The 55,903-nt window shown below is 70.9% G+C and carries 54 protein-coding genes and 2 tRNA genes (2 of these 56 cut by a window edge); 41 read left to right on the forward strand and 15 right to left on the reverse strand.

Translation table 11 applies throughout. From position 1 onward, the window contains the following. The 6 genes from Q7L73_RS03190 to Q7L73_RS03215 all read right to left on the reverse strand — a co-directional run. Positions 1 to 583 carry the 5' portion of an IclR family transcriptional regulator gene (locus Q7L73_RS03190; RefSeq protein ID WP_304686159.1) on the reverse strand. Its footprint begins 218 nt before the window's first position, so the window shows 583 of its 801 coding nt (coding positions 1-583); it begins with the start codon at positions 581 to 583; its stop codon lies off the left edge, out of view. A gap of 918 nt (positions 584 to 1,501) precedes the next feature. Next, positions 1,502 to 2,161 (reverse strand): helix-turn-helix domain-containing protein, encoded by a 660-nt coding sequence (locus tag Q7L73_RS03195; protein WP_304686162.1) that lies wholly within the window; start codon positions 2,159 to 2,161, stop codon positions 1,502 to 1,504. A 175-nt stretch (positions 2,162 to 2,336) separates the two neighbouring features. Continuing rightward, positions 2,337 to 2,795 (reverse strand): MarR family transcriptional regulator, encoded by a 459-nt coding sequence (locus Q7L73_RS03200; protein ID WP_304686164.1) that lies wholly within the window; start codon positions 2,793 to 2,795, stop codon positions 2,337 to 2,339. Continuing rightward, on the reverse strand, positions 2,792 to 4,231 hold the full coding sequence (locus tag Q7L73_RS03205) for a DHA2 family efflux MFS transporter permease subunit (RefSeq protein WP_304686165.1): 1,440 nt from the start codon (positions 4,229 to 4,231) through the stop codon (positions 2,792 to 2,794). Before Q7L73_RS03205 ends, Q7L73_RS03200 begins: the two co-directional genes overlap by 4 nt. A gap of 76 nt (positions 4,232 to 4,307) precedes the next feature. After that, positions 4,308 to 5,561: a polysaccharide deacetylase family protein gene (locus Q7L73_RS03210; RefSeq protein ID WP_304686170.1), complete on the reverse strand. Its 1,254-nt coding sequence runs from the start codon at positions 5,559 to 5,561 to the stop codon at positions 4,308 to 4,310. Between the two features lie 65 nt (positions 5,562 to 5,626). Continuing rightward, entirely contained in the window at positions 5,627 to 6,817 is a 1,191-nt protein-coding gene (locus Q7L73_RS03215; RefSeq protein ID WP_304686176.1) for an HRDC domain-containing protein, read from the reverse strand. Between the two features lie 95 nt (positions 6,818 to 6,912). On the opposite strand from Q7L73_RS03215, the gene Q7L73_RS03220 reads away from it, so the two are divergent. From Q7L73_RS03220 to Q7L73_RS03255, 8 genes are all read left to right on the forward strand, one after another. After that, the gene (locus Q7L73_RS03220; RefSeq protein WP_304686183.1) at positions 6,913 to 7,446 is read left to right on the forward strand and encodes an Rrf2 family transcriptional regulator; all 534 of its coding nucleotides are present in this window, start codon (positions 6,913 to 6,915) and stop codon (positions 7,444 to 7,446) included. Between the two features lie 37 nt (positions 7,447 to 7,483). Beyond that, a complete protein-coding gene (gene sufC / locus Q7L73_RS03225; protein ID WP_304686189.1) occupies positions 7,484 to 8,257 on the forward strand; it encodes a Fe-S cluster assembly ATPase SufC in 774 nt (257 codons plus the stop codon). A gap of 5 nt (positions 8,258 to 8,262) precedes the next feature. Beyond that, on the forward strand, positions 8,263 to 9,504 hold the full coding sequence (locus tag Q7L73_RS03230) for a SufS family cysteine desulfurase (protein WP_304686191.1): 1,242 nt from the start codon (positions 8,263 to 8,265) through the stop codon (positions 9,502 to 9,504). A gap of 272 nt (positions 9,505 to 9,776) precedes the next feature. Beyond that, the gene (locus Q7L73_RS03235; RefSeq protein WP_304686193.1) at positions 9,777 to 10,193 is read left to right on the forward strand and encodes an iron-sulfur cluster assembly scaffold protein; all 417 of its coding nucleotides are present in this window, start codon (positions 9,777 to 9,779) and stop codon (positions 10,191 to 10,193) included. Positions 10,194 to 10,293: 100 nt separating this feature from the next. Further along, a complete protein-coding gene (locus Q7L73_RS03240; protein WP_304686201.1) occupies positions 10,294 to 10,611 on the forward strand; it encodes a non-heme iron oxygenase ferredoxin subunit in 318 nt (105 codons plus the stop codon). A gap of 1 nt (position 10,612) precedes the next feature. Continuing rightward, positions 10,613 to 12,046 carry a Fe-S cluster assembly protein SufB gene (gene sufB, locus Q7L73_RS03245; RefSeq protein ID WP_304686205.1) on the forward strand — a complete coding sequence of 478 codons (1,434 nt, stop codon included), beginning with the start codon at positions 10,613 to 10,615 and terminating at the stop codon, positions 12,044 to 12,046. Further along, positions 12,046 to 13,320 (forward strand): Fe-S cluster assembly protein SufD, encoded by a 1,275-nt coding sequence (gene sufD, locus Q7L73_RS03250; RefSeq protein WP_304686210.1) that lies wholly within the window; start codon positions 12,046 to 12,048, stop codon positions 13,318 to 13,320. Before sufB ends, sufD begins: the two co-directional genes overlap by 1 nt. Before the next feature lie 171 nt (positions 13,321 to 13,491). Continuing rightward, a complete protein-coding gene (locus Q7L73_RS03255) occupies positions 13,492 to 14,640 on the forward strand; it encodes a hypothetical protein (protein WP_304686216.1) in 1,149 nt (382 codons plus the stop codon). A gap of 57 nt (positions 14,641 to 14,697) precedes the next feature. Here Q7L73_RS03255 and htpX read toward each other — a convergent pair whose 3' ends face one another. Next, the gene (gene htpX, locus Q7L73_RS03260; RefSeq protein WP_304686222.1) at positions 14,698 to 15,624 is read right to left on the reverse strand and encodes a zinc metalloprotease HtpX; all 927 of its coding nucleotides are present in this window, start codon (positions 15,622 to 15,624) and stop codon (positions 14,698 to 14,700) included. 341 nt (positions 15,625 to 15,965) lie between these two features. Here htpX and Q7L73_RS03265 point away from each other — a divergent pair, with 341 nt between their 5' ends. The 5 genes from Q7L73_RS03265 to Q7L73_RS03285 all read left to right on the forward strand — a co-directional run bounded on the left by Q7L73_RS03265 (position 15,966) and on the right by Q7L73_RS03285 (position 22,173). Further along, the gene (locus Q7L73_RS03265) at positions 15,966 to 17,870 is read left to right on the forward strand and encodes a bifunctional diguanylate cyclase/phosphodiesterase (protein WP_304686228.1); all 1,905 of its coding nucleotides are present in this window, start codon (positions 15,966 to 15,968) and stop codon (positions 17,868 to 17,870) included. A 23-nt stretch (positions 17,871 to 17,893) separates the two neighbouring features. Beyond that, positions 17,894 to 18,541, forward strand: coding sequence for a response regulator transcription factor (locus Q7L73_RS03270; protein ID WP_304686234.1), 648 nt, complete (start codon positions 17,894 to 17,896; stop codon positions 18,539 to 18,541). Then, entirely contained in the window at positions 18,538 to 19,698 is a 1,161-nt protein-coding gene (locus tag Q7L73_RS03275) for a sensor histidine kinase (RefSeq protein WP_304686240.1), read from the forward strand. The genes Q7L73_RS03270 and Q7L73_RS03275 overlap by 4 nt, the downstream gene beginning before the upstream one ends. 138 nt (positions 19,699 to 19,836) lie before the next feature. Next, entirely contained in the window at positions 19,837 to 21,816 is a 1,980-nt protein-coding gene (locus Q7L73_RS03280) for a GMC family oxidoreductase N-terminal domain-containing protein (protein WP_304686244.1), read from the forward strand. Positions 21,817 to 21,885: 69 nt separating this feature from the next. Further along, positions 21,886 to 22,173, forward strand: coding sequence for a hypothetical protein (locus Q7L73_RS03285; protein WP_304686249.1), 288 nt, complete (start codon positions 21,886 to 21,888; stop codon positions 22,171 to 22,173). A 9-nt stretch (positions 22,174 to 22,182) separates the two neighbouring features. Here Q7L73_RS03285 and Q7L73_RS03290 read toward each other — a convergent pair whose 3' ends face one another. After that, complete coding sequence (locus Q7L73_RS03290; protein ID WP_304686254.1) at positions 22,183 to 22,518, reverse strand: hypothetical protein; 336 nt, start codon at positions 22,516 to 22,518, stop codon at positions 22,183 to 22,185. A 65-nt stretch (positions 22,519 to 22,583) separates the two neighbouring features. Between Q7L73_RS03290 and Q7L73_RS03295 the strand changes: the two genes are divergently transcribed. Next, a complete protein-coding gene (locus Q7L73_RS03295; protein ID WP_304686260.1) occupies positions 22,584 to 23,270 on the forward strand; it encodes a response regulator transcription factor in 687 nt (228 codons plus the stop codon). Here the strand turns inward: Q7L73_RS03295 and Q7L73_RS03300 are convergent. Beyond that, positions 23,249 to 25,198 carry an ATP-binding protein gene (locus Q7L73_RS03300; RefSeq protein ID WP_304686262.1) on the reverse strand — a complete coding sequence of 650 codons (1,950 nt, stop codon included), beginning with the start codon at positions 25,196 to 25,198 and terminating at the stop codon, positions 23,249 to 23,251. The two genes, Q7L73_RS03295 and Q7L73_RS03300, sit on opposite strands and share 22 nt — an antisense overlap. A gap of 60 nt (positions 25,199 to 25,258) precedes the next feature. Here Q7L73_RS03300 and fdhD point away from each other — a divergent pair, with 60 nt between their 5' ends. The 4 genes from fdhD (at position 25,259) to Q7L73_RS03320 (ending at position 28,606) form a co-directional block, all read left to right on the forward strand. Further along, positions 25,259 to 26,047 (forward strand): formate dehydrogenase accessory sulfurtransferase FdhD, encoded by a 789-nt coding sequence (gene fdhD, locus Q7L73_RS03305; protein ID WP_304686264.1) that lies wholly within the window; start codon positions 25,259 to 25,261, stop codon positions 26,045 to 26,047. 77 nt (positions 26,048 to 26,124) lie between these two features. Next, complete coding sequence (locus Q7L73_RS03310; protein ID WP_304686266.1) at positions 26,125 to 26,568, forward strand: hypothetical protein; 444 nt, start codon at positions 26,125 to 26,127, stop codon at positions 26,566 to 26,568. 10 nt (positions 26,569 to 26,578) lie between these two features. Continuing rightward, positions 26,579 to 27,766: an SLC13 family permease gene (locus Q7L73_RS03315; RefSeq protein WP_304686268.1), complete on the forward strand. Its 1,188-nt coding sequence runs from the start codon at positions 26,579 to 26,581 to the stop codon at positions 27,764 to 27,766. A 42-nt stretch (positions 27,767 to 27,808) separates the two neighbouring features. Then, positions 27,809 to 28,606 (forward strand): fumarylacetoacetate hydrolase family protein, encoded by a 798-nt coding sequence (locus tag Q7L73_RS03320; protein ID WP_304686270.1) that lies wholly within the window; start codon positions 27,809 to 27,811, stop codon positions 28,604 to 28,606. A gap of 48 nt (positions 28,607 to 28,654) precedes the next feature. Here Q7L73_RS03320 and clpP read toward each other — a convergent pair whose 3' ends face one another. From clpP to Q7L73_RS03335, 3 genes are all read right to left on the reverse strand, one after another. Further along, positions 28,655 to 29,236 (reverse strand): ATP-dependent Clp endopeptidase proteolytic subunit ClpP, encoded by a 582-nt coding sequence (gene clpP / locus Q7L73_RS03325; RefSeq protein ID WP_304686272.1) that lies wholly within the window; start codon positions 29,234 to 29,236, stop codon positions 28,655 to 28,657. An 82-nt stretch (positions 29,237 to 29,318) separates the two neighbouring features. Then, a complete protein-coding gene (locus Q7L73_RS03330) occupies positions 29,319 to 30,392 on the reverse strand; it encodes a zinc-dependent alcohol dehydrogenase family protein (protein WP_370552347.1) in 1,074 nt (357 codons plus the stop codon). Positions 30,393 to 30,494: 102 nt separating this feature from the next. Next, complete coding sequence (locus tag Q7L73_RS03335) at positions 30,495 to 30,704, reverse strand: hypothetical protein (protein ID WP_304686276.1); 210 nt, start codon at positions 30,702 to 30,704, stop codon at positions 30,495 to 30,497. A gap of 141 nt (positions 30,705 to 30,845) precedes the next feature. Between Q7L73_RS03335 and Q7L73_RS03340 the strand changes: the two genes are divergently transcribed. The 4 genes from Q7L73_RS03340 (at position 30,846) to pgsA (ending at position 33,550) form a co-directional block, all read left to right on the forward strand. Then, entirely contained in the window at positions 30,846 to 31,289 is a 444-nt protein-coding gene (locus Q7L73_RS03340; RefSeq protein WP_304686277.1) for a hypothetical protein, read from the forward strand. 11 nt (positions 31,290 to 31,300) lie between these two features. Continuing rightward, positions 31,301 to 32,047 carry an ABC transporter ATP-binding protein gene (locus Q7L73_RS03345; protein ID WP_304686279.1) on the forward strand — a complete coding sequence of 249 codons (747 nt, stop codon included), beginning with the start codon at positions 31,301 to 31,303 and terminating at the stop codon, positions 32,045 to 32,047. Beyond that, positions 32,044 to 32,880 (forward strand): ABC transporter permease, encoded by an 837-nt coding sequence (locus Q7L73_RS03350; protein ID WP_304686281.1) that lies wholly within the window; start codon positions 32,044 to 32,046, stop codon positions 32,878 to 32,880. The genes Q7L73_RS03345 and Q7L73_RS03350 overlap by 4 nt, the downstream gene beginning before the upstream one ends. 97 nt (positions 32,881 to 32,977) lie before the next feature. Then, positions 32,978 to 33,550: a CDP-diacylglycerol--glycerol-3-phosphate 3-phosphatidyltransferase gene (gene pgsA, locus Q7L73_RS03355; protein ID WP_304686283.1), complete on the forward strand. Its 573-nt coding sequence runs from the start codon at positions 32,978 to 32,980 to the stop codon at positions 33,548 to 33,550. Between the two features lie 10 nt (positions 33,551 to 33,560). Here pgsA and mptA read toward each other — a convergent pair whose 3' ends face one another. Further along, positions 33,561 to 34,562 carry a GTP cyclohydrolase MptA gene (gene mptA, locus Q7L73_RS03360; protein ID WP_304686285.1) on the reverse strand — a complete coding sequence of 334 codons (1,002 nt, stop codon included), beginning with the start codon at positions 34,560 to 34,562 and terminating at the stop codon, positions 33,561 to 33,563. Between the two features lie 322 nt (positions 34,563 to 34,884). Here mptA and Q7L73_RS03365 point away from each other — a divergent pair, with 322 nt between their 5' ends. From Q7L73_RS03365 to Q7L73_RS03410, 10 genes are all read left to right on the forward strand, one after another. Then, a complete protein-coding gene (locus tag Q7L73_RS03365; RefSeq protein WP_304686287.1) occupies positions 34,885 to 35,973 on the forward strand; it encodes a sigma-70 family RNA polymerase sigma factor in 1,089 nt (362 codons plus the stop codon). A 93-nt stretch (positions 35,974 to 36,066) separates the two neighbouring features. After that, a tRNA-Tyr gene (locus Q7L73_RS03370) sits at positions 36,067 to 36,148 on the forward strand. A 67-nt stretch (positions 36,149 to 36,215) separates the two neighbouring features. Beyond that, positions 36,216 to 36,506, forward strand: coding sequence for a hypothetical protein (locus tag Q7L73_RS03375; RefSeq protein WP_304686289.1), 291 nt, complete (start codon positions 36,216 to 36,218; stop codon positions 36,504 to 36,506). Positions 36,507 to 36,554: 48 nt separating this feature from the next. Beyond that, on the forward strand, positions 36,555 to 37,733 hold the full coding sequence (locus Q7L73_RS03380; RefSeq protein WP_304686291.1) for a PP2C family protein-serine/threonine phosphatase: 1,179 nt from the start codon (positions 36,555 to 36,557) through the stop codon (positions 37,731 to 37,733). Next, positions 37,730 to 39,286 (forward strand): ATP-binding protein, encoded by a 1,557-nt coding sequence (locus Q7L73_RS03385; RefSeq protein WP_304686293.1) that lies wholly within the window; start codon positions 37,730 to 37,732, stop codon positions 39,284 to 39,286. Before Q7L73_RS03380 ends, Q7L73_RS03385 begins: the two co-directional genes overlap by 4 nt. After that, complete coding sequence (locus Q7L73_RS03390) at positions 39,283 to 39,729, forward strand: response regulator (RefSeq protein ID WP_304686295.1); 447 nt, start codon at positions 39,283 to 39,285, stop codon at positions 39,727 to 39,729. Before Q7L73_RS03385 ends, Q7L73_RS03390 begins: the two co-directional genes overlap by 4 nt. Positions 39,730 to 39,826: 97 nt before the next feature. Then, positions 39,827 to 40,378 (forward strand): YceI family protein, encoded by a 552-nt coding sequence (locus Q7L73_RS03395; protein ID WP_304686297.1) that lies wholly within the window; start codon positions 39,827 to 39,829, stop codon positions 40,376 to 40,378. A 3-nt stretch (positions 40,379 to 40,381) separates the two neighbouring features. Beyond that, complete coding sequence (locus tag Q7L73_RS03400) at positions 40,382 to 40,933, forward strand: NADPH-dependent FMN reductase (protein ID WP_304686299.1); 552 nt, start codon at positions 40,382 to 40,384, stop codon at positions 40,931 to 40,933. A 10-nt stretch (positions 40,934 to 40,943) separates the two neighbouring features. Continuing rightward, the gene (locus Q7L73_RS03405) at positions 40,944 to 41,555 is read left to right on the forward strand and encodes a TetR/AcrR family transcriptional regulator (protein ID WP_304686301.1); all 612 of its coding nucleotides are present in this window, start codon (positions 40,944 to 40,946) and stop codon (positions 41,553 to 41,555) included. Positions 41,556 to 41,726: 171 nt separating this feature from the next. Next, complete coding sequence (locus Q7L73_RS03410; RefSeq protein WP_304686302.1) at positions 41,727 to 42,173, forward strand: universal stress protein; 447 nt, start codon at positions 41,727 to 41,729, stop codon at positions 42,171 to 42,173. Positions 42,174 to 42,501: 328 nt separating this feature from the next. On the opposite strand, the gene Q7L73_RS03415 is transcribed toward Q7L73_RS03410, so the two are convergent. Then, positions 42,502 to 43,944: a S8 family serine peptidase gene (locus tag Q7L73_RS03415; RefSeq protein WP_304686304.1), complete on the reverse strand. Its 1,443-nt coding sequence runs from the start codon at positions 43,942 to 43,944 to the stop codon at positions 42,502 to 42,504. 138 nt (positions 43,945 to 44,082) lie between these two features. Here Q7L73_RS03415 and tadA point away from each other — a divergent pair, with 138 nt between their 5' ends. Together tadA and Q7L73_RS03425 are read left to right on the forward strand one after the other, a co-directional pair. Continuing rightward, positions 44,083 to 44,547: a tRNA adenosine(34) deaminase TadA gene (gene tadA / locus Q7L73_RS03420; RefSeq protein WP_304686306.1), complete on the forward strand. Its 465-nt coding sequence runs from the start codon at positions 44,083 to 44,085 to the stop codon at positions 44,545 to 44,547. A 55-nt stretch (positions 44,548 to 44,602) separates the two neighbouring features. Beyond that, positions 44,603 to 44,692: transfer RNA gene (locus Q7L73_RS03425), tRNA-Ser, on the forward strand. A gap of 114 nt (positions 44,693 to 44,806) precedes the next feature. Here the strand turns inward: Q7L73_RS03425 and Q7L73_RS03430 are convergent. Next, positions 44,807 to 45,385 carry a hypothetical protein gene (locus Q7L73_RS03430; RefSeq protein WP_304686308.1) on the reverse strand — a complete coding sequence of 193 codons (579 nt, stop codon included), beginning with the start codon at positions 45,383 to 45,385 and terminating at the stop codon, positions 44,807 to 44,809. 692 nt (positions 45,386 to 46,077) lie between these two features. On the opposite strand from Q7L73_RS03430, the gene Q7L73_RS03435 reads away from it, so the two are divergent. The 7 genes from Q7L73_RS03435 to Q7L73_RS03465 all read left to right on the forward strand — a co-directional run. Then, on the forward strand, positions 46,078 to 46,650 hold the full coding sequence (locus Q7L73_RS03435; protein ID WP_304686315.1) for a hypothetical protein: 573 nt from the start codon (positions 46,078 to 46,080) through the stop codon (positions 46,648 to 46,650). Positions 46,651 to 47,077: 427 nt separating this feature from the next. Further along, positions 47,078 to 47,662, forward strand: coding sequence for a hypothetical protein (locus tag Q7L73_RS03440; protein ID WP_304686320.1), 585 nt, complete (start codon positions 47,078 to 47,080; stop codon positions 47,660 to 47,662). A gap of 546 nt (positions 47,663 to 48,208) precedes the next feature. Continuing rightward, positions 48,209 to 48,826 carry a hypothetical protein gene (locus Q7L73_RS03445; protein ID WP_304686328.1) on the forward strand — a complete coding sequence of 206 codons (618 nt, stop codon included), beginning with the start codon at positions 48,209 to 48,211 and terminating at the stop codon, positions 48,824 to 48,826. 384 nt (positions 48,827 to 49,210) lie between these two features. Next, on the forward strand, positions 49,211 to 51,364 hold the full coding sequence (locus Q7L73_RS03450) for a hypothetical protein (protein WP_304686332.1): 2,154 nt from the start codon (positions 49,211 to 49,213) through the stop codon (positions 51,362 to 51,364). Between the two features lie 31 nt (positions 51,365 to 51,395). Continuing rightward, positions 51,396 to 54,188: a hypothetical protein gene (locus Q7L73_RS03455; RefSeq protein ID WP_304686334.1), complete on the forward strand. Its 2,793-nt coding sequence runs from the start codon at positions 51,396 to 51,398 to the stop codon at positions 54,186 to 54,188. Between the two features lie 187 nt (positions 54,189 to 54,375). Continuing rightward, a complete protein-coding gene (locus Q7L73_RS03460; protein WP_304686339.1) occupies positions 54,376 to 55,197 on the forward strand; it encodes a transketolase in 822 nt (273 codons plus the stop codon). Beyond that, positions 55,194 to 55,903, forward strand: partial view of a transketolase family protein gene (locus Q7L73_RS03465; RefSeq protein ID WP_304686344.1) — the 5' portion only. The gene runs 217 nt beyond the window's last position; only the first 710 of its 927 coding nucleotides appear in the window; it begins with the start codon at positions 55,194 to 55,196; the stop codon falls past the right edge of the window. Before Q7L73_RS03460 ends, Q7L73_RS03465 begins: the two co-directional genes overlap by 4 nt.

The raw sequence follows: 55,903 nt of genomic DNA on the forward strand, positions 1-55,903 counted from the left end.
CGCCGTCCTCGTACTCCTCGCGGTCGATCGCGTAGCCGCGCGCGTGCGCGCGCCGCAGCTCCATCGTCAGCTCCTCGGCGGAGGTGATCGTGTGCGGCGTCAGCGACGGGAACGGCGCCCGCTCGCGCAGGTCGGTGAGCAGGTCCGACGACTGGAAGGCGAGCATCGCCTTGCCGGCCGCGCACGCGTGCGCGGGGACGCGACGGCCCAGCTCGGTGAACATCCGCACGGTGCGGCTGCTCTCGGCCTGGTCGACGTAGACGATCGTGAAGCGGTCGAGCACGCAGAGGTTGGTCGTCTCGTCGGTCGCATCGCGGATCATCAGCAGATGCGGACGGACGGCCGTGCGCAGCCGCTGCATGCGGTGCTCCTGCCCGCCGGCCAGCTCGACGACCTTGTGGCTGAGCCGGTAGCGGCTCGTCTGCGGGTTCTGGACCACGTAGCCGCACGCGATCAGGGTCGCCAGCAGCCGGTGGGTCGTGCTCGGCTGCAGGCCGGTGCGATGCGCCAGTTCCACCAGGCCGATCTCGTCGGCCTGGGCGACCGCTTCGAGAAGGTCGAAGCCGCGTGCGACTGACTGCACGATCGCGGGACTCTTCGCCTGCCTGGGTATCGCCTGACCTCGTTTCCGGGATGCGGAATCATCGACCGTACCAGAGCGGCGCGGCGAGCAGGGAGCGGCGTGCGCCGACGCGCCAGTTCAGCCGCGACGACGGTCCCGACGCTCCGCCTCCCGGTGGAGCAGAAAGCTGCGCATTCGTTCGTCGGGAAGGCGAACAACGGTCCCGGCGGTCGATCTCGAAGGGGAGCTGTATACAGGGCGAAAATGCGTCGCTGTGGACGTAATTGATCAGTTGACTCGGGTGTCCAGGAGCGTTAGCGTGCACGCCGAGAACTCCGCAATCACGGGGATTTCTCGCTGAGGGGGTCACGCATGCGCAAGCATCGTGAAAGCAGTGCAACGGTTCTTCGGTTCGCCGAAGATCAATTATGAGAACGGACAACGTCCACAACCTGTCGAACGAGCCTTCACATGAAGGCGCGTCCGCCGCACCGGCCCTCCTGCACGGGGCGCACGCGGCTGACGGTCTCCACGCGCCGGCACGCGACGGCGCGGTGAAGCTCGAACGGCAGCACACGGCGGCGCGATCGGCGCCCGGCCTCACGGCGGCACACGGACCCGGAGCCGTCGCGCTCACGCACACGCGCGGCGTCTTCTACCCCGGGACCTTGCCGAGGCCGGAGCGGCCAGCGCTCGCCGTGAGCCGATAGGGCCGCCTCGACTCGGCCCGAACGGCTTCGGCGGTCGCTGCGTGGGGGACGCAGCGGCCGCCGAACACTTCCTCGCCCGCATACCGCGGCGTCGGCGCGTTGGGGGATGCGCCGACGCCGCCCGGGCGGGGAGGCGGCGGCTGCGCGGCGTTCGCGGCGGCTCGCGTGGGGAGGCGGCGGCTGCTCGGCGTGCGCGGCGGCTCGCGCGCGGTGGGGCCGCCGTGCCCGGCTACGGCTGGAACAGCGCCAGGAAGGCGTCGGCGGCGGCGCGGTCGCCCTCGATCGTCAGCGCGGCGGCGCTCTCGCCCGGCGTCAGCGCCGCGACCCACTGCTGCTCGCTGCCGGCGATCCGCGTCGTCGCCTCCGGCGCCGGCTGGTGCTCGACGCGGGCGCGGCCGCCCTCGCTGTGGAAGACGTACTGCTGCGGCGCGCCGCCGTTGGTCGGCTCGACCGTCAGCGAGATCGCCGTGTCCTCGACCCGCGGGCCGCCGAGCAGCGGCGCGAGGCGGAAGCAGGCGGCGACGTCGATCCACTCGCCGGCGCGCGGCGCCGACCAGTGGTTGCGCAGCTCCCAGCGCGCGATCGTGCCGATCACCGGCAGCAGCGAGCGGCCCAGCTCGGTCAGCTCGAGGTCGACCCGCGGCGGCAGCGAGCGGAAGCGGCGGCGGATGATCAGCCGCTCGTCGGCGAGCTTCGCGAGGCGCGACTCGAGCGCGCCGGCCGAGACGCCGGGCAGCCAGCGGCGCAGCTCGTCGAGCCGCAGCGGCCCGGCCGCGAGGTCGCGCACGATCACCATCAGCCAGCGGTCGCCGACGACGTTCAGCGCCCGTGCGTCCGGCGCCCATTGACGGCGTGGCTTCTCACCGAAGTCGCGTTCCGACATCTGCATCCCCCGACTGCTCACCCCGCCGCGCCGACGCGACGGTCCACCCGGAACAGCCCCTCGTGTGACGACTCGAACTACCCCAGAGACGACCTGCAAATGCGCTGGAACAGCGTTGTTGCAAGCGTGGTCAAACATACCAAATTCCCACATCTCGGTGAGGAGGCTGAGAGCGCGGGTGTCAGTCCGCGAGCGTCTCCAGGAGCCGTGCCAGCTGCGCCGCGCGCGCCGCGTCGAGCGCCGCGAGCGCGGCCGGCGGACGCTCCAGCAGCGCTTCGGCGCGCGCTGCCAGCGCGCTGCCCGCGGCGGTCGCCGCGACCGTCTTGGAGCGGCGGTCGCGCGGGTCTGAGGCGCGTGCGACGAGCCCGAGCTGCTCGAGGTCGTCGACGATCCGCGTCGCGTACGGCGGGTCGGTCTGGAGCTGGGCGGCGAGCGCCCGCAGCGTCAGCGGCTGCGGCAGCTCGGCGACGGCGCGCAGCGCCTTCACGCGGGTGAAGCTGAGCCCGAGCGTCTCCGACACCTCGCGGCGGCGGTCGTTGTCGAGCACGAGCGCCCGCATCGCCCGCCAGGCGGCGAGCGCGTCGGCGTCGCGATCGCCGTCGGCGCCGGCCCCGCGCCCGTCGGCGTCGTGCTCGCTCACGCCGCCCCGCCCGGCTGGGTATGGCTCAGCGCCCGCGCCGTGCGCGTCGCGGTCGCGTGCGCCCAGGTCGTCGTCGTCAGCAGTCCGAGCACGAGCACGATTGCCCCGCAGCCGGCGACGATCCACCAGCCGACGGCGCCGATCTGGCCGCCGCCGGCGCCGGCCAGCGCGCCGGCCGGCACCGCCACGGCGCCGACGACGGCGACTCCGAGCGACATGCCGATCTGGCGGCTGGTCGAGGCGACCGCGGCGGCGACGCCGGCCTGGTCGGCCGGCATGCCGGAGACGGCGGTGTCGGTGATCGGCGGGTTGAGCGCGCCGAAGCCGAGCCCGAACAGGACGTAGGCGGCGAACAGGTGGGCGAGCGAGGTCGTCGGCGAGAGGTTCGTCAGCAGCAGGCCGGAGAGCGCCATCGCGGCGCCGCCGACGACGAGCGAGGGGCGCGTCCCGAGGCGGCCGACGAGGCGTCCCGAGATCGGGCTGGCGACGACCGTCAGCGCCGCCATCGGCAGCGTCCAGAGGCCGGCCTCCAGCGGCGACAGCCCGCGCGTCTCCTGCAGGTAGAGCGTGTTGAGGAAGAGGAAGCCGCCAAGCGCCGAGAAGGCCGCGATCGCGATCGCCGTCGCGCCCGCGAACGGCGCGCTGCGGAAGAAGCGGACCTCTATCAGCGGGTCGCGCCGGCGCAGCTCCCAGCCGATCAGCAGCGCCAGCGTGACGAGCGCGAAGGCGAACAGGCCGACGCTCTCGCCGCTGCCCCAGCCGTGCGACGGCGCCTCGATGATCGCGTAGGTGAGCGAGCCGAGGAAGACGATCACGAGCGCCTGGCCGAGCGGGTCGACGCGGCGCGCGCGGGCGGCGCGCGACTCGGGCACGTAACGGGCCGTCAGCACGATCGCGGCGATCCCGACCGGGATGTTGACCCAGAAGATGGCGCGCCAGTCGACGCTCTCGACGAGCAGGCCGCCGAGCACCGGTCCGAGCGCCATGCTGACGCCCATCGTGCTGCCCCAGATGCCGATCGCCTGCGCTCGCTCGCGCGCGTCGGTGAAGGTGTTGCGGACGATCGACATCGCGACCGGGTTGAGCATCGAGCCGCCGATCGCCTGCAGCGCGCGGGCCGCTATCAGCGTCGGCGCGTCCGGCGCCAGCGAGCACAGCAGCGAGCCGAGCGTGAACAGCGCCAGCCCCCAGCGGAAGACGCGCGCGCGGCCGAGCCGGTCGGCGCTGGAGCCGGCCAGCAGCAGCAGGCTGGCGAGCACGAGCGTGTACGCGTCGACGACCCACTGCAGCTGCGCGACGGAGGCGCCGAGGTCGCCGCGGATCGACGGCAGCGCGACGTTGACGGCGGTCGTGTCGATGCCGACGACGAAGAGGCTGAGGCAGCAGATCGCGAGGATCGTCCAGCGGCGGGGATCGAGCGCAGGAGCGGAGGTCACTCGCTCCAACATAGCGATGCTTGTACGACTACAACGATCGCCGTCGCGCCAAGCGTGCGCGGCGGGCGCGGCCCGCTCAGCGGTAGAGCAGTCTCGCGCCCGTCATCTCGTGGATCGTGACGAAGCCGTAGCCGCGCGCTCTGAGCGTGTCGATCACGCGCGGCAGCGCGGCGAGCGTCTGCGAGCGGTTGCCGCCGCCGTCGTGCATCAGGATGATCGAGCCGCTGCGGGCGGCCGAGACGATCCGCGAGTAGATCGCGTCGGTCCCCGGCGTGCGCCAGTCCTGCGGGTCGACGTCCCACTCGATCGTCGAGTAGCCGAGCCCGCGGGCGAGGCTGACGAGCGAGGAGCTTATGGCGCCGCCCGGGGCGCGGAAGGCGCACGGCTTGAAGCCGCTGACCGTCTGGATCGCGTTCGTCGTCGAGCTGATCTGGCTGGTCGCGAGCGAGCCGCCGCCGGAGACGGTCGCGTGGCTCCAGGTGTGGTTGGCCAGCTCGTGGCCCTCGGCGAGGATCCGCTTCTCGACCGTCGGATACGACGACACCTGCTGGCCGATCTGGAAGAACGTGCCCTTCACGCCCTTCGCTCTCAGCACGTCGAGGAAGCCGGTCGTGTACGGCGAGGGGCCGTCGTCGAAGGTCAGCGCGACGACCTTCCGGCTGCGCGAGCCGTTGGTCACGTAGGCCGGTCCGGCGGGCGTGCAGGCGTACGGCACCGGCGCTCTCAGCTGCAGCACGGCGCCGCTCTTCGGCAGCGCGCGGAAGCAGTCGCTCCTGCCGCCGACGTCGCAGCCGTCGGTGCTGGCGAGCGTGCGCCAGCGGACCGCGGCGCCGGACGGGATGCCGATCGTCGCGGGTGAGAAGGTCGCGCTCAGCTCGCGCTTGCTGTGGCGCACGATCGACGCTCTCAGCTCGTGCAGCGGCCCATGGCCGCCCGAGGTCAGCACCCGCTGCAGCGTCAGCGTCGCCTTCGCGCCTCTGCGGCGGACGCAGACGTCGCGCGAGTTGACGCCCTTGTCGGCGTAGACGAGCCGCAGGCAGAGCGACTGCCCGGCGCGGCGCAGCGACGCCGGCGACCAGGCCGCGTTCGTCGTCGTGTTCCAGCGCAGGTCGCTGCCGGCCTGTCTCAGCTCTGACAGCTGCAGGCCCAGCGGCGCCAGCGCGGTGCCGGTGTCGGGCGGCGTCTCGACGCCTCTGTCGCGCCCGCTCGGCGTGTCGCCCGGGGCGGCGCCTCCGCCGCCGTTGGGGGCGGGAGCGGCGACGACGGCGGGCGTGGCGGCCACGAGCACGACCGCGGTCAGCGTGGCGAGGGCGTAGGGACGACGAGACATGAGACGCACGACCTTAATCATCGGCAGGTTGCCCCGCGACCTCAGCAAGCTTCCGTGCAACCCGCTCAGGCGGCTTCGCTGACGGCGATTCTGCCGTCGGCGATCGTCACGGCGCGGCGGCCCGCGAGCAGCTCCGCCAGCTCGCCGCCGACCAGCTCCAGCCGCCAGCCGCTGAGCGCGCGCACGTCGGGCTGCGGGTCGCCGCGGCGGGCGGCGATCACGATCTGCTCCAGCTCGGCGCGCGAGGCGACCAGCTCGTAGGCGAGGCCGGCCTCCAGCGCGCGCGCCCGGATCACCGCCTCGACCACGGCGATCAGCGGCGCGTCGCCCTGCTCGCCGCCGGGGCGGCGCGCCTCGCGGGCGATCGGCTCGCCGTCGCGGCCGCGGTCGACGGCGTCGACGATCGCCTGGCCGCGGCGGCGCAGGTGGCCGCCGTGGAGGCCGCGGATCTGCTCCAGCTCGCGCACGCTCGCCGGCTTGCGCTTGGCGATCTCGACCAGCGCCGGGTCGGGCAGGATCGAGCCGACCGGCTTGTCCTCCTGCTGCGCGGTGCGCTCGCGCCAGGCGGCGACCTCCTTCGCGACGGCGCGCGATCTGGGGTCGAGCTGACCGGAGCGGGGGAGGCGCTCGAAGGCGGTGTCGGGGTCGCGCTCGTCGCTGGCGCCCTCCATCCGCCGGCACTCCTCGCGCGCCCATTCGAGCCGGCCGCTGTCGCTCAGCTGCTCGTGCAGCCCGTCGCTGAGCTGCAGCAGGTAGACGACGTCCTCGCGTGCGTAGAGGACCTGCTCCTCGGTCAGCGGGCGGGCGTCCCAGCGCGTGTAGCTGGCGGTCTTGCCGACGCGCTGGCCGAGCGCGGCGCCGAGCAGGTTGCCGTAGCCGGTCTGCGCGCCGTAGCCGGCGAAGCCGGCCGCGACCTGCGTGTCGAAGACGTTCGTGACCTCGGTCTGCCACGCCCGCCGCAGGATCGCCACGTCCTGGCGGGCGGCGTGCAGGACGATCTCGACCGCCGGGTCGGCGAGCACCTCCGCCAGCGGCCCGAACTCGATCTGCTCGAACGGGTCGAACAGCGCGATCCGCACGCCGTCAGGGGAGTCGGCGTCGGGGACGGCGACCTGCACGAGGCAGAGCAGCGCGCGGTAGCGGCCCTCCGACATGAACTCGGTGTCGATGCCCAGTCGCCCGCTGGCGGAGGCGAGCTCGGCGATCCGCACGACCTCGTCGCTGCCGGCCAGCGTTGTGACAGTTCCTTGTGGCACCTTGGGCACTATGAAGGAGCGGCCGGTCGGGCGTCTCGCGGTGGCGCTGTTCGGGCGCCCGAATCAACACCGACCCCGCTGGTAGGATTTCCCGCATGATCTTCTCCTCCAAGGCCGAGTACGGCGTGCGCTTGATGGTCGAGCTCGGCCGTCGCGCCGAGGACGCGCCGGTCAGCCTGAAGGCGATCGCTGCGGCGGAGAACCTCCCGCTGGCGTACCTGGAGCAGGTCGTCGCGCGCTTGAAGAAGGCCGATCTCGTGAGAAGCGCCCGCGGCGCGCACGGCGGCTACTGGCTGGCGCGGCCGGCGGAGGAGATCACGATGGACCAGGTCGTGCTCGCGCTCGAGGGCGCGATCGCGCCGATGGAGTGCTTCGTCAACGAGCAGACCGAGCGCGTGCTCTGCTCGCACGGCGAGCACCAGGCCGCCGACCACCTGTGCGCGACGAAGCTGCTGTGGATGCGCGTGCAGAGCGGCGTCGTCCGCTCGCTGCAGACCACCACGCTCTCAGACCTGGTGGACTTCTCGCGCCGCGACGGCGCCGGCCGCAAGTCCGACGCCCCCGCCGCGGGCATCGCGGTGACCGCCCACGGGAGCGATCCGCTCCCGACCGCCGCCCCCGCGGCCTGATTCGACCCACCCCCCCCTCTAGCAACCCCCGGAGACCATGGCCGAGCTCGAAATCCGCAACCTCCACGTCCGCGTCGACGAGAAGGAGATCCTGAAGGGTCTCGACCTCACCATCGGCAAGGGCGAGATCCACGCGCTGATGGGCCCCAACGGCTCCGGCAAGTCGACGCTGGCGAACGTGATCATGGGTCACCCGAAGTACGAGGTGACCGACGGCCAGATCATCTTCAAGGGCGAGGACATCACCGAGGCCGCGACCGACGAGCGCGCCCGCGCCGGCCTCTTCATGGCCTTCCAGTACCCGGTCTCCGTGCCGGGCGTGACCGTCACCAAGTACCTCCGCACGGTCATCAACGCCCACCGCGAGGCGCGCGGCGAGGAGCCGATCTCGCTGAAGGAGTTCCGCCAGACGGTCGAGGCGGCGATGAGACTGACCGAGGTGCCGAGACAGTTCTCGACCCGCTACCTCAACGAGGGCTTCTCGGGCGGCGAGAAGAAGCGCATGGAGATCCTCCAGCTCGCGCTTCAGAGACCGGACATGGCGATCCTCGACGAGACCGACTCGGGCCTCGACATCGACGCCCTGCGCGTCGTCTCCAACGGCGTCAACGCCGTCGCCGACGGTCACATGGGCGTCCTCATCATCACCCACTACCAGCGCATCCTCCACCTCGTCCAGCCCAGCCACGTGCACGTCATGTACCAGGGCCGGATCGTCAAGGAGGGCGGCCCGGAGCTCGTCACCGTGCTCGAGGAGAAGGGCTACGGCTGGATCAGAGACGAGGTCGCGGCCGCCGCCGCGGCCTCCTGACCGCCATGAGCGCCGGCGCCTCCATCCAGTTCGACGCGGCCGCGGTCGCGGCGCAGTTCCCGATCCTGCAGCGCGAGATCGACGGCAGACGCATCGTCTACCTCGACAGCGGGGCGACGGCGCAGAAGCCGGACGCGGTGCTGGAGGCGCTCGACGCCTCCTACCGCCTCCACAACGCCAACATCCATCGTGGCGTCTACACGCTCGCGCAGGAGGCGACCGAGCGCTTCGAGGGGGCGCGCGAGCGGATCGCGCGCTTCGTCGGCGGCGGGCCGGCGCAGACGATCTTCACGAAGAACGTGACGGAGGCGATCAACCTCGTCGCCTACTCGTGGGGCCGCGCCAACGTCGGCGCCGGCGACACGATCGTGCTGACGCCGATGGAGCACCACGCCAACATCGTCCCGTGGCAGCAGCTGGCGCGGGCGGTCGGCGCGAGACTGGAGTACGTCACGATGAGCGACGACGGGCGGCTCGACCTCGACTCGCTCGACGCGCTGCTGGCGCTGGAGCCGAAGCTGGTCGCCGTCGCGCACGTCTCGAACGTGCTCGGCACGCTCAACCCGGTCGCCGAGATCGTCCGCCGCGCGCACGCCGCCGGCGCGGTCGTGCTCGTCGACGGGGCGCAGGCGGTGCCGCACCTGCCGCTCGACCTGGCAGCGCTCGACGCCGACTTCTACGGCTTCACCGGCCACAAGGTCTACGGCCCGACCGGCGTCGGCGTGCTGCACGGCCGCCGCGAGCTGCTGGAGGCGATGGAACCGTTCCTGACCGGCGGCGACATGATCGGCCAGGTCGACTTCCACTCCTCGACGTGGAAGGAGCTGCCGTGGAAGTTCGAGGCCGGCACCTCGCCGTACCTCGAGGCGACCGGGCTCGGCGCTGCCGTCGAATGGCTCGACGGGCTCGGGCTCGAGGCGGTTCACGCGCACGAGGCGGAGATCACCCGCTATGCGCTCGAGCGGCTCGCTGAGGTGCCGGGGCTGACGATCTACGGCCCGCCGGCGGAGGAGCGCGGCGCGATCGTCTCGTTCGCGCTCGACGGCGTCCACCCGCACGACGTCGCCGAGATCCTCGGCCGCGAGCAGATCTGCGTGCGCGCCGGTCACCACTGCGCACAGCCGCTGATGCGGCGGCTCGGCGTGCCGGCGACGACGCGCGCCAGCTTCGCCGCGCATACGACGACCGCGGACGTCGACGCGCTCGTCGCGGGGCTGGAGACGGTCCGCAGGGTCTTCCAGCTGTAGTGGTTCGGAAGCCTGGTCAAACTATGCACTTTACTTCGGGGCAATGAACTACTACGATGTCGCTCGTCTGGCCGAGGGGGCGCGCAAGCGTTCCCGAAATCGGCCCGACCTGCCGCCATCCACCTGCTCGCGGGGACGCGGGCTCGCACGCGGCGAACCGACGGGGGGTGTCGCGACCACACCCCCCGTCGCCTCTTCGGAGGCGCCCGGCGCCGATCGCGGCGCCGGGCGCCGTCCCGATCTCGACCTGCTCCTCGCTAGGCTCTAGCGCGATGGACGACCTCTACCGCGAGTACATCCTCGAGCACTACAAGCGGCCCCACAACTGGTCGCCGCCGCGCGAGGGGCTGGCCAGCCCGGACCTCGAGTTCGAGGACGCGAACCCGCTCTGCGGCGACACGCTGCGCGTCCAGATCGCCGTCGACGACGAGCAGAAGGTGGCCGAGATCCGCTTCTCCGGCCACGGCTGCGCGATCTCGCAGGCAGCCGCCTCGATGTCCTCCGACGAGGTGATCGGGATGCCGGTGCGCGAGCTGATGGAGCTCGACAAGGAGTTCGTGCTCGACCTGCTCGGGATCGAGATCTCGGCGACGCGGATGAAGTGCGCGATGCTGTCGCTGAAGGTCATCAAGAGCGCCGCCCTCGGCGCCGCGGCCGCCTGGCCAGACGCCGAAGACGCCGCGGCCTGACACGGCCGCCGCGCCCGTGTGCGCGGGCGCCTGCTCATGCGGCATGCCCCGCTACAATTCCGGATGTAAATCCGATCATCTGACTAGGACTTCTCCCCCCGTGCCGGAAACGATCACCGTCTGCCCACTCGAAGAGCTTCCGCCCGGAAGCATGAAGCTCGTCGAGCTGGACGATCTCGAGATCGGCGTCTTCAACTGCGCCGGAACGATCTACGCGATCGAGGACCGCTGCTCCCATGACGACGGACCGCTCGTCGAGGGCGTCCTCGACGCCGAGCAGTGCACGATCGAATGCCCGCGCCACGGGTCGTTGTTCGACTTGAGATCCGGCAAGCCGCTGACGCTGCCGGCCTATGTCCCGGTGGACACGTTCCCGGTGGTCATCGACGACGACCTGATCAAGCTGGAGGTTGACTGACATGGCCACCCCCGAAGTCATCGCCGAGCAGGAAGCGCTCAAGGGCATCAACGCCGACTACACCGAGCGCTTCGGCTTCCATGACGCCGAGAACTACCTCTACAAGGCGCCGAAGGGCATCAACAGAGAGATCGTCGAGAAGATCTCCGAGTTCAAGAGCGAGCCGCAGTGGATGCGCGAGTTCCGCCTCAAGTCGCTGGACCACTTCTTCGCGCACGACATGCCCAGATGGGGCTCGCCGATGCTCAGAGAGGTCGACTTCGACAACATCCACTACTTCGTGCGCGCCTCCGAGCGTGCCGAGCGCTCGTGGGACGACGTCCCGGAGGACGTCAAGAGAACCTTTGATCGGCTCGGGATCCCCGAGGCCGAGCGCAGATTCCTCGCCGGCGTCGGCGCCCAGTACGAGTCCGAGGTCGTGTACCACCAGGTGCGCGAGGACCTCGAGAAGCAGGGCGTGATCTTCGTCGACATGGACTCGGGCCTGCGTGAGCACGAGGAGCTGGTGAAGAGATACTTCGCCACGGTCATCCCGGCCAATGACAACAAGCTCGCCGCGCTCAACAGCGCGACCTGGTCGGGCGGCTCGTTCGTCTACGTGCCGCCGGGCGTCAGAGTCGAGATGCCGCTGCAGGCCTACTTCCGCATCAACACGGAGAACATGGGCCAGTTCGAGCGGACGCTGATCATCGCCGACGAGGGCTCCTACGTGCACTACGTCGAGGGCTGCACGGCGCCGACGTACTCGTCCGACTCGCTCCACTCCGCGGTCGTCGAGCTGATCGCGATGAGAGGCGCACGGATCCGCTACACGACGGTCCAGAACTGGTCGCAGAACGTCTTCAATCTCGTCACCAAGCGCGCGGTCGCCTACGAGGACGCGACCGTCGAGTGGGTCGACTGCAACCTCGGCTCGAAGCTGACGATGAAGTACCCGTCCGTCTACCTGATGGGCGAGCGGGCGCACGGCGAGATCCTCTCGATCGCCTTCGCCGGCGCCGGCCAGCACCAGGACGCCGGCGGCAAGATCGTCCACGTCGCGCCGAACACGACCTCGAACATCTTCGCGAAGTCGATCTCGAAGGACGGCGGGCGCGGCTCCTACCGCGGCCTGCTGGAGGTCGCCAAGGGCGCCCACGGCGCCAAGTCGAAGGTCGTCTGCGACGCGCTGCTGCTCGACGAGGAGTCGCGCTCGGACACCTACCCGACGATCCGCATCGGCGAGGACGACGTCGACGTCGGCCACGAGGCGACCGTCTCGAACATCGGCGACGAGCAGATCTTCTACCTGCAGTCGCACGGGATCAGCGAGGAAGAGGCGTCGAAGCTGATCGTCAACGGCTTCATCGAGCCGGTCGCGAAGGAGCTGCCGATGGAGTACGCCGTCGAGCTCAACCGCCTGATCGAGTTGCAGATGGAAGGGTCGATCGGCTGATGGCCTCTGCGATCGCCACCACGCAGCCGGGCTGGCTGACGGCGCGCCGCGAGCGCGCCACGGCGCTCTCCGAGCAGCTCGAGCTGCCGACCTACAAGGGCAGACCGGGCTGGGAGTTCACCGACATCTCCGCGCTCGACCTGGCCGCGTACGCGGTCGCGCCCGACGCGACCGGCGACGCCGCCGCGACCGCGGCCGGCGCCGAGGCGCTGTTCGTCGGGCTGGAGCAGCCGATCGTCGTCACGCAGGTCGATGCGACGAGCGTGCAGGTCGACGGCGACCTGCCCGACGGCGTCACGATCACGACGCTGGAGCGGGCCGCCGCCGAGCAGCCGGAGCTGGTCGAGCAGCACCTCGGCACGATCGTCAGCGCGCAGGACGCGTTCGTCGCGCGCAACGACGCCGCCTTCGCCGGCGGCCTGTTCGTGCACATCCGCCGCGGCGTCGTGCTGGAGCGGCCGGTGCTCGTCACCGCCGTCCAGGACGCCGACCGCAGCGCGCTCGCCTGGCGCACGCTGATCGTGCTCGAGGACGGCGCCGAGGCCGAGGTCTGGGAGCAGTACCTGTCGGCCGGCGAAGACCGCGAGACGCTGCTCAACGCGGTCGTCGAGCTGGTCGTCGGCGACAACGCCAAGCTGCGCTTCGTCAACGGCCAGAACCTGTCGGAGAAGAGCTGGATCTTCGGCACGCAGCGGGCCGAGGTCGGCCGCGACGGCGTGCTCGACTGGGTCTCGCTCGGCTTCGGCTCGGCACGCGGCAAGGTCCGCAGCGAGACGAAGCTGGCCGGCCCCGGCGCCGACGGCAGAGTGACCGGCGCCTACGCCAGCCACAAGCGCCAGCACATCGACTACGACACGACGCAGGAGCACGCCGCTCCGCACACGACCTCGGACCTCGCCTTCCGCGGCGTCCTGCAGGGTCGCTCCGAGGCCGTCTGGCGCGGCAACATCATCGTCGATCCCGGCGCGCAGCAGACCGACGCCTTCCAGGAGAGCCGCAACCTGCTGCTGTCCAAGCGAGCGCACGCCGACGCGATCCCGGGCCTCGAGATCCAGGCCAACGACGTGCGCTGCACGCATGCGGCCGCGATCGCCCAGATCGACGCCGACCAGCTGTTCTACCTGCGCTCGCGCGGTCTCAGAGACGAGGTCGCCAAGCGGCTCGTGATCGAGGGCTTCCTCGCCGAGCTGGTCGAGCGGTTCGAGGAGGGTCCGGTGCGGACCGTCCTCGGTGGCGCGCTCGAGCGCCGGCTGGGCCTCATCCTCGGCGACTGACGCGTCGCCACTGCGCCTGCACGAACCGACCGCAGTGTCGGTTCGTGCAGCGTCGAAGTTCCCTAGAGCTGGTCATTTGAACATCCTCGTTCAGGTCCGCTATGCTGCCGCGGATTTCGGGGAGAGCCCGCCGCTTCCGCGCGGCGGGAAACTTGATCGAAGGGGGAAGAGATGAGGCGTAGGAGCCTTGGCGTCGCCGTGCTTGCCGCCGCTGTTGCGGCGCTCGCACCGTCGGCCGCGTCAGCAGCGACCTGGTCGGCGTCGACGCCGGTCGATCCGTCGGGTGCCTCAGCCAGCGGGCTGAGCGGCGTGTCGTGCACGGCGTCGACCAACTGCGAGGCCGTCGGCAGCACCGACGGCGCGGCGCTGATCGAGCGCTACAGCAGCGGGACCTGGAGCCAGCAGACGGCCGCGACGCCGCCGGCTGGGACGGTCAGCAGCGCGCTTGACGGCGTCGGCTGCTCGGCCAGCAACGCCTGCACCGCCGTCGGCAACTACGACGACGGCTCGTCGACCTGGGCGCTCGCCGAGCGCTGGACGACCGCGTGGGCGCTGCAGACGTTCCCGAGACCGTCGGGCGCGCAGTCGAGCCAGCTCAGCGGCGTCGCCTGCGTGACGAGCACCTACTGTCTCGCGGTCGGCGGCTACGTCGACAGAAGCGGCGTGCAGCAGCCGCTGGCGGCGACCTGGAACGGCACCAGCTGGGCGCTGCAGACGGTCCCGCTCGTCTCCGGCTCGACCGGCACCGCGCTGAGCGGCGTGACGTGCGCCTCGACGACCTCCTGCGAGGTCGTCGGCAGCTACCTCGACAGAACCAACACGCCGTTCCCGACGGCCGCCGCGTACAACGGCGTCAGCACGTGGACGCTGCAGTCGGTGCCGACGCCCAGAGGCGCCAGCGCGACCTTCATCAGCGGCCTCTCCTGCACTTCCGCCAGCGCCTGCACGGCGGTCGGCTACGCGACCAACGCGACCAGCGTCTTCGCCGTCGCCGAGCGCTGGAACGGCACCGGCTGGGCAGAGCAGACGCTCGCCAGCGCCCCTGCGGGGTCGACCGGCAGCGCGCTGATCGGCGTCTCCTGCACGACCAGCACCACCTGCAACGCGGTCGGCTACTACATCGACAGCGCCGGCAAGCAGCGCAGCTATTCGCAGACGTGGACGCCGTGGACGGTCGTCTCGACGCCGAACCCGTCGGTCTTCGACGCCGCCGCGGTCAACGGCATCTCGTGCACGTCGAGCACGGCCTGCATCAGCGTCGGCTACTTCTACGACACCAGCTTCAGCCTGCTGCACCCGCTCGCGCAGAGATACTCCTGAGCGCGTTCTGACGTCAACGGCGGGCGGCGCGCGAACGAGCGCGTCGCCCGCCGGACGCTACGGCCGCGTCAGCTCGCGGTAGCCGCGCGCCGGCGGCAGGTCGGTGCCCTGCAACTGCGACTCGAGCCGGGCGAGCGCCGCGATCCGCTTGTCGAGCGGCGGATGGGTCGCGAACAGGCCGGCGACCGCTCTGCGTGGTGACGCCGGCAGGATGAAGAAGGCGTTCATCTCGCTCGCCGCGCGCAGGTCGCGCTGCGGCACGCGGCTCATCGAGCCGGAGATCTTCATCAGCGCCGAGGCGAGCGCGCTGGGGCGGCCGGTGATGACGGCGGCGCCGCGGTCGGCCGCGTACTCGCGGTAGCGCGACAGCATCTGCATCAGCATGAAGGAGACGCCGTAGACGGCGAACGAGATCGCGATCAGCGGCAGGATCCCCGGGCTCTCGCGGTTGTTGCCGCCGAGCAGGAAGCCCCACTGGAGGATGAACGCGGCGATCGAGGCGAAGAACGAGGCGACCGTCATGATCATCACGTCGCGGTGCTGGACGTGCGCGAGCTCGTGGGCCATCACGCCCTCCAGCTCGTGCGGCTCCAGCAGCTCCAAGATCCCGGTCGTCGCGCAGACCGTCGCGCTTCTGCGCGTGCGGCCGATCGCGAAGGCGTTCGGGACCGAGGTCTGCGCGATCGCCACCTTCGGCTTCGGCAGGTCGGCCTGGATGCAGAGGCGCTCGATCAGCGCGTGCAGCTCGGGCGCCTCCTGCGGCGAGACGACCTTCGCGTGCATCGCCCGCAGCGCGAGCTTGTCGGAGGCGAACAGCTGGACGACGAAGAGGCCGCCCGCGATCGCGACCGCGGCGCCGATCCCGACTCCGGAGGCGGCGACGGCCGCCATCAGCACGACATAGACGGCTCCCAGCAGGAAGATCGTGAGGATCATCCGGACCTGGAGGCCGGTGTCGCGACCGAACGTCGAGGGACTGCGCATCGTCTGGAACCGGCTCCTTCTCAAACTTGACGGGGCCACGTGTCGCGGGCCAGAGGCCCGCGCGGCGCGCCGGGAGTCAGAGATGGGGCCGGCGCGCCGCGTGGCCTTGGAGGCGCCGGTGGCGCGTCAGGCCCCGACGCGTTGCCCCACCGGCGTGCAATCAATATCGCTGCTCGCGAGCGTCGTGAGCAGGCACCGGGCGACCCGATCTGCGAGGGGTTCGCCCCCTCCGATCGAACCCCCTCCGGTCGGAGGGTGGCAAAAGCTACGAAAAGCGTTCAAATGCGCCAAGGCAGGCGAGCTGCTGTCGCAGTGCGCCACATTCGTCGATCATTCCGTGCGTGGGGGACGCCGCGGGACACGGCGCGACGGGCAATCGTCGCCAAGCGCTCCTGATCAATCAGGAGCATGCTCGACTGCTCGACCTCGGGCGGGCGCAGCATCTGCTCGCCGCCCACCACGAGGTCCACGAGCTGATGCTCGCGGAGGCGCCGCTGGGGGAGGTGCTGACGCGGCTGGTGCGCGGCATCGAGCGCCACGCCGACGGGATGATCGGGACCGTGCTGCTGTTCGACGCCGAGACGCGGACGCTCGGCCACTGCGCCGCGCCGAGCCTGCCGCGCAGCTACGTCGAGGGGATCGACGGCAGCGTCGTCGGGCCCGAGGTCGGCTCCTGCGGCGCCGCCGCCTACCACGGCAGGGAGGTGATCGTCGACGACATCGAGCACGATCCGCGCTGGCGCGCCTTTCGCCAGCTCGCGAGAGACCACAGCCTGCGCGCCTGCTGGTCGGCGCCCGTGCTCGACGCCTCCGGCGAGGTGCTCGGGACCTTCGCGCTCTACTACGACGCGCCGCGCAAGCCCTCCGCCGGCGAGCTGCGGCTGATCCGCCAGTCGAGCCGGCTGGCGGCGGTCGCGATCGAGCGCCACCGTGTCCATGCGGAGCTGAAGCGGCTGGCCACGCGCGACACGCTCACCGGCCTGCCGAACCGCGCGCTGCTGGTCGACCGCCTCACGCAGGCGCTCGCGCGCTCGCAGCGGACCGGCAGCGAGATCGCCGTCGTCTTCTGCGACCTCGACGACTTCAAGCTCGTCAACGACTCGCTCGGCCACGAGCTCGGCGACTGGGTGCTGCGCGAGGTCGCCGGCCGCCTTGCCGCCGCCGTCAGGCCCGGCGACACCGTCGCGCGCTTCGGCGGCGACGAGTTCGTCGTCGTCGCCGACGGCATCACCGCCGGCGGCGCGCTGCGGCTCGCCCAACGGCTGCACGGTGCGCTCGACGCTCCGTTCGTCCATCCCGCCAGCGGCGAGCACGCGGTCGGGACGACGCTCGGGATCGCGCTCGCCGACGCCGGCGTCAGCGCCGAGGAGGCGATCCGCCGCGCCGACAACGCGCTCTACGACGCCAAGCGCGCGGGCGTCCCGACGCGCGTCTACAGCCACGAGCTGCACCAGCGCGCGAACGAGCGGCTGAAGCTGCACGGCGAGCTGCGGCGGGCGCTCGCGCGGGAGCAGCTGCGACTGCTCTACCAGCCGGTCTTCGACCTCGCCAGCGACCGCGTCGTCGCGTTCGAGGCGCTGATGCGATGGGACAACCCGCAGCTCGGCAGCGTCTCGCCGGCGCGCTTCATCCCCGCCGCAGAGCAGACCGGCCTGATCGTCGAGCTGGGCGAGTGGGCGCTGCGGACCGCTGCCGCGCAGGCGCGCCGCTGGGCCGAGCAGGGGACGCCGGTGACGGTCGCCGTCAACCTCTCGGCGCGGCAGCTGCTCGACCCCGAGCTGCCGGCGCGCGTCGAGCGGGCGCTCGCCGCCACGGAGCTGAGCGCCGAGCTGCTGATCGTCGAGGTGACCGAGACCGCGCTGCTGGACCACGACGTGCTCGCGGCACGCTCGCTGGCGGCGCTGGCCGCGCTCGGCGTCCACATCGCGCTCGACGACTTCGGCACCGGCTACTCCAGCTTCGGCCGGCTGCGGCGGCTGCCGATCGACGCGATCAAGATAGATCGCGAGTTCGTCGCCGGGCTCGGCGTCGACCCCGACGCGAACGCGATCGTGACCGCGATCGTCGGGCTCGCGCGCGGCCTCGACCTGCTCGTGACCGCCGAGGGCGTCGAGACGCCCGAGCAGTTGGAGCTGCTGCGCGAGCAGGGCGTGACGCACGTCCAGGGCTTCCATCTCGGGCGCCCGCAGGACCCGGCGGCCGCCGGCGCGCTGCTGCGCCGCGACGGTGCGCACGGGCCGAGCTGAGAGCCCATGCCACAATCGCAGGCGTGAGCGCTTCCCCACCCCGCGTGCGGGTGCTCGTCGCCGACGACCATCCGCTCTTCCGCGAGGCGATCGTGCGGACGATCCGCGAACGGCCCGAGTTCGAGCTGGTCGGCGAGGCCGCCGACGGCCGCGCGGCGCTCGAGGCGATCCGCGAGCTGCGGCCCGACGTCGCCGTGATCGACGTCAAGATGCCCGAGCTGGACGGCCTCCAGGTCGTCGCCGCCGTCAGACGCGACGAGCTGCCGACCCGCGTGCTGCTGCTGTCGGCGTTCCTCGACAGCTCGATCGTCTTCCAGGCGGTCGGCGCCGGCGCCGCCGCCTACCTCTCGAAGGAGGCCGACCGCGGTCAGATCGGCGACGCGATCGCCGCCGTCGCGCGCGGCGAGACGGTCCTCTCGCCGGAGGCGCAGGCCGGGATCGCCGCCGAGGTCCGCTCGCGTCAGGTCGAGGACCGCCCGCTGCTGACGCCGCGCGAGCGCGAGGTGCTCGGCCACGTCGCCGCCGGCCGCGGCGCGCCGGAGATCGCCCGCCTCATCCACCTCAGCCCGGCGACCGTCAAGGGCCACCTGCAGAGCCTCTACGAGAAGCTCGGCGTCTCCGACCGCGCGGCCGCCGTCGCCGAGGCGATGCGCCGCGGCCTGCTGGAATGAGCGGCAGGGGCCGCGGCGAGAGCGTCCGCATCTGGGCGCTGATCCGCCTCTCGGCGCTGCCGGCGATCTACCTCGGCGAGCGGCTCGTCGCGCACCCCAGCCCGCGCAGCGACCCGTTCGGGCCGCTGCTGGCGGCGGCGACCGTCTACGCGGTCGCGGTCGCGCTGATCGCCTGGCGCGGCCGCGGCCGGCAGCCGCCGGTGCAGCTGCTGGCGCTGCTCGACATCGCCTTCCTGTGGGCGCTCACCTACACCTCCGGCGGCCCCTTCTCGCAGCTGCGCTACGCCTTCTTCCTGCTGCCGATCGGCGCGGCGCTGCTGCTGCGGCCGCCGCTGACGGCGGCGGCATCGCTCGTCGTCGTGCTCTCCTACCTGGGGATCGCGCTGCTGTATCCGACGACCGGCGCCGGCGACTTCGAGCTGACGCAGGCGGTCTACCTCGTCTGGATGGGGATCGTCGCGGTGCTGCTGTCGCGGCTGCTGGCGCGCCGCGCCGACGAGGTCGAGCGGCTGTCGGCCGATCGCGGCCGGCTGGTCGCGCAGGCGCTCGACGCCGAGGACCGCGAGCGCCGCCGGCTGGCCGGCGCGCTGCACGACGAGGCGGTCCAGAACCTGCTCGCCGCGCGCCAGGAGCTGGCCGGCGGCAACGTCGACCTCGGCTTCGTCCAGCACGGGCTCGACCGCACGATCGAGCAGCTGCGCGACGCCGTCTTCGACCTCTACCCGGCGGCGCTCGACCACGCCGGGCTGGCGGCGGCGCTGGAGGCGGTCGCAGCGCACGCCGGCCGCCGCGCCGGCTTCGACTGGGAGGTCGAGGTCGACGCCGACGCCGCTGGCGGCCGGCATGACCAGCTGCTGTTCTCGCTCGCGCGCGAGCTGATCATCAACGTCGCCAAGCACGCCGAGGCGCGCAACGTGACCGTGCGCGTGCGGGCGACGCCGGCCGAGCTGCAGCTCGAGGTCGCCGACGACGGCCGCGGGCTCGACCCCTCGCGGCTGCGGCGCGCGCCGCTGGACGGCCACATCGGGCTCGCCTCCGCGACCGAGCGCGTCGAGGCGCTCGACGGGGCGCTGGAGATCGCCGCGGAGAGCGGTCAGGGCACGCTGGTGCGGGCGCGGATCCCGCTGCGACCGGTGCTCGCGCGCGACCCATCCTGAATTCACACCGTAAGAGGACTACTCTGCGGCGACGCCCCGGGACGGCCGGTCCGAGTGCACGGAGGTCGTACTCGGACCGGTGGGGCGGCCTCTCCTCCTTCATGTAGGCTCGCGAAGCCCGCGAGGAGGAGCATGACGATGCAGCAGTTGACGCTGTCCGCGCGCCAGCGGCGCGCGCTCGCCACGATCTGCGACACCCTCTGCCCGGCCGGGGACGGCCTGCCGAGCGCAACCGAGCTGGGCGTGCCCGAGGCGGTCGTCGCGCTGGTCGCGCGCGATCCGCGGCCGGCGGCGCGGCGCGAGCTGAAGCAGCTGCTGAGCGCCTGGGACAGCGCGCCGCTGACGTACGCGATCGGCCACGGCTGGAATCGCTTCAGCGCGCTGCCGCAGGAGCGCCGCGAGCAGGCGCTGCTGTCGTGGTGCGACAGTCGCATCCCGCAGCGCCGCGCCGCCTTCCAGGCGCTGCGCAAGGGCGCGCTGCTGATGTACTGGGCGCTGCCGGCGCGCGACGGCACGGCCAACCCGGCGTGGGCGACGCTCGGCCTGCCGGCGCCGCCCGGCCCGCCGGCGGACGCGCCGCCGAAGGCGCTCAGACCGCTCGCCGAGCCGGCCGCCGGCACCACGCTGCAGTGCGACGTCGCGATCGTCGGCTCGGGCGCCGGCGGCGGCGTCGCGGCCGCCGTGCTGAGCGCGGCCGGGCTCGACGTGATCGTGATCGAGGCCGGCGGCTACTGGGACGACGAGGACTTCGACGGCGGCGAGCTGCGCGCGCTGACGCAGTTCTACGCCGGCTCGCCGACGGCGACCCACGACCAGGGCGTCGCGCTGATCGCCGGCGCCTGCCTCGGCGGCGGCACCGTCGTCAACTACTCGACCTCGTTCCGCACGCCCGACGACGTGCGCGCCGAGTGGGCCGCCCACGGCGTCCCCGCCTTCACGAGCGACGACTACGGCGCCTCGCTCGACGCCGTCGTCGCGCGGCTCGGCGTCAACCAGGAGCACAACGAGCCGTCGTCGCGGGACCGCAAGCTGCGCGCCGGGGCGCTCGCGCTCGGCTGGCACGTCGACGCGATGCCGCGCAACGTCGACGGCCGCTGCGACATGGGCGAGCAGTGCGGCCGCTGCGGCCTCGGCTGCCGCCTCGGCGCGAAGCAGTCGGTCGTCAAGACGTGGCTGCGCGACGCCGCCGACAGCGGCGCGCGGCTGCTCGTCGGGACGAAGGTCGAGCGGGTCGTGATCGAGCAGGGCAGCGCCCGCGGCGTGCGCGCGCGCACGGCCGGCGGCGGCGAGCTGACGGTGCGGGCGCGGGCGGTCGTCGCCGCCTGCGGCGCGCTCCACACGCCCGCGCTGCTGATGCGCTCCGGGCTGCAGAACCAGCACCTCGGCAAGCACCTCAAGCTGCACCCGGCGACCGCGGTCTGGGGCGTCTACGACGAGGAGCTGCGGCCGTGGGAGGGGACGATGCAGGCGCTCTACTCCGACCAGCACCGCGACCTCGACGGGGACGGCTACGGCGTCAAGTACGAGACCGCCGCCGCGCTGCCGCACCTGGCGGTGCCGTTCTTCCCGTGGCGCTCCCGCCGCCAGCATCACGAGCTGATGGAGGCGCTCTCCAGCTCGGTCGCGTTCGGCGTGCTGCTGCGCGACCGCGACGGCGGCGAGGTGCGCGTCGGCCGCGACGGCGAGCCGCTCGTCCGCTACGCGCTGTCGCGCCGCGACCTCGCGCACATGCGGACCGGCGTCGAGGGCGCAGCGCGGATGCACGAGGCGGCCGGCGCGCGGCGGATCTTCTCCTCGCAGTCGCGCCTCGTCGCCTACGAGCCGGGGACCAACGGCGGCGCGGAGGCGGCGCGCGCCGAGTTCCTGCGCGCGGTCGACGCCTGCGGCTGGGGCGCCGGGCGGACGCAATACGCCTCTTTCCACATCATGGGGTCGGCGCGGATGGGCGGCGCCGCCGCGACCTCCGCGGTCGCGCCGAACGGCGAGACGTGGGACGTGCGCGACCTGTGGGTGCTCGACGGCTCGGCCTTCCCGAGCGCGCCGGGCGTCAACCCGCAGGTGTCGATCCAGGCGGTCGCCCACATGGGAGCGCGGGCGCTGGCCGCCCGGCTGGCCTGAATCGGGGTCCGTTCGGGTAGTTCGTATCCTCGGGGCACTGACGCCAACCCGAGACGGACAGGAGGACCGGTGAAGTTCAACAAGCTGGCCGAGAAGGCCAAGCAGGCGATAGAGAGACGCGGCGGCATGGACTCCCTGAAGGAGGACCTGCAGGAGGTCAAGGACGCGGCGACAGGCAGAGGCAGCCTCAAGGAGAAGGCGAGAGCCGCTGCCGACGCGCTCAAGACGCCCGGCAGAAACCCGAGAGCGGACGAGGCGCCCGCGCAGCCCGCCGCGGCCGCCGAGCCGCCCGCGCCTGCGCCCGCCCCGAGCGCGGCGCCTCCGACCACGCCCCCGACTCCGCCGGCGGCGGCGTAGACGACCTTGTCAGGCGGTCGCCGCGACGGCGGCGGTGAGCGCGTCTTCGAGCGCGTCGCGCTGGAACGGCTTCAGCAGATGCGCGACCGGCGCCAGCTCCGACAGCTCGCGGCTCGGCGGGAAGATGCTGCAGATGACGATCGCGAGCTCGGGCTGGGAGCTGCGCAGCTCCCAGGCCAGCTCGACGCCGTTGTTGAAGGCGGGTTCGAGCAGCAGGACGTCGACAGCGTCCTCGCCGGAGCGGCTGCTGTCGTGCACGACCGGCTCGTGGCCGAGACGGACGATCGCCCGTTCGAGGAGCGCGCGCACATCGGCCGACGGCTCCGCGATCAGAACCTTCGCCATCCCTCTGATCATCCGGACAACGTGCGCCAAGCGTGCATGAATCTGGTATGGAAGACAGGATGAGAATGGCTGAGGTGCTCGTCGTCGAGGACGAGGAAGACGTCCGGCGGCTCGTGCGCGTGCTGCTCGAGCGCGCCGGCCATGCCGTCAGAGAGGCGGCCAACGGGATCGAGGCGCTGCGGATGCTGCAGAGCGCGACGCCCGACCTGGTCGTGCTCGACGTGACGATGCCGGAGCTCGACGGCTGGCAGACGCTCGAGCGGATCCGCGACCTGACCGAGGTGCCGGTGCTGATGCTGACGGCGCGCGCCGGCGAGCTGGACAAGGTGCGCGGCTTGAAGGGCGGCGCCGACGACTACGTCACGAAGCCGTTCGGCCGCCAGGAGCTGCTGGCGCGCGTCGAGGCGCTGCTGCGGCGCACGAGCGGGCCGCCGGAGGTGCGGCCGGCGTACAGCGACGCGACCGTGACGGTCGACTACGTCAGCCGTGAGGTCAGAGTCGACGGCCGGCTCGTGCAGCTGACGCCGCTGGAGTTCAAGCTGCTGTCGGCGTTCGTCCGCCATCCCAACGAGACGCTCGCGCGCGACCGGCTGCTGGAGCTGGTGTGGGGCGACACGGAGGGCTTCGGCGGCGACCAGGTGAAGCTCTACGTCGGCTACCTGCGGCGCAAGCTCGGCTGGGACGCGGCGGCGCCGTCGCCGATCGAGACGGTCCGCGGCTTCGGCTACCGCTACCGGCCGCCGGTCGAGTAGGAGCCGATCCCGCCGATCGCGCCCGGCCCTCCCGCCGCGTCGCGGTCGCGCACCTCGGCCGTCTGCAGCGGCAGTCGCACGGTGAAGGTCGAGCCTTCGCCGATCTCGCTCGCGAGCGTGATCGTGCCGCCGTGCGCGGCGACGATCGCGTGCACGATCATCAGCCCCAGGCCGACGCCGGGGACCGCGCGCGAGGTCGCGTTGGAGGCGCGGAAGAAGCGGTCGAAGAGGCGGCTCTGCTCGCCGCGCGGGACGCCGACGCCGGTGTCGGCGACGTCGAGCCGCGCCTCGTCGCCGGCACGGCTCAGCCGCACCTCGACGTGACCGCCGGCGGTCGTGAACTTGAGCGCGTTGGAGATCAGGTTGTCGAGCACCTGCGCGAGCCGGTCGCGGTCGCCGACGGCGGCCGGCAGCGGATCGATCTGGGCGCTCAGCAGGATGCCGGCGTCCTCGGCGCGCGGCCGCGCCGCCTCGACGGCCTCGTGCGCGATCCGCGCGAGGTCGACGATCCCCGGCTCCAGCAGCAGCGAGTCGGACTCGACCTGGGCGGCGAAGAGGAGGTCGCCGACGAGCCGCAGCAGCCGCTGCGCGTTGCGCTCGACGATCTCCAGGTGGCGGCGCTCCTCGTCGGCGTCGGTGCCGGCCTCGGCATGCTCGCCGAGCACCAGCTCGACGTAGCCGAGGATCGCTGTCAGCGGCGTCCGCAGCTCGTGTGAGACGAGCGCGAAGAACTCCTCCTTGACGCGCTCCGCCTCGCGCTCGCGCGTCACCTCGCGCAGCACCAGCAGGCGGCCGATGAGGCGGCCGTGGCCGTCGCGCACCGGCGTCGCGTAGCGGGCGAAGGCGCGGCGCGTGCCGAGCAGCGTGATCTCGTCGCGCACCTCGCCGCTGCCGTCGCCGGCGTCGAGCGGGACGAGCGTGCCGTCCTGGTCGATCGCCGTCGCGCGCGCGCCGAAGGCGGCCCGCACGGCCCGCATCGGCGGGTTGTCGACGATCGGCCCGCCCTCGCGGTCGAGCAGCGCGATCGCGTCCGGCGTCGCGTCGAGCACGGCGCGCAGCACGCTCGCGCCCTCGCGCGCGGAGCGGACGGCGTCGACCAGCTCGGCGCCGCGGCTCTCCAGCTCGGCGTTCTGCCGCTGCAGCGCGGCGCGGTTCTCCTCCAGCGAGTCGGCCATCAGGTTGAAGGTCTGCGCCAGCGAGGCGACCTCGCCCGAGCCGATCGCGTCGTCGCCGCGCACGCGCGCCTGCAGGTCGCCCTCCGCGATCGCTCTCGCGGCGGCGGCGACGTTGCCCATCGGGTCGAGCACCGAGCGGCGGAAGTAGAGCAGGCAGCCGCCCAGCAGCAGCAGCGTGAAGACGATCCCGGCGACGCCGACGATCTCGGCCAGCTGGGCGAGGTGGGCGGTCCGCTCGCGCCGCGGCAGCAGCGTCGCGCGGCCGCGCTCGACGAGCTGGTTGAGCCGCAGCGCGATCTGCTCCGACTGGCGCTCGGCGCGGGACAGGCGCGAGCCGTCGCCGAGCGAGGCCGACGGGTCGGCGCTGATCGGCTCGACGACGTCGGCGATGAAGGAGCGCGCGGCGGCGACCTCGGCGCGGATCAGGCCCGCGACCGTGTCGTCGCGGTCGGCGACCGCCAGCTCGACCCTCCGCAGCGCCCCCAGCACCTCTGCGATCGAGCGGTCGAGCGCTCTCGCGCTTCCCGGCGTGCGCTGCTCGACTCGGTCGCGCATCGCCGTCTCGAGCTTCGTCAGCTCCGTCTGCGCGCGGCTGGTGGGGACGACGACCTCGGAGGTCCGCTGGGCGGCGCGGTCGGTCGCGCGCAGCTCGTGGACCGCGAACAGCATCGTGCCGAGCACGGCGAGGAAGAGGACGGTGAGCGTCCCGAGTCCGACGAGGAGTCTCCTCCGCAACCCTCCGTCACGCCGCATGTACCGAACACCGTACCGCTCCGCACAACGCCTGCCGAGAGCACGGCGTACGATCGTCACATGCCGGACAGACAGCCGCAGGTGCGGATCCGGGGCATGCACGCGGCGATCGAGCGCGACGGCGAGGAGGATTTCGTCGCCGTCGAGGAGCCGTTGGAGATCCGCGTCGACGGCCGTCCGCTGGCGGTCACGATGCGCACGCCGGGCGACGACGAGCGGCTCGCCGCCGGCTTCCTCCACGGCGAGGCGCTGATCGACCGCTGGCCGCGGATCGGCCCGACCGCCGACCTTGCCGTCAACGCCGTCGAGGTCGCCGGACCGCTGCTGCGCGACCCGGGCGAGCGCAGCTTCTACACCACCTCCTCATGCGGCGTCTGCGGCAAGGGCGCGATCGAGCAGGTCGCCGTCGACGCGCCCGCGCTGCCGCTCGACGGCGCGCTGCCGCCGCTGCCGCGGGCGCTGCTGGCGGCGCTGCCCGATCGGCTCGTGCAGCCGGAGTTCGCGCGCACCGGCGGCCTCCACGCGACCGGCCTGTTCGACTGGGAGGGGACGCTGCAGGTCGTGCGCGAGGATGTCGGCCGTCACAACGCCTTCGACAAGGTCGTCGGCTGGGCGCTGGAGCGCGGCGAGCTGCCGCTGCGCGAGCGGCTGCTGTGCGTCAGCGGGCGGCTGTCGTTCGAACTGGTGCAGAAGGCGGTCGTGGCCGGCGCGCCGGTGCTCGTCGGCGTCGGCGCGCCGACCTCGCTCGCGGTCGAGCTGGCGCGCGACCGCGGGCTGACGCTGTGCGGCTTCGCGCGCGGCGGGCGCGTCAACGTCTACACGGGCGCCGAGCGGGTCGCGCGTGCGTAGCCGCGTAGCGGGCGCCGGCTGCGGGCATCCTGAGAAGGCGAACCACGTCCCCGCCGCCGACCGCTCGGAGGCCTTTCATGCCCGCACCAGCACGCGTCCTGCTCGTTGCCAACCGCACCGCCGCGACCGAAGGGCTGCGCGACGCGGTGCGCGCGCGGGCCGCGCGCGGCCCGGCGACCTTCCACCTCGTCGTGCCGAGACACCCGCCCGGACTGCACAAGCTCGTCGACCCGCAGGACGGGGACGGCGGCGAGGCGGAGCGGACGCTGGCGGAGGCGCTCGGGCCGCTGAGCGCGGCGGCCGGCGGGCCGGTCACCGGCAACGTCGGCAGCTCCGAGCCGCTGATGGCGATCGAGGACGCCGTCAACCTCGCGCCCTACGACGAGATCGTGATCTCGACGCTGCCCAAGCACATATCGAGATGGCTGCACCTCGACCTCGTCAGCAAGGCGAGAGGGCTCGGGCTGCCGGTCACGCACGTCGAGGCGCAGGCCGCGGCGGAGGAGTCGCCGGTCACGTGAGCAGCCGCACGTGAGCGTCGGCGACGAGGTCCACGCCCTCGCCCCGACGCTCGCCTTCCTCGCCGCCGTGCTCGTGCTCGGGCACCTGTGCGAGCGCGAGGGGCTGTTCGCGGCAGCAGGGCGGCTGCTGGCGCGGCGTTCGGGCGGCCGCCCGCAGCGTCTGCTGGCGCTCGTGTTCGCGCTCGCGGCCGCGGTCACGGCGGTGCTCGGGCTCGACGCGACGGTGGTGCTGCTGACGCCGGTCGTGCTCGGCAGCGCGTCGCTGCTGGGCCTGCGCGCGCGGCCGCACCTGTACGCCTGCGTCCACCTCGCCAACGCGGCGTCGCTGCTGCTGCCGGTCGCGAACCTGACGAACCTGCTCGCCTTCCACGAGGCGGGGATCGGCTTCCTCGAGTTCACGGCGCTGATGGCGCTGCCGCAGCTGGTCGTGCTGGCGGTCGAATGGATCGCGTTCCGGCGCTTCTTCGCGCGCGAGCTGGCCGAGCCTCCCACAGCCCCCGCGCCCGCCGCCGCGCTGCCCGCCGCCGCGCCCGCCGCCGGCTCCGCGCCTCCCGCCGCCGCGCCGGCCCCCGACGCCCCCCACGACGGCGCACCGCTGCTGGCCGCCGCCGTCGTCGCCGCGACGCTCGTCGGGTTCGTCCTGAGCACCCCGCTGGGGATCGACCCGGCGTGGGTCGCCGCGGCCGGCGCGCTCGTGCTGGCGGTGCCGGCGCTGGCGCAGGGGCGGACCTCGCTGCTCGCGCTCGCGAAGGCGGCGAGCCCCGGCTTCCTCGTCGGCGTGATGGCGCTCGGCGTGGCGGTCGCGATCGCGCTCTCGCTCGGGCTCGACGAGGTCGTCGACGCGATCGTCCCGCACGGCGACGGCCTGCCGCAGCTGCTCGGCGTGACGGCCGTCGCGGCGCTGCTGGCGAACCTCGTCAACAACCTGCCGGCGACGCTGATCCTGCTGCCGGCGCTGGCCGAGCGCGGCACGCCGGCGCTGCTGGCGGCGCTCGTCGGCGTCAACGTCGGGCCGAACCTGACCTATGCCGGCTCGCTCGCGACGCTGCTGTGGAAGCGCGTCCTGCGCGAGTCCGGCGACGAGGCCGCGCGCGACGGCGTTCCCGCGCTGGCGACCTTCACCCGCCTCGGCCTCGTCACGGTGATACCGGGCCTGCTGCTCGGCACCACGGCGCTGTGGCTGGCGCTGGCGATCTGAGCCCGCCCGCGTCCGCCCCGCCGCGTGGCTAGCCTCCCGGCCATGAAGCTCGCGACCTTCCTCCCGCCCGGCGACGCGCAGCCGCTCGCCGGCGAGATCCGCGGCGACCGCGCGATCGCCTTCGACCCGGCCGACCCCGACGGCGTCCGCGCCCGCCTCGCCTCCGGCGACCGCACGCCGGCCGCCGGCCGTGACTGGCCGCTCGCCGACGTGACGCTGCTGGCGCCGGTCCCGCGTCCGAACGCGATCTACGGGATCGGCCTCAACTACGCCGCCCACGCCGCCGAGGCCGGGCGCGAGCGGCCGGTGAAGCCGATCGTCTTCATGAAGCAGCCCGGCGCCTCGGCGCCGCCGAGCGGCCCGATCAGGAGGCCGGCGGTCGTCGAGCGGCTCGACTACGAGGCGGAGCTGGCGATCGTGCTCGGCAGCGGCGGCGAGATCGCCGGCTTCGCGGTCGCCGACGACGTCAGCGCCCGCGACCTGCAGCGCAGCGAGCCGCAGTGGACGCGTGCGAAGGGCGCGGACAGCTTCTGCCCGTGGGGCCCGTGGATCGTGACCGCCGACGAGCTGCCGGTCGCGGCCGCGGAGGACCTGCGCATCCGCAGCTGGGTCGGCGGCGAGCCGCGCCAGGATGCGCGCACCTCCGACCTGATCTTCGGCTGCCGGCAGCTGGTCGCGTTCCTCGGCGAGACGATCGCGCTGCAGCCGGGCGACCTGATCCTGACCGGCACGCCGAGCGGCGTCGGCGAGCACATGCAGCCGCCGCGCTTCCTCGCGTCAGGCGACGTCGTGCGGGTCGAGATCGAGCGGATCGGCGCGATCGAGCACGCCGTCGCGTGAGTGGGCGGCGCGGCCGGGCGCTGGATCAGCCCGGCCGCCGCGCCCGCGTCAGTGCTTGTGGATGACGCGGTCGATCAGGCCGTACTCGGCGGCCTCGTCGGGCTTGAAGAAGCGGTCGCGCTCCATGTCGGCGTGGACTCTCTCCTCGCTCTGCCCGGTGTGGAAGGCGTAGATCTCGTCGATCCGCTTGCGCGTCTTGATGATCTCGTTCGCGTGGATCTCGATGTCCGTCGACTGGCCCTCGAAGCCGGCCGACGGCTGGTGGATCAGGATCCGGCTGTTCGGCAGCGACATCCGCTTGCCTCTCGCACCGCCCATCAGCAGCAGCGAGCCCATCGACATCGCGATCCCGACGCAGATCGTCTGCACGTCGGGCTTGATGAACTGCATCGTGTCGTAGATCGCCAGCCCGGCGTAGATCGAGCCGCCCGGCGAGTTGATGTAGATCGAGATGTCCTTGTCAGGATCGCTCGACTCCAGATGCAGCAGCTGCGCGACGATCAGGTTCGCGACCTGGTCGTCGACGGCGGTGCCGAGGAAGATGATCCGCTCGTTGAGCAGGCGGCTGTAGATGTCGAACTCGCGCTCGCCGCGCGCGGTGCGCTCGATGACCATCGGGACGAGGGGCATGTGCGGATCGGACCTCCTTGGTGGCGCGACGGAATCAGGGGACTGCTCGTCAACTGTGGCAGATCGGCCGCGGGCAGGGCCTTCACGCGACCTGCAGCACGGCTGCGCCCTCGAAGGCGCCGGCGCGCAGGTCGGTCAGCGCCTGCTCGGCGGCGGTCAGCGGGTAGGTCGTCACCTGCGTGCGCAGCGGCACCCGGGGCGCGAGCGCGAGAAACGCCTCGCCGTCGTCGCGCGTGAGGTTGGCGACCGATCTGAGCGTCCGCTCGCCCCACAGGTCGGCGTAGGGGAAGGAGGGGATGTCGCTCATGTGGATGCCGGCGCAGACGACGCTGCCGCCGCGCGCGACGGCCCGCAGCGCGATCGGCACGAGCGCGCCGACGGGGGCGAAGATCAGCGCCGCGTCGAGCTCCTCCGGCGGCCGCTCGGCGCTCGGCCCGGCCCAGACGGCGCCCAGCTCGCGCGCGAACTGCTGCCCGGCGCGGTCGCCCTCGCGCGTGAACGCGAAGACGCGGCGGCCCTCGTGCACGGCGACCTGGCAGATCAGGTGGGCGGCGGCGCCGAAGCCGTACAGCCCGAGCCGCTCCGCGTCGCCCGCCATCTGCAACGCGCGGTAGCCGATCAGTCCGGCGCAGAGGAGCGGCGCGAGCTGTTCGTCAGAGAGCGCGTCCGCGGCCGCGGAGGCTCCCGTCGCGGACGCGTCCGCCCCTCCGCCGCGCGCGTCCGGCGCGGGCGCGGCGGCGCGCTCCGGCAGCGGGAAGCAGAAGCGCGCGTCGGCGACGGTCAGCTCGGCGTAGCCGCCGTCGCGGTCGCAGCCGGTGAAGCGCGCGCGTGCGCAGAGGTTCTCGCGCCCGCTGGTGCAGTAGCGGCACTCGCCGCAGGTCCAGCCGAGCCACGGCACGCCGACACGCGCGCCGAGCTGCGCCCCGCGCGCGCCCGCGACGGCGCTGCCGGCGGCGAGCACCTCGCCGACGATCTGGTGCCCGAGCACCAGCGGCGTGTGGCCGGCGGCCAGCTCGCCGTCGCGCAGATGCAGGTCGGTGCGGCAGACGCCGCAGGCGCGCACGCGCAGCAGCAGGTCGCCCGCTCCCGGGACCGGGTCAGGCAGCTCGGCCGCGCGCAGCGGCCGGTCGGGCGAGTCGAGCACCATCGCGCGCACGTGTGCTGGAGCATCCCCTCTCGCGGCGGCCGACATGCCTCGCCGACAATCGCGCCGCGGCGGCGTCGCGTCGTGCGCGCGGCGACCTGGGCCCGCCGGCCGCTACGTCCGCTTCACCGTCTCCAGCCGTCTCTTCTCGGCCGCGTGGGCGTCGTCGATGCGGTCGCGTAGCGTCGCGTCCTCCATCCGGTCGGCTATGTACTGCGCCAGCGCGATGCGGGCCACCTGCGCGGCGCTGAGGCCGTCGGCGCGGGCGACGAGCGCGAGGTCGGCGGCGAGGTCTTCGCTCAGGCGCAGCGTCATCGCTTTCATGCCCCGTCCTTTCTCGCCTGCGTGCCCCACGAGAGTCCGGATTATTTCATCCTCGACGCTCGTTCATCTACACCAGCTCCGTGCGTAAATACAACATAACTGGTGTAGACGAATTGAGTGATACCGCGGTAGCTTGCCACCATGACACCGGAGCTGTTCACCGCCAGCGACTATTTCGTCGCGGCCGAGTTGGAGACCGGCGTCGCGACGTCGCGGCTGCTGGAGATCGTCCCGCACGACCGGCTGCTGCTGGCGCTGTTCGCTCCGTACGCCGGTCCCGACGGCTCACTGCGGTCGCGTCCGCTTCCGCAGCTGGCGGCGGCGCTCGCGGTCAGCCTCGCGCGCGAGGAGCTGCTCGACGACGAAGGGCTGTTCTCCGGTGAACGACTGCGACCGCAGGTGAACGACGACGTGGCGGTGACGGCGATGGTCGGCTTCCTGGCGAAGAACGGCAGGCCGCTGCAGATCGCGCGCGGTCACCACGCGCGCGAGCACGCGCGGGCAGTGGACCTGGTCGAGCGGGTGCTGGACGGCGAGGCGCGTGAGGACGATCTCGCCGCCTGGGTGGCGGAGCGGATCGTCTAGCCTCATAGATGATGGCGCATGCAAATAATCCCGTCCCCGCGTTGGAGCTGCGCGGGCTGACGAAGCGATATGACGACGGCTTCCTCGCCCTGGACGGGTTCGACATGACCGTTCCAGCCGGCGAGTTCTTCGGCCTGCTCGGCCCCAACGGCGCCGGCAAGACGACGCTGATCAGCGCCGTCTGCAACCTGATCCGCACGACCGGCGGCGAGATCCGCATCTTCGGGCACGACCACCGCGTCGCCGACGCGCGCAAGCTGATCGGCCTCGCAGAGCAGGACATCAACCTCGACCGCTTCGTCGACGTCGAGGAGACGCTGCTCTACCACGGCGGCTACTACGGCATGGGCCGCGCCCACGCCAAGCGCCGCGCGCGCGAGATGATGGAGATCTTCGACCTCACCGCGAAGGCGCAGACGCGCGTCCCGAAGCTGTCGGGCGGCATGCGCCGCCGGCTGCTGATCGCCCGTGCGCTGATGCACGAGCCGCGCCTGCTGATCCTCGACGAGCCGACCGCCGGCGTCGACTTCGAGCTGCGGCTCGACCTGTGGCAGTACATCCGCCGCCTCCACGGCGAGGGCACGACCGTGCTGCTGACGACGCACTACCTCGAGGAGGCGGAGGAGCTGTGCAACGAGATCGCGCTGATCAGAGGCGGCAGACTGCTCGCGCGCGACTCAGCTGACGGGCTGCGCGAGCACTACGGCGTCGCGACGCTCGCCGACGTCTACGTCAAGGCGATGGCGGCGGCCGCATGAGCGCGCTCGACTCCGGCTCCGCCAACGGCGCCCCCGCGCCCGCCCCGATCGCGACCGGCGGCACGCTCGCCGAACGCCATCGCGGCCTGATCGCGCTCGCCGGCCGCGAGGTCAACCGCGTGCTGAAGCTGTGGCAGCAGACGATCGCCGCGCCGATCGTCTCCTCGTTCCTCTTCATCCTCGTCTTCGGGCTGTCGCTCGGCAGCCGCATCAGAGCGGTCGAGGGCGTCGACTACGACGTCTTCATCGTCCCCGGCCTGGTGACGATGGCGATGGTGCAGGCGGCCTACTCGAACAACAGCTCGTCGGTCTTCCAGGCGCGCTTCGACCGCTACATCAACGACGTGCTCGCCTCGCCGATGAAGAGCTGGGAGGTCAACCTCGGCCTCTCGCTCGGCGGCGCCGTGCGCGCGGTGCTGATCGGGATCGCGCTCGTGCTGCTGGCGCTGCCGGTCACCTCGGTGCCGGTCCACGACCCGTTCGTGCTGTTCCTGGCGGTCGTGCTGTCGCTGGTGATCTTCTCCTCGCTCGGCGTGATCGTCGGCGTCTACGCGCAGTCGTGGGATCACGCCAGCTTCGTCCAGAACATCGTGATCGTGCCGCTGAGCTTCCTCGGCGGGACCTTCTACTCGGTCGACACGCTGCCGTCGCCGTGGCAGGAGATCTCGCACGTCAACCCGCTGTTCTTCGTCATCAACGCGGTCCGCTACGGCTTCCTCGGCGTCAGCGACGTCTCGGTCTGGCTGTCGCTCGGCGTGATGGCGGTGCTGGCGGCGGTGATGGTCGTCTGGAGCAGCTGGCTGTTCAGCACCGGGCGCAAGCTGAAGGCGTAGATTCGGCGCCGCCCGGCCCGGCCCGCCCGCCGGCTGACGCCCGCCGGCGCCCGTTCCTTGAGCTTCGCGAGCCACGCAGTAGCCTGCGTGGTTCGCGATGTTCCCGGTCAACGTCCCCAACGTCCTCACGCTGCTGCGCATCCTGCTGGTGCCGGTGCTCGTCGTCGCGCTGCTGGGCGAGACGCCCAATGGCGACCTGTGGGCGGCGATCGTCTTCGCGGCCGCCTCGCTGACCGACATGCTCGACGGCTACCTGGCCCGCTCGCGCAACGCGATCACGACCTTCGGCAAGCTGATGGATCCGATCGCCGACAAGCTGCTGATCATCGCCGCGCTGGTCGCGCTCGTCTCGCTCGGGCGCGTCGCCGCCTGGGTCGCGATGGTGATCATCGCGCGCGAGTTCGCCGTCACCGCGCTGCGGATGGCGGCGACCTCGCAGGGCGTCGTGATCTCCGCGAGCTTCTTCGGGAAGCTGAAGACCTGCTTCCAGATCGCGATGGTGATGGCGCTGATCCTCGCCGACAGCGCGCTGTGGGTCGACCTGCTCGTCTACGCGACCGTCGCCGTCACGGTCGCCTCCGGCGCCGACTACTTCTTCGGCCTGCGCCGCACGCTCGGCGCGCGCGACCGCGCCCGGACAGCCGCCGAACGCGGCGCCGAGCGCGCCTGACGCGCTCCCGCTACTCCGCGCCGTCGAGCCAGTTGCGCATCGAGACGTGCGTCGGCGACTGCTCGCCGGTCTCCAGCTCGTGCCGCACCTCGCCGAGCAGCCCGAAGCGCTCGGCGTCGACGTTGTGCTGGTGGATCGTCTCGAGGTTCTCCTGGCGGGCGGAGAAGAAGGTGTCGTCGCCGAACGGGCCGAAGCGGTCGACGACGCCGCGCACCATCTCGCGCACGCAGTCTTCGACGAAGCGGGGCCGGCGGTGGGCCTTCTCGACGACGGCGCCCTCGTCGGAGCGCTTCATCAGCTCGTAGATCTCGCTCGACATCGAGTTCTCGACGATGTCGAGCAGCACGCGCGCGTCGACGTCCTCGTCGCAGTGCTCGGGCAGGCCGATGTGGAGCGTGCCGAGGCCGCGCTGGTTGTGGGTCGCGACCGGCACGTGGTCGAAGATCCGCTCGATCTCGGACTCGCTGAAGCCGTCGGCCAGCAGCCGCTCGCGCGAGGAGCCCTCGATCAGCTGCTGAGCGCAGGGGCAGGCGGTCATGCCGGCGGCGGCGACGCCGATCATCCGGCGCGTCCCCCGCTCGGAGGCGACGGCGGAGCCGTACAGCGTGTAGATCTCCTGCGTCTGGATGCCGGAGACCGGCGCCGGCTTGTGCTCCGGGTAGCGGGCGGTGATCGTCACCTCGGCGCGGCGCGCGCCCTGGCGCTCGCGCACGCGCTCGGCGATGCGCTTCGCGAGCGTCTCCGCGCGGAAGGTCGACTCGCCGAGGATGACCTCGCCGATCGCCTCGTTGACGACCTCTTCGAAGCGCGACATGTGCGCGCCCTTCTGATGCGGCCCGAGGTCGACGAAGCACTCGAGTCTCGCGTAGAAGAGCTGCTCGGTGCCATCTTGTCTGATGCGGATGACCTTCTCGACGCCGGTGACGCCCACGCGCGAGAGGCTGACGGCAAGCGGAGGCGGCCCTGCCTGGACGTCGGGGCCCTGATAGCTGACGGTGCTGGAGTCGGACATCGTCCCTCGAAGGGTAGCGATGCTCGCTTTTTCGCCCCCTCGATCGTGAACGAAGGTGGGCATATCGCCAGGCATGTGGTATCAATCCGCACCTGGCTGGAAGCCTGCCTCCGCTGCCTTGGGGCCGGAGAGCGAGACATGGGCTCAGCCACATCGCGACTGCCGTCGCGGACGTAGCGTTCAGTTACGAGGTGCACTGAGGAGAGGGGGGCCCTGCGCGGCCAGCTTTGCGCATGGTCCGAATCGCGTCTCGAAGAGGAACGAGCTCATCGTGAGGGAGAAGGCTGCAGTTCTGTTGGCGGACGAGGCTCCGATCGCGGAGATGGAGGAGTTCCGTCAGCTGATTGCCGAGGGTCAGGAGCGTGGGTACCTGACGTTCGAGGAGATTGCCACCACCTTGGAGGAGGTGGAGGTCACGAAGGAGCAGGTGCAGGAGCTGCATGCGCACCTGGAGGAGCACGGCATCGACGTGGTCGAGGCCGACGGCAAGCCTGCGGTGTCCGCCGCCGGCAGCGCCGAGGGGGAACGGCCGGACACGCGCCGCGGGACGGCGTCGAAGCGCCCGGAGATCGACCTCACGGTCGAGCCGAGCCTCGACTCGCTGCGGCTCTACCTGCGCTCGATCGGCAGAGTCAGCCTGCTGACGGCCGAGCAGGAGGTCCATCTCGCCCAGCGGATCGAGCGCGGCGACATGGTCGCCAAGCAGCAGATGATCGAGGCCAACCTGCGCCTCGTCGTCTCGATCGCCAAGGGCTACCTCGGGCGGGGACTGACGTTCCTCGACCTGATCCAGGAGGGCTCGCTCGGGCTGATCCGCGCGGTCGAGAAGTTCGATCATCGTCGCGGCTTCAAGTTCTCGACGTACGCGACCTGGTGGATCCGCCAGGCCGTCACGCGCGCGATCGCCGACAAGGGCCGGACCATACGGATCCCGGTCCACATGGTGGAGAAGCTCAACAAGGTCGTGCACGTCGAGCGTCAGCTCGTGCAGTCGCTCGGCCGCGAGCCGACGCCGGAGGAGATCGCCGCCGAGCTGGAGTGCACCGTGAGGGAGGTCCGCGACATCCTGCGGATGGCCCAGCAGCCGGTCTCGCTCGAGAAGCCGATCGGCGAGGAGGAGGAGTCCGAGCTGGGCGACTTCGTCGAGGATCAGACGGCCGAGTCGCCGTTCGAGCTCGCGTCGGAGAACCTCCGCCGCGACAACGTCAGGCGTGCGCTCGCTGCCCTTCCGCAGCGCGAGCGCGAGGTGATCGAGATGCGCTTCGGCCTCGGGGGAGGCCGCCCGCGCACGCTCGAGGAGGTCGGCCGCGCGTTCAACGTCACGCGCGAGCGGATCCGCCAGATCGAGAACCACACGCTCAAGAAGCTCGAGGCGCTGCCCGAGGCGCAGCGTCTCCGCGACGCGTCGTAGCGACGCGCCGCACACGGCAGCCCTGCCGCCGCCTGCAGATCAGGCGGCGGCGCGGCGTCGGCCTCGCTACACTTCGCCGGCCTGACCACGCCTGGGCGGATGTCCGAGTGGTTAAAGGAGACGGGCTGTAAACCCGTTGGCTCTGCCTACGCAGGTTCGAATCCTGCTCCGCCCATCGCACGAACGCCCCGCCCGACGCGGGGCGTTCGTCGTTTCGAGCGCCGCCTGGCAGAATGCCGCGCATGACGCAACTCGCGCACATCGCCATCGGCGAGTCCAAGTACGACGACCGCCTCTGGAAGCTGCTGGAGGAGACCGGCCTCGAAGCGGACGACTTCGAGGGTCTCGATTACTTCAGCCTGCTGCCGTTCTTCGTGTTGGCCGGAGCGTCGGTCAGATCGAACGTGCACCTGCACGACGACCACAGCCACTTCGAGTCGGTCACGGTCGAGATCGACCCGGCGCTCGAAGAGGCGTTCTTCGGCGTCCTCCCCGACCTGCTCGACCAGCTCGTCGACGAAGACGAGGACTGAGCCGCGCTCACCCCGCCGCACCCCTTCGGCACCGAGACCGCTTCGGTGGTGACGCCGTCATACCCGCTGAGGCTGCTGCTGGTCGAGGACGACCTCGGCGACGCCGTGCTGGTGCAGGAGCTGTTGTCGGACGCGGCGCCGCATCTGGACGTCGTCCACGTCGGCACGCTGCGCGAGGCCGAGGAGCTGCTGCCCGGCCAGCTCGACTGCGTGCTGCTCGACCTCGGCCTGCCCGACGCCTTCGGGATGGAGTCGGTCGAGCGGATGCGGATCGCCGCGCCCGACGCGGCGATCGTCGTCCTGACCGGCCACGACGACGAGCACCGCGGGATCGAGGCGCTCTCCAGCGGCGCCCAGGACTACCTCTCCAAGAGCGGCGTCAACGGCTCGATGCTGGCGCGCGCGATCCGCTATGCGATCGAGCGCCGCAGGCTCGAGCGCTCCCAGCAGGAGCTGCTGGAGGCGCAGCTGGCGGCGCGCGAGAACGCCCGCCTCGAGCGCGGTCTGCTGCCGACGGCGCTCGTCTCCGACGCGCGTGTCGAGCTCACGACCGGCTACCGCCCCGGCCGCCGGCGGGCGCTGCTGGGCGGCGACTTCTACGACGCAGTCGAGCTGGACGACGGCACGCTGCACGTGCTGATCGGCGACGTCAGCGGTCACGGGCCGGACGAGGCGGCGCTCGGCGCCTGCCTGCGGATCGCCTGGCGGACGCTGACGCTGGCGCTGCGCCCGCCGCGCGAGACGCTCGCCGGCATGCAGCAGATGCTCGCGCACGAGCGGCACGCGCCCGACATGTTCGCGACGCTCTGCGTCGCCGTCGTCGCGCCAGATCGCGCCGGCGCGGAGGTCTTCCTCGCCGGTCATCCGCCGCCGGTGCTCGCCGACGCGGGCGGCGTGCGGCTGCTGTGCGTCGAGCACGTCAGCCCGCCGCTCGGCTTCGTCGACGCTGCCGACTGGCGCGGCAACCCGGTGCAGCTGGGCGGCGACTGGTCGCTGCTGCTCTACACCGACGGCCTGATCGAGGGCCGCATCGGTGCCGGCGCCGAGCGGCTCGGGCCCGAGCGGCTGGTCGAGCTGCTGGAGCAGCGCGGCCTCGGCGGCGTCCCCGCCGGCCGTGACCCGGCGCCGCTGCTCGACGAGCTGGTCGCCGAGGTCGAGCGGCTGCACGGCGGCGAGCTGACCGACGACCTGGCGATGGTGCTCGTGACGGCACGGCTCGGCCTGTGAGCGATCAGCCGCGCGGGCGGCTCGTCAGCCGTCTGACCGTCAGCCAGTGGTTCACGTGGGCGGCGATCGCGATGGCGGCGGTCGCGGCGATGGGGATCGTGCTCGGCATCCTCGCGATCACGCGCCTGACCGACGCGCGCACGCTCGTCGTCGGCAAGAACGGCCCGGCGCTGACGGCGTCGCTGCAGCTGTCGAACGCGCTGATCAACCAGGAGACCGGCGTGCGCGGCTACGCGATCGGCGGGCGCGACGACTACCTCGGCCCGTGGGAGGACGGCCTCGACGAGGCCCGCGATGCGCTCAGGACGCTGCACGAGATCACGACGATCGAGGAGCACGCGCGCGTCAGGGAGCTGCTGCGGGAGGTCGAGCGGCGCGTCGACGCGTGGCAGACGCGGTACGCGAGACCGACGATCGCGGCCGTCCAGGACAGAGGCGTGAACGCGCGCGACAAGCCCGACCCCGAAGAGGGCCGGATACTGTTCGACGCGATCCGCAGAGCGATGGCCGCCGAGCAGGCGGAGATGACCGCGGTCCGCAACGCCGGCCGCGGGCAGCTGACCTCGGCGGCGAACTCGCTCACCTACACGTTCGTCGCGATCGCACTGCTGTTCGTGCTCGGCATCATCGGCGTCGTCGTCTCGCTGCGCGCTGTCGTCACGCGGCCGTTGCAGGGCGTCAGCCGGCAGGTCCGTCGCACCGCCCGCGGCGACTTCGAGCACGAGATCGCCGGCGGCGGGCCGCGCGACATCGTCGACCTCGGAGACGACGTCGACACGATGCGGCGGCGGATCGTCGAGGAGCTCGCCTCGATCCAGGAGGCGCACAGACGGCTCGACCAGCAGACGCGCGAGCTGCAGCGCTCCAACACGGAGCTGGAGCAGTTCGCCTACGTCGCCTCGCACGATCTGCAGGAGCCGCTGCGCAAGGTCGCGAGCTTCTGTCAGCTGCTGGAGAAGCGCTACAAGGGCCAGCTCGACGAGCGCGGCGACCAGTACATCGAGTTCGCCGTCGACGGCGCGAAGCGGATGCAGCAGCTGATCAACGACCTGCTCTCCTTCTCGCGCGTCGGCCGCGTCACGACCGAGCTGGAGGTGGTGGAGCTCGACGACGTGCTGCGCCACGCGCTCACCAGCCTCGCCGCCGCGATCGAGGAGAGCGGCGCCGAGGTCGTCGTGCCGGAGTCGCTGCCGCCGGTGCGCGGCGAGGCGTCGCTGCTGGCCGGCGTCTTCCAGAACCTCGTCGGCAACGCGCTCAAGTTCCGTTCCAGAGACGTCCCTCCGAGGATCGAGGTCGCGATCGCGCGCGTCGGTGACGAGTGGCAGTTCGCCGTCACCGACAACGGCATCGGGATCGAGCCCGACTACGCCGAGCGGATCTTCATGATCTTCCAGCGCCTGCATCCGAAGGACGTCTACGCCGGCACCGGCATCGGCCTCGCGATGTGCCGCAAGATCATCGAGTATCACGGCGGCCGGATCTGGCTCGACACCGACGCAGGTGCGGGCACGACCTTCCGTTTCACCCTGCCCGCCCTCCAGGAGGACGAATGAGCACACCCAAGATCATGGAGCCGATCGACGTCCTGCTGGTCGAGGACGACCCGGGCGACACGCTGATGATCCGCGAGGCGTTCGAGGACAACAAGGTCCAGAACACGCTCGCGTGCGTGACCGACGGCGTCGAGGCGATGCAGTACCTGCGCAGGGAGGGCAGGTACGCCGACGCGCCCCGCCCCGATCTGGTGCTGCTCGATCTGAACCTGCCGAAGATGGACGGTCGCGACGTCCTCAAGCAGATCAAGGGCGACGACGAGCTGGCGACGATCCCCGTCGTCGTGCTGACGACCTCGCAGGCGGAGGAGGACGTGCTGCGCAGCTACAGGCTGCACGCGAACGCGTACGTCACCAAGCCGGTCGACTTCGATCGCTTCATCGAGGTCGTGCGCCAGATCGACGAGTTCTTCGTGACGGTGGTGAAGCTGCCCCGGCAGTGAGCCGCCGCAGCCGACAGCCTTAAGCGGAATCCATTCCGCATCCCGTGCTACAGTCGTAAGCGGAATTCAGTCCGCTTACGATCACGAGGTGCTTCACATGGCCACTGCCGTCCAGCCCCTGCAGGGCGTCTACACCGTCGACCCGATCCACTCGACGTTCGGCTTCGCCGTCAAGTACATGGGCGTCACCACCTTCAAGGGCACGCTCGACGACGTCGCCGGGACGCTGACCGTCGGTGCTGACGGCGCCAAGCTCGACGGCGCCGCGCAGGTCGAGTCGATCTCGATCCGCACCCCCGAGCAGTTCCGCCAGCACGTCCTCGCCGACGACTTCTTCGCCGCCGACACGTACCCGGCGATCAACTTCGCCTCCGACAGCGTCGAGCTGGCCGACGACGGCAGCGCGACCGTCACCGGCCGCCTCACGATCCGCGACGTCACCCAGACCGTCACCGCGACCGGCAACTGGTCGCCGGAGGCCGAGCTGTTCGGCCAGACGAAGGCGGCGCTGGCGATCTCGACCGTGATCGACCGCACCGCGTTCGGCCTCAACTGGAACGCCGACCTCCCGACCGGCGGCAAGGCGCTCGCCAACGACGTCACGCTGGCGATCGAGCTGACGCTCGTCGCCGAGTCCAACGAGGGCTGACCGATGCGAGTCCTCGGCATCGCCGGCAGCGTCCGCCGGGACTCCCACAACCGCAAGCTGCTCCGGGCGGCGGCCGCCGCGTCGCCGTCCGGGGTCGAGCTGGAGCTGTGGGACCGGCTGGCGGAGCTGCCCCACTTCGACGAAGACCTCGAGCAGGGCCCCGTGCCCGCGGCGGTCCAGGACCTGCGCGACGCGGTCGCCCGCGCCGACGCCGTCCTGATCGCGACGCCGGAGTACAACGCCGGCGTCCCGGGCGTGCTGAAGAACGCGCTCGACTGGATCTCGCGGCCGTTCGCGACCCATCCGCTGCGCGACAAGCCGGTCGCCGTGATCGGCGCCTCGACCGGCCTCTTCGGCGCCGTCTGGGCGCAGGCGGAGGTGCGCAGAGTCGCCGCCCACATCGGCGCCCGCGTGCTCGACAGAGAGCTGCCGATCGGCCTCGCCGACGGCGCCTTCAGTCCCGACGGCGCGCTCACCGACGCCGATCAGGTCGCCGCGCTCAGCGTGCTGCTGGAAGAGCTGGCCGGCCACGCGAGGGTGCTCGAGCAGGCATGATGGGGGCGGCATGGAGGAGCTTCCACTCGTAGAGCGCCCAGCCGCCGCCACCGAGCGCGCGGACGCGGCCGAGAACCGCCAGCGGATCCTCGCCGCTGCCGCGCGCCTGTTCGAGGAGCACGGCGCCGAGCACGTCTCGATGCAGGACGTCGCGAAGGCGGCCTGCGTCGGGATGGGGACGATGTACCGCCGCTTCGGCGACCGCGAGGGGCTGACGTACGCGCTGCTGAGCGAGAGCCACCGCATCTTCCAGGAGCGGATGGTGCGCGGCCCGGCGCCGCTCGGTCCCGGTGCGTCCCCGCTCGAACGGCTCCACGCCTTCGGCACCGGCTACCTGGAGATCCTCGACGAGCACGCCGAGGCGCTCGCGGTCGCCGGCGGCCATCCGGCGCTCGGCGGCCCGAACGCCGCCTACCACATGCATCTGCTGCTGCTGTTGCGTGAAGGGGCGCCGGAGATCGACGTCGACTACGCGGCGATGTCGTTGCTGTCGGTGCTCGACGCGCGCCTGCACCTGCACATGCGCAGAAGACTGGGCTGGTCGCTGGAGCGCGTCCAGCAGGGCTGGTGCGCGCTCGTCGACCGCTGGCTCGGGACGCCCTGCGGCGCCCGCAGCAGCTAGGCTCCAGCGCATGTCGCCGCTGTGGATCTGGATGCAGGTCGCGATCGTCGTGCTGGTCGTCGCCGGGATCGTGATCGCGATCACGAAGCTGATCTGAGCAGCCGGCTCGGGCCCCGCCGCCGCGGGGATATGATCCGCCGCAGCCGTCCAACGGATAAGGGAGAAAGGCGCGTGTTCGGATCGATCGTCGTCGGAACGGATGGTTCCGACACGGCACAGGAGGCGGTCAAGCAGGCGATCGAGCTGGCGCGCATCGCCGACGCCGCGCTCGAGGTCGTCAGCGCCTACGAGCCCGTCTCCGCGCAGCGGCTGCGCGACGAGGCCTCCGAGGCGCCGAAGGACATGCAGTGGTCGATCGGGCCGCGCGAGGACGTCGACGCGACGCTCACCAGAGTGGCGGAGCAGGCGAAGGAGGCCGGCGTCACGACCGTCCGCACCTTCGCGCGCCAGGGCGACCCGGCCGACGCGATCCTCGACGTCGCCGAGGAGCAGAGAAGCGGCCTGATCGTCGTCGGCAACAAGGGCATGACCGGCGCCAAGCGCTTCCTGCTCGGCTCGGTGCCGAACAAGGTCTCGCACCACGCGCCCTGCTCGGTGCTGATCATCCGCACCACCTGATTCCGCCGCAGCTCGCGCCACACTTCGCAGCAGCCGCCTCGGCCCGCCTCGGCAGCAGATCGCCGAGGCGGTGGGCGGCGCCGCTCGATGCCCCCTCGCATCGACCCCCTTGCGCCGCCCACTCGCCCGGCATCCCGGCGCGCCTTCCCCCTCGGACACGCGACCGTACCCAAACCTACGCCGCGATTGACCCGCGAGTCAACCCGCCATGGCAGAGCATGTTCCGAAGCTGACGATCCGATGCCGCCGATCGACGGAGGGCGCCCGCGTCGGGTGTCCCGACGCGGACAAGCGGTACGCGAGCGTCCCTGCTAGTGGCTGATACCGCTCAGCGCGGATTCGCGCGGGCGGTGGCAGCGGCGCAGCTCGGTGTCGCGACGGCCGGGTCGGTCGCCGCGCCGGCGTCGACGAGACCCCAGCCGTAGACGCGGTTGGGGCCGGGCACGCCGAGCTGTCTCGCGGTCGCCTTCAGGCGGCACTCGACCTGCGCCGGCGTCGGGCGCGCGCCGATCACCTTCGTCGCGATCACGAGCGCGGCCGTCGCGGAGACGTGCGGCGCCGCCATCGAGGTGCCGTCGTAGCCGGCCGGGAGGCCGAACTTGCCGACCGACCCGGCGTAGGTCATCTGGTAGATGTCGCGCCCGTGGTGGCCGACTCTGCAGTTGGGGTCGTTCGACATCAGCGCGTCGTCGCCGCCGCCGGGGGCGACGAGGTCGAGGCCGACGCCGTCGTTGGAGAAGCTGGCGAGGCAGCCGTCGTCGGTCGTCGCACCGACCGAGACGACGAGGCTCGCGCGTGCCGGGAAGGCGATCTTCGGCTCGCCCTCGTTGCCGGTCGAGCCGACGACGATCGAGCCTCTCTCGTTCGCGTAGCGGATCGCGGACATGATGTCCGGTATCTCCGACGCCGTCACGCTGGTCGAGAACTCGAGGCTCATGTTGATGACCTTCGCGTTGTGGCGGGCCGCGTAGCGGATCCCCTTCGCGATCGTGGCGGCGTCGCCGTAGCCTTGCGAGTCGAGCACGCGCACCGGCATCAGCGTGACGCCGTAGGCGAGTCCGCTGACGCCGACGCGGTTGTTGGTCGTCTCCGCGATCGTGCCGGCGACGTGCGTGCCGTGGCCGTTGCGGTCGACCGCCTCTCTGCGGTTGTCGACGAAGTCGTAGGGGGCGACGAACTTCGTGCCGGCGAAGTCGGGCGAGCGCGTGAAGCGGTTCCAGTCGCGGTAGGCGACGCCGGTGTCGAGCACCGCGACGCGCACGCCGCGGCCGCCGGGGACGCCGGCGTTGAGCGCGTTCGTCCACGCGCCGAGCGCGTTGACCCCTCTGTCGCCGAAGAAGTTCCACTGCAGCGCCGCGAGCCCGCCCGGGTAGCCGCGGATGCCGACGTCGTCCGGCAGCGCGACCGTGCTCGCGCGCGCGACCGGGTTGGCGGCGGCGTAGGCGACGCCGGGCTGGCGCCGCAGCTTCGCGACCGTCGCGCGGACCGTGCCGGGCTTGACGTGCAGCACGCGCGTGCGGGTGCTGCCGGCGGTCGCGCCGGCGGAGGCCCCGACCGCGCGGGCGGTGGCGGCCTGCGCCTGCGCGTCGACGGACCGCTCGTAGCCGACGACGACCTCGCCGGGCACGTTGGCCGGGACCGCGGGGACGCCGTTGGTCGCGACGGTGGCGGCGCGGGCGTCGCCGGCGCCGGTCGCCAGCAGGGCGCACGCCGCCGCCAGCGCGGCGGCACGGCGGCTGCCGGCGGTGAGGAGGGGGGAAGTTGGGCGCAAGCGTGCGGGGACTGGTTCGGGGAGGGCGCGGCGTGCGGCGTGTCTGAGAGCTTCCCGCACGTTCCTTAAGACATCATCGGTGTTCAGAAGTTTCCCTGGTAGTCCTGCAATCGCGCGCTGTCAGGCGCGCCGCCGCCCATGACCGACCGCTTCTTCCCCCGTGACGAGTACTTCATGCGGCTCGCGATCCGCGAGGCCGACCGTGCGCTGGAGCACGACGACGTGCCCGTCGGGGCGGTCGTCGTGCACGACGGCGAGGTCGTCGCGACCGGCCACAACGAGCGCGAGCTGCGCCAGGATCCGACCGCCCACGCCGAGGCGATCGCGCTGCGCGAGGCGGCCAGGCAGCTCGGCAGCTGGCGGGTGCTCGACGCGATCCTCTACGTGACGCTGGAGCCGTGCGCGATGTGCGCCGGCGCGATCGTCCTCTCACGCATCCCGCGCGTCGTCTTCGGCACCTGGGACCCGAAGGCCGGCGCCGCCGGCAGCGTCCTGTCGATCCTCGACCACCCGCAGCTCAACCACCGTCCGGAGGTCGCCGGAGGCCTGCTCGCCGACGAGTGCGCAGCGCAGCTGCGGGCCTTCTTCGTCAGTCGCCGCTGAGCGCCGCTTCAGCCGGCACGCCCGCAGCGAGTTCGCTACCCTTTTCCATCCACCCGGAGAGGTGGCAGAGCGGTTGAATGCGGCGGTCTCGAAAACCGTTTCGGGCGTTATGCGTCCGACGAGGGTTCGAATCCCTCCCTCTCCTTCAGAGCAGCACGCAAGAGGGGCCGCCCACTGGGCGGCCCCTCTTGCGTGCTGCTGAACGTGTTGGCGGGCCCGGCCACGTTGGCTCGGGCCCACCAGATCACAGTGCGAGTCGCTACGCGATGAACTTCAGCGCGAGATCGTTGCCGACCTGCATCTCGTTGGTGCCGGCAGCGGCCGGCAGCTTGAGCTTCAGGTTGACGATGCTGTTGATCAGCCCAAGGCCGATGCCGCAGCCGGAAGCGCCCGGGATCGACAGCGAGTTGTCGACGTTCAGGTTGCCGGCGACGACGAACACGTCACCAACCGCGCCCAAGGTGCCGAATCTGCCGCTGATCGGTCTGTTCGGAGCTGGCGGGTTCGTCGTGCCCGTGATCAGGTTGACTCTGACGGGGCTGGAGTTGGAGCCGATCTGGCAGCCCGGGCCGATGATCGGGTTCGAGAGCGCGAGCTTGAGCGGGATCTGCAGGCCCTGCGTCTGGAGGTCGAATCTGACCAGCGACGGCGAGCCGGCAAGCTCAGCTCTGGCGGTCACAGCGTTGCCGGGAATCGGGAAGTCGATGCCGAGGAGGCCCCCCGGCACCTGGATCGGCTTCGAGAAGACGCCGGTCGTGCCCGTCGGCGGGACGAATCTGTTGCCGGAGGCAGCGTCGGTGATGGCGCCGCGAATCTCGAACGACGTGCCGATCGGCACGCTGAAGTCCTTAATGCGAAGGAAGCCGCTCGTGCTCTGAACGTCGATGCACACGGCGGCGCCCGGAGCTCTCGTCGGACAATCCGACACGTTCGGGAACGCCGCCATCGACGCGCCGCTCGCGACGCCGAGCGTGGCGACAGTCAAGCCACCCGCGACCATAGCTCGGATCAAGCGTGATCTCATTGGATCCCCTCTTCCGCGACCATGTGCCGCGGGTTGTTTGTGAACTGGCAGCGCCAGCACGCACCCCTCCAGCGACCGACCTGGTGGATCAGACGCAAGCGACGGACCCGCACAGGCCCGTTCGCGCTGGCTCCTCCCAGCGATTCGTCGCAAGACTAAGAACCTGGGTAGTGCGATGTCAAGGGCCTACCGTCTGTTCGCCGACCGCTCGCGCGCCATCGCTCCGCTTTCCTTGAACATTCAACTGCCGAGACAAAGCGTGCGTCACGTCGCGATTTTCATGTCCCGATGGATTTAACTAACCGTATATCTGGCTGGTTCGTGAGAAAGCTGTCAATTGCAACGGCGCATTCCCGGCGCTATGCTCGTCCAACGAGTCGGGGAATCCTGCTTTGGTCGCAGAAGGGGGGTCAGAAGTCCTGCGGCTCGTACGTGCTCGCTCCTGCGTGCACGTGATCATTCAATCTCGAAGTACGGAGAAAAATATGTCTAAGGCTCTTCGCAGCGTGTTGATCGGGCTCGCTGCGGCCATCTCGCTGTTTGGTCTTGCCGCGTCGGCGAGCGCCCTCACCATCAGCCCGTCGGGCGCCTACACGGCGACCGCGACTGGCGCGACGGTCCTGACGTTCGGCAGCAACGGGCAGAGACTCAACTGCACCGCCTCGACGATCGTGGCGACGGTCGACAGCGCCGGTGTCGGCAGCTCCGCTTCTGGCACCACGAGATACAGCGGCTGCACCAACGCGCTCCTCGGTACGTTCAGCGTTACTCAGTCGTCCGCCTGGGGCGTCAACGTGATACTAACCACGGGCAACGTTGGCCTCGCGGTCACGGTCCCCGCGAGAGGCGTCACGATAACGTCCGGCGCCTGCTCGTTCACCGCGAGCGGTACCGTGACTGTCAGCCGTGCGTACGCGGCGCTACCTGCTGCGGTCGCGGTCACCGACGTCTTCCCGACCACCAGCAGCGCTCTGACGGTCGACTCGGTCTCGGGCTGCAGCCCGCTCCTCACCACGGTGGGGCTAGCGGCGACGTACTCGGGCTCGTACACGCTCAACAGAGCGGTCACGGTCAGCTGATCTGCCTAGCCCATGGGGCCGGCCGAGCAATCGGCCGGCCCTTTTTGTGTTTCTGGGCTGTCCTCGGGCCGGGCGCCGCGGCCCAGCATTGAGACGCGCGACTGCCGCCGTGCCCAGTCTCGACGTGAACGCGCCATCGCCTGGAGCCTCGGGTCGCGCGCGCCTCGGGGCTTGGTTCCTTTCTGGTTGCCGATCTTCGCGTGCTGGCAGAAATAATCAACCGGTTTGTCGAACTTTAGTCTGCACAAGACAATTCATCACGACTTCAAGTTTTCGGTGTTATGCGCCTCCGGCGAGTTGGGGAACACGGGATTTGCGGGCGCACAAGGGGGTCAGATGTCCTGCGGCTCGTACGTGCGCGCTCTTGCGTTCGCGTGATCATTCAATCTCGAAGTACGGAGAACATATGTCTAAGGCTCTTCGCAGCGTGCTGATCGGGCTCGCTGCGGCCATCTCGCTGTTCGGTCTCGCCGCGTCGGCGAGCGCCCTCACTATCAGCCCGTCGGGCGCCTACACGGCGACCGCAAGCGGCTCGACGGTCCTGACGTTCGGCAGCAACGGACAGAGACTCACCTGCACAGGCTCCACCATCGCGGCGACGATCGACAGCGCCGGTGTCGGCAGCTCCGCTTCTGGCACCACGAGATACAGCGGCTGCACCAACGCGCTCCTCGGTGCGTTCAGCGTTACTCAGTCGTCCGCGTGGGACGTCAACGTGATACTAACCGCGGGTCCGCTAGTCGGTCTGACCGTCACGGTTCCCGCGAGAGGCGTCACGATAACGTCCGGCTCGTGCTCGTTCACCGCGAGAGGCACTGTGACCGTCGGTCATGAGTACACGGGCAGCGCGCTACCGATCACCGTCGCGGTGACCGATCTCTTCTCGGTGCTAAGCAGCAGCCTCGTGGTGGATTCCGTCTCGGGCTGCAGCCCGCTCCTCACCACGGTGGGGCTAGCGGCGACGTACGCCGGCTCGTACTCGCTCAACAGAGCGGCTACGGTCAGCGGCTGATTGTCGTTTCGCTCTTGGGGTTGGCCGAGCAGTCGGCCGGCCCCATTTCTCGCGTTCCGGGTAACGGCCCGAAATCGCGGTGGCAGCGGGCTACCGGGCCCTTGGTCGGTCACCGGAGGCTGACGACCGACTTCCCCGCCTGTCCCCCCTACTCTTCGAGCAACCTGACGGATCTCTGCATCCAGGCATCGGCTTGGCTGTGAGTTGCCGACGCGACGTCATCGCATCGGCCTTCCGCCCGTGGCGTCGTCTACGGCGGCGATGACTGCGAACGCGCCATCGGTCGATGCTCGAATGGTCCTGCGATCCGATATTCCCCATCCGTCGGATGGCGATCTTCGCGTGCCCCAAGATTCAATCGACCAGTTTATTGTCAATGTCAGCAGAACGCCGGTCAATTGCAACTCCTCTTTTACGGCGCTATGCTCGTGCGGCGAGTCGGAGAAAGCTCGTGTGGTCGCAGAAGGGGGGTCTACGTCTTGCGGCTCGTCCGTGTGCGCTGATGCGCTCACGCGATTATTCAATCTCGAAGTACGGAGACAATACATGTCTAAGGCTCTTCGCAGCGCGCTCATTGGGCTCGTTGCGTCCATCTCGCTGTTTGGTCTCGCCGCGTCGGCGAGCGCCCTCACCATAAGCCCGTCCGGTGCCTACTCGGCGACCTCGACTGGCGCGACGGTCCTGACGTTCGGCAGTAACGGTCAGAGACTCAACTGCACCGGCTCGACCGTCTCGGCGACGGTCGCCAGCAACGGCGTCGGTACTTCTGCCGCCGGCACGACGAGATACACCGGATGCAGCAACGCGCTCCTCGGTGCGTTTACTGTTACTCAGTCGTCCGCCTGGGGCGTCAACGTCATACTAGCCGCCGGTCCGCTAGTTGGCCTCGAGGTCACGGTGCCGGCCAGAGGCGTCACGATAGCGTCTGGCTCGTGCTCGTTCACCGCCACCGGTAGAGTCATTGTTGGTCACGACTACAGCAGAGACACGCCCGCGCTAGTGCTACCGGTCGCCGTCAGAGTCACGGATGTCTTCTCGGTGCTAAGCAGCAGCCTGACGGTCGATTCCGTCACGGGCTGCAGCCCGCTCCTCACCACGGTGGGGCTAGCGGCGACGTACTCCGGCTCGTACACGCTCAACAGAGCGGTCACGGTCAGCGGCTGATTTAGGTCCGCCAAATGGGGCCGGCCGAGCAATCGGTCGGCCCCGTTGTGCTTCTCGGAGGGTCGATGACCATTCGAAGCTGATCAATGCGGCGGGTTGCCGCTTGACATCAGGAGACACCCGGGTTTACCGTGGCTGTATCTACAACTAGGTAGACGGGTGAGGAGAGTCGCGGTCGCAGGCGCAACCCTTTTTCAGGGGGAGGGCGATGTCGTGCCGTGGTCTGCAGAATCCGCTGCCGAGCGGAGCGGAGCGTGTCCATTGCTTCAAGTGCATCGCAGAGCGAAGGCAGTGCCTTCCCTGCTGTCAGCAGTCGCGCTCGGTCTGGTCGTCTCAACTCCGGCGTTGGCCGCAGACGGGGCGGGACCGAGGACCTACGACCTCGTGTCGGCGACCGACAAGAACGGGGTCGACGTGCAGAGCGATCTCAAGGTGTCGGCCGACGGCAACGGGGTCGCTTGGGTTTCTCTCGGCGCGTACGCCGGGTCTGAAGGTTCCAATGCGGAGGTACCGTATGTCGCTCGGCGCGGAGCCGAGGGCAGTTGGTCGGTCAGATCGCTCTTCCCGAGATTGAGTGGAACGTTCCGGCCGGGCTTCTTCAGCTATCTCGGCGGATATGCCTTCTCGGCGGATCTCTCTGCTATGACGGTGGTGACCGGCGCGTCGATCGACGCTGACGATCTCGACCTGACGGTCACGCCGTTCGGAACGTTCACGCAGGCAGACATGTATTGGATTAACGGGGATGGCGACGCGACGTGGGTGTCGCGGCGCACCGACGGTCCGACGCCCAACGAACTCGTCGACGCGAGACTCGCGGGCGTTTCGTCTGACGGCAGCTCTGTCTTCTTCACCACCTCAGAGGCACTCTCAAACGAGATCACCGCTGGGACTGGGATCTCGCACGTCTATCGCTGGCGCAACGGGACGACCGAGCTCGTCGGGGTCGATGAGAACGGCGACCCATTCGCGAACGGATCAATGCTGGGAACGGGTAGCACCTCTGCGAACCCCAGCACTGGCAACGCGGGCGATCTGCCTGACAACGAGGCCACCTCGGGCGACGGTGAGCGCTTCGTCTACGCCGGCGATCCCGGTTCCGGCCTCGCGCGACAGCTGTATCTGCGCAGATCTGACGGCACCGTCACCCGCATCTCCTCCTCCCAGCGGGCAGGTAGAGTCGGCGACCCGTCTGCGACGGAGGCCGCCTTCGTCGGATCGGTCAGCGACCTTGGGATCGTCTATCTCCGTTCGGCCGATCAGTTGACGGACGACGCGCCTGTCGGCGGCGGCGACTACGCCTATGACACCGCGACGGGCGTGTTGTCGTTCAGCAATATCGATGATCGGCTGACTCAGGGAGATTTCGGCGGCGGCTTCATCCGCGCATCTGAGGATGGCCACTATGTCTACTTCGCCTCGGTCGAGGCGCTCGCGCCGGGCGCCGGTGGCGATCTGAACGTCTACGTGCGCACGCCGAGCGGCATCAGATACGTCAGCCCCGCGTCGCTCGACGACGACACGCTCGCGATCAAGAGAGGCGTGGCGGTCCCAAGTTACTCGGAGTCGGTCCTCAGCGCGGACGGCACGAGATTCGTCTTCGTGACCAGAGCCAGCGCCGCGGGCCGTGACACTCAGGGCAGATCGCAGGTGTACCTGTACGACGCCAACGCCGCCGCGGGCGGCGTGACCTGCGTCTCATGCGATCCGAACAGCTCGACGTCGACGGGAGACGCCCGCCTCAAGTCGAACTCCGACTACAACCGGGCGACGCCGCACGCGATCAGCGCGGACGGCTCGCGGGTTGCGTTCGCGACAACGGAAGCGCTGGTGCCGGAGGACAACAACGGGGTCCAGGACGTCTACGAGTATGTCGACGGTGCTGCGCGGCTGATCTCCAGCGGCACCTCGGGAGCTCGCTCGTCGCTCGTCGACATGACGGCGGACGGAAGAGATCTCTACTTCGTGACCCGCTCCAGCTTGGTTCCCGAGGACCGGGACAACGGACTGGCGGACATCTACGATGCGCGCCTGGGGGCGCCGAGCCCCCGCGTGGACCCGCCGGCGCCGTGCGCCGGCGATGATTGTCAGGCGTCGCCGACGCCCAACAGCTCGCCCTCCACTCCGGGCTCGGAGACTGCGACGGGGTCGGGCAACGTGGTGCCTGAGCCGGAAAGGTCCTACACGGTCTCCGGCATCTCTTCCGCGGCCGCGAAGAAGGCAGCCAAGTCCGGCAGACTCGCGCTGTCGGTGCGGGTCAACGGCGCCGGGCGCGTCAGCGCTGCCGCGTTCGCTCGTGTCAAGGGACTCGACGCTCGCGTCGCGTCGGCGAGCAAGTCGGCCAAGCGCTCGTCGACGGTGAAGCTCTCGCTCGCGCTGTCGAGAGCGGCACGCCAGCAGCTCCGCCGCACCGGGAAGTTGAAGCTCCGTATCACGGTGTCGTTCTCGGCTCTGCCCGGGGCGACCTCCAAGACGGTCACGCTGAGAGCGACGCGCGCTCAGTCCAAGGCCCGCAAGACGACGCCGAAGGGCCGGTGATCGCGTGACGAACGCATCGATCGACAGCAGGATGACCAAGGTGATCGGGAACTCGATGGAAGGTGCCGCCGCGGCGGCTGGCCTCAAGCGGCCGCTCCGCATCGCGCTCGCGCTGGGCGTGATGGCGCTGATGCTGGCGTTCGCGTTCGCCGGGCAGGCGCGAGCGGACTTCGGCATCGTGCCGGGCACGTTCACCGCAGCGGCGAGAGATCCGCTCGGAAACGACCTCACGCAGGCGGGCGACCACCCGGACCTGTCGACGTCGTTCACGATGGAGACGACGACCGACGCCCAGGGGAACACCGTTCCGGACGGCGATCTCAAGGACGTGCGGGTCGACCTCCCGGTCGGACTCGTCGGCGACCCCAACGTGACGCCGCGCTGCGCGCAGGAGCTGTTCAACCAGACCGCCGCGGCTCAGTGTCCGGTCGAGACGCAGGTCGGCGTGATCGATCTGATGATCGCGCCGTTCGCCGGCTCGGCGCCGTTGGCTCAGCAGCTGCCGGTCTACAACATCGATCCTCCGGACGGCAGACCTGCCGAGTTCGGGTTCCGGCTCTTCCGCAGCAACGTCGTCGTCAACGCGGACGTGCGCAGCGGCAGCGACTACGGTCTCACCGCGACGATCAAGGATCTGCCGGGCGGCGTCCTGATCTACTCGCAGACGCTGACGCTTTGGGGCGTGCCGGCGGACTCGTCGCACGACGCCCTCCGTTACCTCCCCGGGGCCTACTTCCCGGGCCGTCCGTCAGACGATCCGAACGACTTCACGCCGGTGCCGATCAGAGTGAACACCGACAGAAAGGCGTTCTTCAGCAGTCCCACGCTGTGCGCCGGTCCGCCGGTGACGAGAATCGCCGTCAACTCATGGCAGAACCCGGGGACGTGGGACACGGACGAGGCCACCTCACCTGTGGTCACCGGCTGTGACCGTCTGACGTTCGATCCCGCGGTCAAGTTGCGTCCGCGTGCGGCGCGGGTCGCCGCGCCGAGCGGCTACGACGTCAACCTGGCGTTCAGACAGCCGGAGTCCCCGGTCGGGCTGGCATCGTCTGCCCTGAAGGACGCGGTCGTGACGCTGCCGGCCGGCACCGTCGTCAACCCGTCTTCGGCCGACGGCCTGCAGGCCTGCTCACCGGCGCAGATCGCGCTCGACCAGGCGACCTCGCCGGCCTGCCCGAACGCGTCGAAGATCGGCACTGTCAACATCGTGACGCCGCTCCTGACCGACCCGCTCCGCGGCTCGATCTACCTCGCGCAGCAGACGCCCGAGCAGCTCCTGTCGCTCTACCTCGTCGCCGAGGGCAGTGGCGTCGTCGTGAAGCTGAAGGGGAACGTCGACCCTGATCCGGTCACGGGCCAGCTGAAGGCGACCTTCGTCAACAACCCGCAGCTGCCGGTCACCAGCATCGACCTCTCGTTCAAGGACGGTCCGCGGGCGCCGCTGTCGAACCCGCGCACCTGCGGCGCGGCGACGACGACCGCCGCGCTTTCGCCGTGGAGCGGCACGGCTGCGAAGACGCTGACCGACACCTTCGTCATCTCCGGTGACGGTGTCGGCGCCGGCTGCCCGGCGCACCAGTTCGCGCCGAGCTTCTCGGCCGGCACGGCCTCGTCGGCGGCGGGCGCGTTCTCGCCGTTGTCGGTGACGTTCGGCCGCAGCGACGCGGACGAGTACCTGAGATCGCTGACGATGACGCTGCCGAAGGGTGTCCTGGCGTACATCTCGGCCGCCTCGCTCTGCGGTGACGCTCAGGCCGCTGCCGGCACGTGCGGCGAGGAGTCTCGCATCGGCTCGGTCACGACGGCCGCCGGCGCCGGCAGCAACCCGCTGCAGCTGCCGGGTCGGGTCTACATCACCGGTCCGTACAAGGGTGCGCCGTTCGGCCTCTCGATCGTCGTCCCGGCGGTCGCCGGCCCATTCGACCTCGGCACGGTCGTGGTCCGCGCGGCGATCCAGATCGACCGCCAGACCGCGCAGCTGACGATCGTCTCCGATCCGCTGCCGACGATCCTCAAGGGGATCCCGCTGCAGATCCGGATGGTCAACGTCCGCGTCGATCGCAGCAAGTTCTCGATCAACCCGACCAACTGCACCACCGCCAACACGACGGGCTCGGTCGCGTCGACGACGGGCGACAACGCCACCGTCAGCAGCCGCTTCCAGGCGACTGACTGCGCGGTGCTGCCGTACAAGCCGAGCATGACCCTGAAGGTCGGCGCGAGAGGCAAGCTGACGGCGGGCAAGCGCACGCCGCTGTCGGTGACGCTCGCGATGACGCCGGGACAGGCGAACAACAGATCGGTGCAGGTGACGCTGCCGCTGGCGCTCAACGCGCGCCTCGACGTCGTCAACAAGAGAAGAGCCTGCACGCTCGAGCAGTTCAGAGCGGACAGATGCCCGATGGTCGTCGGCACCGCGACGGCGGTCACCCCCCTCCTGCGCGATCCGCTCAAGGGCAACGCGTACTTCGTGTACACGCCCGCACGGAGACTGCCGGACCTGGTCGTGCGGCTGAAGGGCCAGGTCGACATCGACCTGGTCGGCAAGGTCACGATCGCGAAGGATCTGAGACTCCAGACCACCTTCGACACCGTGCCCGACGTGCCGATCACGAAGTTCACGCTCAACCTCGCCTCGGGTGGCACCAACGGCCCCGTCGGCGTGGTCAGAGGCCTCTGCTCCGCAGCGACGAGAAAGGGCCTGACCGCGGGTCTGCGCTTCGACGCCCAGAGCGGCAAGCGCATCGTCCGCACCCAGAAGATCTCGGTCGCGGGTTGCGGCAAGGCGAAGAGAAGTACGAGAAGAGCAGCGAAGAAGTAGTCCTGGGTCCGCGGCGTCGCTCGCGGACCGACCAAAGTCGAGCCAGACAGCGAGCGGCGCCTACGGGCGCCGCTCGTCTTCGTTTCACGGGTCGGCGGACCAAATGAAGGATGTTGATTTACATTTTTAAACTCCAGCGACCTCCTTGATTCTGGTAGTTTCGGTTGCGAACCACGGGGGAATTCTGATGACCGAGCAGACCCTCGCCGGGCTGATCCGGCGACTAATCATCGACGAGTCGATGCGGGCGCACGTCGGCCACATCGGCTCGGCTTTGTCGATTGCCGACATACTTGCGGCGCTGTACGGGGGTGTACTGCGATCCGCTTCGTCTCACGATCCTGAGCGCGATCGGCTCGTGCTCTCCAAAGGGCATGCGGCGCTCGCCCTCTACGCGGCGCTCGCCGCGAGCAGCAGACTCGATCGAGCGCTGCTGTCGACCTACTGCGGTGAGGGCTCTCAGCTCGGCGCGCATCCGGAGCACGTGCTCCCGGGCGTCGACTTCTCGACCGGCTCGCTCGGTCAGGGCCTCTCGATCGGCGCCGGCAGCGCGCTCGCGGCGCGCATGCAGGGCTCGGACCGCCAGGTCTACGTGCTGATGAGCGATGCCGAGTGCAACGAGGGGTCGGTCTGGGAGGCGGCCATGTTCGCCGCCCACCACCGGCTCGGGAACCTCGTCGCAATCATCGACGTCAACGGCCAGCAGGCGTTCGGCTACACGCGCGACGTGCTCGAGCCAACGCCGCTGGCAGAGCGCTGGGCGGCGTTCGGCTGGAACGTCAGCGAGGTCGACGGACACGACGTCGAAGGGCTGCAGCAGTCGCTCGTTGCGGCGGATGCGCGCGATCCGCGGCCGCGCCTGCTGGCGGCGCGCACGACATTCGGGAAGGGCGTCTCGTTCATGGAGAACGAGATCGCGTGGCACTACTGGCCGCTGGACGCGCTGCAGTATGAGCGGGCCTGCGCCGAGCTCGCCGCCGCCGACCGAGCCTTGGTGCCGGCACGATGAGGAGTGCGTTCGCCGCCGGGCTCGTCGAGGTGGCCGCCGCCGACGAGCGGATCATCCTGCTCACCGCCGACCTCGGCTACACGGTGCTCGAGCCGTTCGCCGAGCGCTTCCCCGACCGCTTCATGAACGTCGGGGTCGCCGAGCAGAACATGGTCGGGATGGCGACCGGGCTCGCCGAGGCCGGCTACACGCCGTACGTCTACTCGATCGCGACGTTCGCGTCGATGCGCGGCTACGAGTTCATCCGCAACGGGCCGGTGCTGCATCAGCTGCCGGTGCGCGTCGTCGGCGTCGGCGGCGGGCTCGACTACGGGCACAACGGCCTCACCCACTACGCGGTCGAGGACGTCGCGTTGATGCGGACGCAGCCCGATCTGACGATCGTCGCACCGGCCGACCCGGATCAGGTCCGCACCGCCGTGCCGGTGCTGCAGCAGCTGAACGGCCCGGTCTACCTGCGGCTCGGCAAGGAGTCGGCGAGCGTCCCCGGCCTGATGGGGCGGTTCCGGCTCGGTGGCGTCGAGGCGATCGGCGACGGGCGCGACGTGGTCTTTGTGACGCTCGGCGGCGCCGCGGCGCAGGCGGTCGAGGCGGCAACGTTGCTGTCTGAGCGCGGCGTCGAGGCGAGCGTGGCGGTCGTCTCCAGCCTCAACCCGTCGCCGAGCGACGACCTCGCCGTGCTGCTTGGCGAGACTGAGCTCGCGAT

Origin of the sequence: Conexibacter sp. CPCC 205762, from assembly GCF_030646155.1 — a bacterium.
Lineage (GTDB): Bacteria > Actinomycetota > Thermoleophilia > Solirubrobacterales > Solirubrobacteraceae > Conexibacter.

Bases quoted from the DNA above. Each gene is read 5' to 3' on its own strand.
- Q7L73_RS03195 (WP_304686162.1), bottom strand. From the start codon at position 2,161: ATGCAGATGTCGGAACGCGACTTCGGTGAGAAGCCACGCCGTCAATGG.
- Q7L73_RS03210 (WP_304686170.1), bottom strand. From the start codon at position 5,561: ATGTCTCGTCGTCCCTACGCCCTCGCCACGCTGACCGCGGTCGTGCTC.
- Q7L73_RS03220 (WP_304686183.1), top strand. From the start codon at position 6,913: ATGATCTTCTCCTCCAAGGCCGAGTACGGCGTGCGCTTGATGGTCGAG.
- sufC (WP_304686189.1), top strand. From the start codon at position 7,484: ATGGCCGAGCTCGAAATCCGCAACCTCCACGTCCGCGTCGACGAGAAG.
- Q7L73_RS03230 (WP_304686191.1), top strand. From the start codon at position 8,263: ATGAGCGCCGGCGCCTCCATCCAGTTCGACGCGGCCGCGGTCGCGGCG.
- Q7L73_RS03235 (WP_304686193.1), top strand. From the start codon at position 9,777: ATGGACGACCTCTACCGCGAGTACATCCTCGAGCACTACAAGCGGCCC.
- sufB (WP_304686205.1), top strand. From the start codon at position 10,613: ATGGCCACCCCCGAAGTCATCGCCGAGCAGGAAGCGCTCAAGGGCATC.
- sufD (WP_304686210.1), top strand. From the start codon at position 12,046: ATGGCCTCTGCGATCGCCACCACGCAGCCGGGCTGGCTGACGGCGCGC.
- Q7L73_RS03255 (WP_304686216.1), top strand. From the start codon at position 13,492: ATGAGGCGTAGGAGCCTTGGCGTCGCCGTGCTTGCCGCCGCTGTTGCG.
- htpX (WP_304686222.1), bottom strand. From the start codon at position 15,624: ATGCGCAGTCCCTCGACGTTCGGTCGCGACACCGGCCTCCAGGTCCGG.
- Q7L73_RS03275 (WP_304686240.1), top strand. From the start codon at position 18,538: ATGAGCGGCAGGGGCCGCGGCGAGAGCGTCCGCATCTGGGCGCTGATC.
- Q7L73_RS03280 (WP_304686244.1), top strand. From the start codon at position 19,837: ATGCAGCAGTTGACGCTGTCCGCGCGCCAGCGGCGCGCGCTCGCCACG.
- Q7L73_RS03290 (WP_304686254.1), bottom strand. From the start codon at position 22,518: ATGGCGAAGGTTCTGATCGCGGAGCCGTCGGCCGATGTGCGCGCGCTC.
- Q7L73_RS03295 (WP_304686260.1), top strand. From the start codon at position 22,584: ATGGCTGAGGTGCTCGTCGTCGAGGACGAGGAAGACGTCCGGCGGCTC.
- Q7L73_RS03300 (WP_304686262.1), bottom strand. From the start codon at position 25,198: ATGCGGCGTGACGGAGGGTTGCGGAGGAGACTCCTCGTCGGACTCGGG.
- fdhD (WP_304686264.1), top strand. From the start codon at position 25,259: ATGCCGGACAGACAGCCGCAGGTGCGGATCCGGGGCATGCACGCGGCG.
- Q7L73_RS03310 (WP_304686266.1), top strand. From the start codon at position 26,125: ATGCCCGCACCAGCACGCGTCCTGCTCGTTGCCAACCGCACCGCCGCG.
- Q7L73_RS03320 (WP_304686270.1), top strand. From the start codon at position 27,809: ATGAAGCTCGCGACCTTCCTCCCGCCCGGCGACGCGCAGCCGCTCGCC.
- clpP (WP_304686272.1), bottom strand. From the start codon at position 29,236: ATGCCCCTCGTCCCGATGGTCATCGAGCGCACCGCGCGCGGCGAGCGC.
- Q7L73_RS03335 (WP_304686276.1), bottom strand. From the start codon at position 30,704: ATGAAAGCGATGACGCTGCGCCTGAGCGAAGACCTCGCCGCCGACCTC.
- Q7L73_RS03340 (WP_304686277.1), top strand. From the start codon at position 30,846: ATGACACCGGAGCTGTTCACCGCCAGCGACTATTTCGTCGCGGCCGAG.
- Q7L73_RS03345 (WP_304686279.1), top strand. From the start codon at position 31,301: ATGGCGCATGCAAATAATCCCGTCCCCGCGTTGGAGCTGCGCGGGCTG.
- Q7L73_RS03350 (WP_304686281.1), top strand. From the start codon at position 32,044: ATGAGCGCGCTCGACTCCGGCTCCGCCAACGGCGCCCCCGCGCCCGCC.
- pgsA (WP_304686283.1), top strand. From the start codon at position 32,978: ATGTTCCCGGTCAACGTCCCCAACGTCCTCACGCTGCTGCGCATCCTG.
- mptA (WP_304686285.1), bottom strand. From the start codon at position 34,562: ATGTCCGACTCCAGCACCGTCAGCTATCAGGGCCCCGACGTCCAGGCA.
- Q7L73_RS03365 (WP_304686287.1), top strand. From the start codon at position 34,885: ATGGAGGAGTTCCGTCAGCTGATTGCCGAGGGTCAGGAGCGTGGGTAC.
- Q7L73_RS03375 (WP_304686289.1), top strand. From the start codon at position 36,216: ATGACGCAACTCGCGCACATCGCCATCGGCGAGTCCAAGTACGACGAC.
- Q7L73_RS03390 (WP_304686295.1), top strand. From the start codon at position 39,283: ATGAGCACACCCAAGATCATGGAGCCGATCGACGTCCTGCTGGTCGAG.
- Q7L73_RS03395 (WP_304686297.1), top strand. From the start codon at position 39,827: ATGGCCACTGCCGTCCAGCCCCTGCAGGGCGTCTACACCGTCGACCCG.
- Q7L73_RS03400 (WP_304686299.1), top strand. From the start codon at position 40,382: ATGCGAGTCCTCGGCATCGCCGGCAGCGTCCGCCGGGACTCCCACAAC.
- Q7L73_RS03405 (WP_304686301.1), top strand. From the start codon at position 40,944: ATGGAGGAGCTTCCACTCGTAGAGCGCCCAGCCGCCGCCACCGAGCGC.
- tadA (WP_304686306.1), top strand. From the start codon at position 44,083: ATGACCGACCGCTTCTTCCCCCGTGACGAGTACTTCATGCGGCTCGCG.
- Q7L73_RS03445 (WP_304686328.1), top strand. From the start codon at position 48,209: ATGTCTAAGGCTCTTCGCAGCGCGCTCATTGGGCTCGTTGCGTCCATC.
- Q7L73_RS03455 (WP_304686334.1), top strand. From the start codon at position 51,396: ATGACCAAGGTGATCGGGAACTCGATGGAAGGTGCCGCCGCGGCGGCT.
- Q7L73_RS03460 (WP_304686339.1), top strand. From the start codon at position 54,376: ATGACCGAGCAGACCCTCGCCGGGCTGATCCGGCGACTAATCATCGAC.